Annotated in this window: 52 protein-coding genes and 1 pseudogene; 37 read left to right on the top strand and 16 right to left on the bottom strand. The window is 33.9% G+C overall.

The window, feature by feature from the left end:
• The 25 genes from rplP to V7Z48_RS08435 form a co-directional block, all read left to right on the top strand.
• On the top strand, positions 1 to 194 hold a 194-nt coding region (rplP, locus tag V7Z48_RS08555; RefSeq protein WP_334112993.1), incomplete at its 5' end, for a 50S ribosomal protein L16.
• A 13-nt stretch (positions 195 to 207) separates the two neighbouring features.
• Positions 208 to 399, top strand: coding sequence for a 50S ribosomal protein L29 (gene rpmC, locus V7Z48_RS08550; RefSeq protein WP_334112992.1), 192 nt, complete (start codon positions 208 to 210; stop codon positions 397 to 399).
• 17 nt (positions 400 to 416) lie between these two features.
• Complete coding sequence (gene rpsQ / locus V7Z48_RS08545; protein WP_334112991.1) at positions 417 to 674, top strand: 30S ribosomal protein S17; 258 nt, start codon at positions 417 to 419, stop codon at positions 672 to 674.
• Positions 675 to 676: 2 nt separating this feature from the next.
• Positions 677 to 1,045, top strand: a complete 369-nt coding sequence (gene rplN / locus V7Z48_RS08540) for a 50S ribosomal protein L14 (protein WP_334112990.1) — start codon at positions 677 to 679, stop codon at positions 1,043 to 1,045.
• A gap of 12 nt (positions 1,046 to 1,057) precedes the next feature.
• A complete protein-coding gene (rplX, locus tag V7Z48_RS08535) occupies positions 1,058 to 1,369 on the top strand; it encodes a 50S ribosomal protein L24 (RefSeq protein WP_334112989.1) in 312 nt (103 codons plus the stop codon).
• A gap of 2 nt (positions 1,370 to 1,371) precedes the next feature.
• Positions 1,372 to 1,923: a 50S ribosomal protein L5 gene (gene rplE, locus V7Z48_RS08530; protein WP_334112988.1), complete on the top strand. Its 552-nt coding sequence runs from the start codon at positions 1,372 to 1,374 to the stop codon at positions 1,921 to 1,923.
• A 3-nt stretch (positions 1,924 to 1,926) separates the two neighbouring features.
• Positions 1,927 to 2,196 (top strand): 30S ribosomal protein S14, encoded by a 270-nt coding sequence (rpsN, locus tag V7Z48_RS08525; protein ID WP_334112987.1) that lies wholly within the window; start codon positions 1,927 to 1,929, stop codon positions 2,194 to 2,196.
• 73 nt (positions 2,197 to 2,269) lie between these two features.
• Positions 2,270 to 2,668 carry a 30S ribosomal protein S8 gene (gene rpsH, locus V7Z48_RS08520; protein ID WP_334112986.1) on the top strand — a complete coding sequence of 133 codons (399 nt, stop codon included), beginning with the start codon at positions 2,270 to 2,272 and terminating at the stop codon, positions 2,666 to 2,668.
• A 15-nt stretch (positions 2,669 to 2,683) separates the two neighbouring features.
• Positions 2,684 to 3,226 (top strand): 50S ribosomal protein L6, encoded by a 543-nt coding sequence (gene rplF, locus V7Z48_RS08515; protein WP_334112985.1) that lies wholly within the window; start codon positions 2,684 to 2,686, stop codon positions 3,224 to 3,226.
• 10 nt (positions 3,227 to 3,236) lie between these two features.
• Positions 3,237 to 3,593: a 50S ribosomal protein L18 gene (rplR, locus tag V7Z48_RS08510; protein ID WP_334112984.1), complete on the top strand. Its 357-nt coding sequence runs from the start codon at positions 3,237 to 3,239 to the stop codon at positions 3,591 to 3,593.
• 5 nt (positions 3,594 to 3,598) lie between these two features.
• Positions 3,599 to 4,123, top strand: a complete 525-nt coding sequence (gene rpsE / locus V7Z48_RS08505) for a 30S ribosomal protein S5 (RefSeq protein ID WP_334112983.1) — start codon at positions 3,599 to 3,601, stop codon at positions 4,121 to 4,123.
• 13 nt (positions 4,124 to 4,136) lie between these two features.
• Positions 4,137 to 4,319: a 50S ribosomal protein L30 gene (gene rpmD / locus V7Z48_RS08500; RefSeq protein WP_334112982.1), complete on the top strand. Its 183-nt coding sequence runs from the start codon at positions 4,137 to 4,139 to the stop codon at positions 4,317 to 4,319.
• 13 nt (positions 4,320 to 4,332) lie between these two features.
• Positions 4,333 to 4,785 (top strand): 50S ribosomal protein L15, encoded by a 453-nt coding sequence (rplO, locus tag V7Z48_RS08495; protein WP_334112981.1) that lies wholly within the window; start codon positions 4,333 to 4,335, stop codon positions 4,783 to 4,785.
• Between the two features lie 11 nt (positions 4,786 to 4,796).
• Positions 4,797 to 6,149, top strand: coding sequence for a preprotein translocase subunit SecY (gene secY, locus V7Z48_RS08490; RefSeq protein WP_334112980.1), 1,353 nt, complete (start codon positions 4,797 to 4,799; stop codon positions 6,147 to 6,149).
• Positions 6,150 to 6,161: 12 nt separating this feature from the next.
• Complete coding sequence (infA, locus tag V7Z48_RS08485; RefSeq protein ID WP_334112979.1) at positions 6,162 to 6,377, top strand: translation initiation factor IF-1; 216 nt, start codon at positions 6,162 to 6,164, stop codon at positions 6,375 to 6,377.
• 59 nt (positions 6,378 to 6,436) lie between these two features.
• Entirely contained in the window at positions 6,437 to 6,553 is a 117-nt protein-coding gene (gene ykgO / locus V7Z48_RS08480; RefSeq protein ID WP_008269159.1) for a type B 50S ribosomal protein L36, read from the top strand.
• A 2-nt stretch (positions 6,554 to 6,555) separates the two neighbouring features.
• Positions 6,556 to 6,930, top strand: a complete 375-nt coding sequence (gene rpsM, locus V7Z48_RS08475) for a 30S ribosomal protein S13 (RefSeq protein WP_334112978.1) — start codon at positions 6,556 to 6,558, stop codon at positions 6,928 to 6,930.
• Positions 6,931 to 7,035: 105 nt separating this feature from the next.
• Positions 7,036 to 7,419, top strand: a complete 384-nt coding sequence (gene rpsK, locus V7Z48_RS08470; RefSeq protein ID WP_334112977.1) for a 30S ribosomal protein S11 — start codon at positions 7,036 to 7,038, stop codon at positions 7,417 to 7,419.
• A 116-nt stretch (positions 7,420 to 7,535) separates the two neighbouring features.
• Positions 7,536 to 8,141 (top strand): 30S ribosomal protein S4, encoded by a 606-nt coding sequence (rpsD, locus tag V7Z48_RS08465; RefSeq protein WP_334112976.1) that lies wholly within the window; start codon positions 7,536 to 7,538, stop codon positions 8,139 to 8,141.
• 20 nt (positions 8,142 to 8,161) lie between these two features.
• Positions 8,162 to 9,154: a DNA-directed RNA polymerase subunit alpha gene (locus V7Z48_RS08460; RefSeq protein ID WP_334112975.1), complete on the top strand. Its 993-nt coding sequence runs from the start codon at positions 8,162 to 8,164 to the stop codon at positions 9,152 to 9,154.
• Between the two features lie 64 nt (positions 9,155 to 9,218).
• Positions 9,219 to 9,707: a 50S ribosomal protein L17 gene (gene rplQ, locus V7Z48_RS08455; RefSeq protein WP_334112974.1), complete on the top strand. Its 489-nt coding sequence runs from the start codon at positions 9,219 to 9,221 to the stop codon at positions 9,705 to 9,707.
• Positions 9,708 to 9,795: 88 nt separating this feature from the next.
• Positions 9,796 to 10,902 (top strand): glutamine-hydrolyzing carbamoyl-phosphate synthase small subunit, encoded by a 1,107-nt coding sequence (gene carA / locus V7Z48_RS08450; RefSeq protein WP_334112973.1) that lies wholly within the window; start codon positions 9,796 to 9,798, stop codon positions 10,900 to 10,902.
• 144 nt (positions 10,903 to 11,046) lie between these two features.
• On the top strand, positions 11,047 to 12,333 hold the full coding sequence (gene eno, locus V7Z48_RS08445) for a phosphopyruvate hydratase (protein WP_334112972.1): 1,287 nt from the start codon (positions 11,047 to 11,049) through the stop codon (positions 12,331 to 12,333).
• Between the two features lie 241 nt (positions 12,334 to 12,574).
• On the top strand, positions 12,575 to 13,861 hold the full coding sequence (locus V7Z48_RS08440; RefSeq protein ID WP_334112971.1) for a citrate synthase: 1,287 nt from the start codon (positions 12,575 to 12,577) through the stop codon (positions 13,859 to 13,861).
• 63 nt (positions 13,862 to 13,924) lie between these two features.
• Positions 13,925 to 14,836, top strand: coding sequence for a dimethylarginine dimethylaminohydrolase family protein (locus tag V7Z48_RS08435; protein WP_334112970.1), 912 nt, complete (start codon positions 13,925 to 13,927; stop codon positions 14,834 to 14,836).
• A gap of 4 nt (positions 14,837 to 14,840) precedes the next feature.
• Here V7Z48_RS08435 and V7Z48_RS08430 read toward each other — a convergent pair whose 3' ends face one another.
• From V7Z48_RS08430 to rsfS, 6 genes are all read right to left on the bottom strand, one after another.
• Positions 14,841 to 15,107: an acyl-CoA-binding protein gene (locus tag V7Z48_RS08430; protein ID WP_334112969.1), complete on the bottom strand. Its 267-nt coding sequence runs from the start codon at positions 15,105 to 15,107 to the stop codon at positions 14,841 to 14,843.
• Positions 15,104 to 15,757: a phosphatidylserine decarboxylase family protein gene (locus V7Z48_RS08425; RefSeq protein WP_334112968.1), complete on the bottom strand. Its 654-nt coding sequence runs from the start codon at positions 15,755 to 15,757 to the stop codon at positions 15,104 to 15,106. Before V7Z48_RS08425 ends, V7Z48_RS08430 begins: the two co-directional genes overlap by 4 nt.
• A complete protein-coding gene (locus V7Z48_RS08420; RefSeq protein ID WP_334112967.1) occupies positions 15,747 to 16,568 on the bottom strand; it encodes a phosphatidate cytidylyltransferase in 822 nt (273 codons plus the stop codon). The genes V7Z48_RS08425 and V7Z48_RS08420 overlap by 11 nt, the downstream gene beginning before the upstream one ends.
• Entirely contained in the window at positions 16,569 to 17,177 is a 609-nt protein-coding gene (locus V7Z48_RS08415; RefSeq protein WP_334112966.1) for an LUD domain-containing protein, read from the bottom strand. It abuts the gene before it with no gap.
• A 122-nt stretch (positions 17,178 to 17,299) separates the two neighbouring features.
• Positions 17,300 to 19,348, bottom strand: a complete 2,049-nt coding sequence (gene ftsH, locus V7Z48_RS08410) for an ATP-dependent zinc metalloprotease FtsH (RefSeq protein WP_334112965.1) — start codon at positions 19,346 to 19,348, stop codon at positions 17,300 to 17,302.
• 10 nt (positions 19,349 to 19,358) lie between these two features.
• Complete coding sequence (rsfS, locus tag V7Z48_RS08405) at positions 19,359 to 19,730, bottom strand: ribosome silencing factor (RefSeq protein WP_334112964.1); 372 nt, start codon at positions 19,728 to 19,730, stop codon at positions 19,359 to 19,361.
• Between the two features lie 95 nt (positions 19,731 to 19,825).
• Here rsfS and V7Z48_RS08400 point away from each other — a divergent pair, with 95 nt between their 5' ends.
• Positions 19,826 to 20,560 (top strand): biotin--[acetyl-CoA-carboxylase] ligase, encoded by a 735-nt coding sequence (locus V7Z48_RS08400; protein ID WP_334112963.1) that lies wholly within the window; start codon positions 19,826 to 19,828, stop codon positions 20,558 to 20,560.
• Here V7Z48_RS08400 and V7Z48_RS08395 read toward each other — a convergent pair.
• Both V7Z48_RS08395 and pyrE read right to left on the bottom strand, forming a co-directional pair.
• Entirely contained in the window at positions 20,557 to 20,952 is a 396-nt protein-coding gene (locus V7Z48_RS08395; RefSeq protein ID WP_334112962.1) for an SRPBCC family protein, read from the bottom strand. The two genes, V7Z48_RS08400 and V7Z48_RS08395, sit on opposite strands and share 4 nt — an antisense overlap.
• A gap of 7 nt (positions 20,953 to 20,959) precedes the next feature.
• Positions 20,960 to 21,604 carry an orotate phosphoribosyltransferase gene (gene pyrE, locus V7Z48_RS08390; protein WP_334112961.1) on the bottom strand — a complete coding sequence of 215 codons (645 nt, stop codon included), beginning with the start codon at positions 21,602 to 21,604 and terminating at the stop codon, positions 20,960 to 20,962.
• 108 nt (positions 21,605 to 21,712) lie between these two features.
• Here pyrE and V7Z48_RS08385 point away from each other — a divergent pair, with 108 nt between their 5' ends.
• Entirely contained in the window at positions 21,713 to 22,297 is a 585-nt protein-coding gene (locus V7Z48_RS08385; protein WP_334112960.1) for an NUDIX hydrolase, read from the top strand.
• Here the strand turns inward: V7Z48_RS08385 and V7Z48_RS08380 are convergent.
• Positions 22,287 to 24,029 (bottom strand): M14 family metallopeptidase, encoded by a 1,743-nt coding sequence (locus V7Z48_RS08380; protein ID WP_334112959.1) that lies wholly within the window; start codon positions 24,027 to 24,029, stop codon positions 22,287 to 22,289. The genes V7Z48_RS08385 and V7Z48_RS08380 overlap by 11 nt on opposite strands.
• A 107-nt stretch (positions 24,030 to 24,136) precedes the next feature.
• On the opposite strand from V7Z48_RS08380, the gene ctlX reads away from it, so the two are divergent.
• Positions 24,137 to 25,072, top strand: coding sequence for a citrulline utilization hydrolase CtlX (gene ctlX / locus V7Z48_RS08375; protein ID WP_334112958.1), 936 nt, complete (start codon positions 24,137 to 24,139; stop codon positions 25,070 to 25,072).
• A gap of 30 nt (positions 25,073 to 25,102) precedes the next feature.
• Here ctlX and V7Z48_RS08370 read toward each other — a convergent pair whose 3' ends face one another.
• Positions 25,103 to 27,148, bottom strand: coding sequence for a tetratricopeptide repeat-containing sensor histidine kinase (locus tag V7Z48_RS08370; protein WP_334112957.1), 2,046 nt, complete (start codon positions 27,146 to 27,148; stop codon positions 25,103 to 25,105).
• 486 nt (positions 27,149 to 27,634) lie between these two features.
• Between V7Z48_RS08370 and argS the strand changes: the two genes are divergently transcribed.
• Positions 27,635 to 29,410: an arginine--tRNA ligase gene (argS, locus tag V7Z48_RS08365; RefSeq protein WP_334112956.1), complete on the top strand. Its 1,776-nt coding sequence runs from the start codon at positions 27,635 to 27,637 to the stop codon at positions 29,408 to 29,410.
• A 4-nt stretch (positions 29,411 to 29,414) separates the two neighbouring features.
• Here argS and V7Z48_RS08360 read toward each other — a convergent pair whose 3' ends face one another.
• Together V7Z48_RS08360 and V7Z48_RS08355 are read right to left on the bottom strand one after the other, a co-directional pair.
• Positions 29,415 to 29,582: a Lacal_2735 family protein gene (locus tag V7Z48_RS08360; protein WP_334112955.1), complete on the bottom strand. Its 168-nt coding sequence runs from the start codon at positions 29,580 to 29,582 to the stop codon at positions 29,415 to 29,417.
• A 95-nt stretch (positions 29,583 to 29,677) separates the two neighbouring features.
• A complete protein-coding gene (locus V7Z48_RS08355; protein WP_334112954.1) occupies positions 29,678 to 30,445 on the bottom strand; it encodes a bacteriorhodopsin-like in 768 nt (255 codons plus the stop codon).
• A 106-nt stretch (positions 30,446 to 30,551) separates the two neighbouring features.
• On the opposite strand from V7Z48_RS08355, the gene V7Z48_RS08350 reads away from it, so the two are divergent.
• On the top strand, positions 30,552 to 31,424 hold the full coding sequence (locus V7Z48_RS08350; RefSeq protein ID WP_334112953.1) for a Brp/Blh family beta-carotene 15,15'-dioxygenase: 873 nt from the start codon (positions 30,552 to 30,554) through the stop codon (positions 31,422 to 31,424).
• On the opposite strand, the gene V7Z48_RS08345 is transcribed toward V7Z48_RS08350, so the two are convergent.
• The 3 genes from V7Z48_RS08345 to V7Z48_RS08335 are packed head-to-tail and all read right to left on the bottom strand — an operon-like array spanning position 31,421 to position 35,198.
• Complete coding sequence (locus V7Z48_RS08345) at positions 31,421 to 33,730, bottom strand: TonB-dependent receptor plug domain-containing protein (protein ID WP_334112952.1); 2,310 nt, start codon at positions 33,728 to 33,730, stop codon at positions 31,421 to 31,423. The two genes, V7Z48_RS08350 and V7Z48_RS08345, sit on opposite strands and share 4 nt — an antisense overlap.
• Complete coding sequence (locus tag V7Z48_RS08340) at positions 33,723 to 34,619, bottom strand: FecR family protein (protein WP_334112951.1); 897 nt, start codon at positions 34,617 to 34,619, stop codon at positions 33,723 to 33,725. The genes V7Z48_RS08345 and V7Z48_RS08340 overlap by 8 nt, the downstream gene beginning before the upstream one ends.
• A gap of 60 nt (positions 34,620 to 34,679) precedes the next feature.
• Entirely contained in the window at positions 34,680 to 35,198 is a 519-nt protein-coding gene (locus V7Z48_RS08335) for an RNA polymerase sigma factor (RefSeq protein WP_334112950.1), read from the bottom strand.
• 444 nt (positions 35,199 to 35,642) lie between these two features.
• On the opposite strand from V7Z48_RS08335, the gene V7Z48_RS08330 reads away from it, so the two are divergent.
• The 7 genes and pseudogenes from V7Z48_RS08330 (at position 35,643) to V7Z48_RS08300 (ending at position 42,647) form a co-directional block, all read left to right on the top strand.
• On the top strand, positions 35,643 to 37,052 hold the full coding sequence (locus tag V7Z48_RS08330; RefSeq protein WP_334112949.1) for a hypothetical protein: 1,410 nt from the start codon (positions 35,643 to 35,645) through the stop codon (positions 37,050 to 37,052).
• Positions 37,053 to 37,231: 179 nt separating this feature from the next.
• Complete coding sequence (gene ffh / locus V7Z48_RS08325) at positions 37,232 to 38,560, top strand: signal recognition particle protein (RefSeq protein WP_334112948.1); 1,329 nt, start codon at positions 37,232 to 37,234, stop codon at positions 38,558 to 38,560.
• 180 nt (positions 38,561 to 38,740) lie between these two features.
• Positions 38,741 to 39,559: an orotidine-5'-phosphate decarboxylase gene (pyrF, locus tag V7Z48_RS08320; protein ID WP_334112947.1), complete on the top strand. Its 819-nt coding sequence runs from the start codon at positions 38,741 to 38,743 to the stop codon at positions 39,557 to 39,559.
• Positions 39,560 to 39,568: 9 nt separating this feature from the next.
• Complete coding sequence (locus tag V7Z48_RS08315; protein WP_334112946.1) at positions 39,569 to 40,327, top strand: ABC transporter substrate-binding protein; 759 nt, start codon at positions 39,569 to 39,571, stop codon at positions 40,325 to 40,327.
• A gap of 53 nt (positions 40,328 to 40,380) precedes the next feature.
• A complete protein-coding gene (locus V7Z48_RS08310; protein WP_334112945.1) occupies positions 40,381 to 41,616 on the top strand; it encodes a hypothetical protein in 1,236 nt (411 codons plus the stop codon).
• A 77-nt stretch (positions 41,617 to 41,693) separates the two neighbouring features.
• Positions 41,694 to 41,870 (top strand): annotated as a pseudogene (locus V7Z48_RS08305) (orotidine-5'-phosphate decarboxylase); the annotation flags it as partial.
• Between the two features lie 9 nt (positions 41,871 to 41,879).
• Positions 41,880 to 42,647 carry an ABC transporter substrate-binding protein gene (locus V7Z48_RS08300; RefSeq protein WP_334112944.1) on the top strand — a complete coding sequence of 256 codons (768 nt, stop codon included), beginning with the start codon at positions 41,880 to 41,882 and terminating at the stop codon, positions 42,645 to 42,647.
• Here V7Z48_RS08300 and V7Z48_RS08295 read toward each other — a convergent pair.
• Complete coding sequence (locus V7Z48_RS08295) at positions 42,644 to 42,823, bottom strand: Lacal_2735 family protein (RefSeq protein WP_334112943.1); 180 nt, start codon at positions 42,821 to 42,823, stop codon at positions 42,644 to 42,646. The genes V7Z48_RS08300 and V7Z48_RS08295 overlap by 4 nt on opposite strands.
• Between the last annotated feature and the right edge of the window lie 132 nt (positions 42,824 to 42,955).

Genomic DNA, 42,955 nt, shown 5'->3' with positions numbered 1-42,955 from the left:
AAAAACCATTAGAAGTACGTATGGGTAAAGGTAAAGGTGCTGTTGAATATTGGGTTGCAATTGTAAAACCAGGTCGTATGTTATTTGAAGTAGCAGGTGTACCAATGGAAGTAGCTAAAGAAGCACTTAGATTGGCAGCCCAAAAACTTCCAGTAAAAACTAAGTTCATCGTAGCTAGAGATTACGAAGCTTAATAGAATTAGAATTATGAAGCAATCAGAAGTTAAAAAGCTATCCGTAGCTGAGTTACAAGAAAAACTTGGTGAAACTAAAAAGAGTTATGCTGATCTAAAATTAGCCCATGCCATAACACCTTTAGAAAATCCAATTCAGTTGCGCAACGCCAGACGTGTTGTAGCCAGAATAGCAACAGAATTAACAAATAGAGAATTACAATAATCGTATTCTGCTGAAAGATGGAAAACAGAAATTTAAGAAAAGAACGTATAGGAGTTGTTACAAGTAACAAAATGCAGAAGTCCATTGTGGTTTCTGAAGTTAAAAAAGTAAAACACCCTATGTATGGAAAATTCGTTTTGAAAACGAAAAAATACGTTGCACACGACGAAACTAACGATTGTAACATTGGCGATAAAGTAAAGATCATGGAAACAAGACCTTTAAGTAAGTCAAAATGTTGGAGATTAGTAGAAATAATTGAAAGAGCTAAGTAATTATGGTACAACAAGAATCAAGACTAAAAGTAGCCGATAATACTGGTGCTAAAGAAGTTTTAACCATCAGAGTATTGGGTGGTACTAAAAGACGTTATGCATCAGTTGGAGATAAAATCGTTGTATCTATAAAGGATGCAACACCAAACGGCAACGTAAAAAAAGGATCAGTTTCAACTGCTGTAGTAGTTCGTACGGTAAAAGAAGTTAGACGTCCAGATGGCTCATACATCCGTTTCGATGATAATGCCTGTGTATTGTTAAATGCCCAAGGCGAAATGAGAGGAACACGCGTATTTGGTCCTGTTGCGAGAGAACTTCGTGATAAGCAATTCATGAAAATTGTATCATTGGCACCAGAAGTGCTTTAAGGAATATTAAAAATGACAAAACTGAAAATTAAATCAGGAGATACTGTTCAAGTTATTGCAGGAGACCATAAAGGGTCAGAAGGCAAAGTACTTAAGGTATTGTTAGATAAAAACAAAGCCATTGTTGAAGGCGTTAACACGGTGAAAAAACACACCAAGCCTAGCGCTCAAAATCCTCAAGGTGGTATTGTAGAGAAGGAAGCACCAATCCATATATCAAATTTATCTTTGTTAACAAAGAAAGGCGAAACTACTCGCGTAGGATATAGAATGGAAGGTGATAAAAAAGTGAGATTTTCTAAAAAATCAAATGAAGTAATTTAATTATGAGCTACATTCCAAGATTAAAACAAGAGTATAGAGACAAAGTAGTGTCAGCTCTTACAGACGAGTTCGGATATAAAAATGTAATGCAAGTTCCAAGACTTCAGAAGATAGTAATATCTAAAGGAGTTGGGGCGGCTGTAGCTGATAAAAAACTGGTAGATCACGCGGTTGAAGAGCTAACCAAAATAACGGGCCAAAGAGCTGTAGCAACCATTTCTAAAAAGGATGTTGCTTCATTTAAGTTACGTAAAGGTATGCCAATTGGTGCAAAAGTTACTTTAAGAGGCGAGCGTATGTACGAGTTTTTAGATAGACTTGTTACATCAGCACTTCCTCGAGTTAGAGATTTTAGCGGAATAAAAGCTGGTGGTTTCGACGGTAGAGGTAATTACAATTTAGGGATTACTGAACAAATCATTTTCCCTGAAATAGATATCGATAAAATTAACAAGATCTCGGGTATGGATATTACGTTTGTAACATCTGCTGAGACAGATAAGGAAGCAAAATCATTATTAACCGAATTAGGTTTACCTTTTCAAAAGAATTAAGATATGGCTAAAGAATCAATGAAAGCCCGTGAGGTGAAAAGAGAAAAAACTGTAGCTAAGTACGCCGAGAAGAGAAAGGCTTTGAAAGAAGCTGGAGATTACGAAGCACTACAGAAATTGCCTAAAAATGCATCTCCAGTTAGATTGCACAACAGATGTAAATTGACAGGTAGACCTAGAGGTTACGTTAGACAATTCGGTATTTCCCGTGTAATGTTGCGTGAAATGGCAAATAAGGGACTAATTCCAGGAGTTAAAAAGGCAAGTTGGTAAATGAATAACTTGGTTTAAGGTTCAATATAGATATTCTTCTGAAGTTGAAAACCAAAACCACAAATCAATAATTATGAATACAGATCCAGTAGCGGATTATTTAACCAGAATTAGAAACGCGGTAAATGCTAATCACAGAGTAGTTGAAATACCTGCATCTAATTTAAAAAAAGAAATAACTAAAATATTATTCGAGCAAGGATATATCTTAAGTTATAAATTTGATGACTCATCAGTTCAAGGCACTATAAAGATAGCTTTGAAGTATTCTAAAGATACAAAAGAGTCTGTTATTAAAAAGATTCAAAGAATTAGTAAACCAGGTTTACGTAAGTATGCTGGTGCAGATGAAATGCCAAGAATTTTAAATGGACTTGGTATTGCAATTATATCAACATCGCATGGAGTAATGACCACCAAGCAAGCGCAACGCGAGAATGTAGGTGGTGAATTATTATGTTACGTTTACTAATAAAACAGGAAAGAAATGTCAAGAATAGGAAATAACCCGATTGCAATTCCATCAGGAGTAACAATAGACTTTAAAGACAATTTACTTACTGTAAAAGGTAAATTAGGAGAGCTGTCGCAAAACATACAGGATGTAGAGTTGAAAATTGAAGACTCTAATATCGTTGTAAATAGACCATCTGATAGCAAAACAGCAAGAACGAACCATGGCTTATACCGTTCACTTATATTTAATATGATTGAAGGTGTTTCAAATGGTTGGACAAAGCAGTTAGAATTAGTAGGTGTAGGTTACAGAGCATCTAATCAAGGAAACAAATTAGACCTAGCTTTAGGTTTTTCACACAATATTGTTATTGATGTGGCACCAGAAGTAACAGTTGAAACTATTTCTGAAAAAGGAAAGAATCCGATAGTGAAATTAACATCTCACGACAAACAATTGGTAGGCCAAGTTGCAGCTAAAATACGCGGCTTTAGAAAACCAGAGCCTTACAAAGGAAAAGGTGTGAAATTTGTTGGTGAAGAATTAAGAAGAAAAGCAGGTAAATCAGCTTAATAGAAAAGTTATGGCATTAACAAAAAACGAAAGAAGAATAAGAATTAAAAGCAGAATACGCAAGGTAGTTTCTGGTACAGAGGCCAGACCACGTCTATCTGTTTTTAGAAGCAATAAAGAGATTTATGCTCAAATCGTAGATGATGTAACTGGTAAAACTATTGCAGCTGCATCTTCAAGAGATAAAGATATTGTTACTGCTAAAGGTAACAAATCCGAAGTAGCAACTTTAGTTGGTAAAGCGGTAGGCGAAAAAGCATTAAAAGCCGGCGTAGAAACTATCTCTTTTGATAGAGGTGGTTATTTGTATCACGGTAGAGTTAAATCATTAGCCGACGGTGCTAGAGAAGCTGGACTTAAATTTTAAAAATTATGTATCAAAAATATAAAAACGCTGAGCTTGTTAAGCCAGGTGGATTAGAATTAAAAGATAGATTGGTAGGTGTACAACGTGTTACTAAGGTGACAAAGGGTGGTAGAGCATTCGGTTTTTCTGCGATTGTAGTTGTAGGCGATGAAGCCGGTATAGTAGGTCACGGACTTGGAAAATCTAAAGATGTTGCAACAGCTATTGCTAAAGCCATTGAGGATGCTAAGAAGAATTTAGTGAGAATTCCAATCATTAAAGGAACGTTACCTCACGAACAAAAAGGTAAATACGGCGGCGCTAGAGTAAACATTATTCCTGCAGCTCCTGGTACAGGTGTAATTGCTGGTGGTGCTGTAAGAACTGTTCTTGAAGCAGTAGGTGTACATGATGTATTATCTAAATCTCAGGGATCCTCAAATCCACATAACGTAGTTAAAGCGACATTCGATGCTTTGTTACAATTAAGAGATGCAAGAACAATTGCGAAAGATAGAGGTATTTCACTTGAAAAGGTTTTTAACGGATAATCTATAGGATAAGATGGCAACAATTAAAGTAAAAAAAGTAAAAAGTGCAATAAAACGCACTAAACGTCAAAAAGACACTCTTATAGCGCTAGGTTTAAAAAAAATAGGTCAAGTAGTAGAGCACGAAGCCACTCCAAATATTATTGGTATGGTTAAAAAAGTTGAACACTTAGTTTCTGTTGAAGAGACAAAATAATACTTAATAAACAATGGATTTAAGTAATTTAAAACCTGCAGAAGGTTCAGTAAAAAATCAAGGTAAACGCATTGGTCGCGGTCAAGGGTCAGGTAAAGGTGGTACTGCTGCACGTGGACACAAAGGTGCCAAGTCTCGTTCGGGATATTCTAAGAAAATAGGTTTCGAAGGTGGTCAAATGCCAGTCCAAAGACGTGTGCCTAAATTTGGTTTTACAAATATTAACCGTGTTGAATATCAGGGTGTTAATTTGGATACCTTACAACAATTGGTTGATGATAAAAAAATAAAAGATACTGTTACTTTTGATACATTAGTACAATTAGGTCTTTGTACCAAGAATGAATTGGTGAAGATTTTAGGTAGAGGTGAATTAAAAGCGAAAATCAATGTAACAGCCCATAAATTTACTGCTACTGCAAAAGCTGCTATTGAAGCGGCTGGTGGCGAAGTAGTAACTTTATAAGACAACCAGCCATGAAGATAATAGAAACACTAAAAAACGTTTGGAAAATAACAGAATTAAAAGATCGTATCATCCTAACCCTAGGTCTTTTGCTAGTGTATCGTTTTGGTGCCCAGGTAGTTTTACCTGGCATTGATGCCAGTAAATTAGGTGGTTTGGCCGAAGGAACTGAAGGTGGAATTCTTGGTCTTTTAGTGGCATTTACAGGTGGTGCGTTTGCTAATGCATCTGTTTTTGCCTTAGGTATTATGCCATATATTTCTGCTTCAATTGTGGTGCAGTTAATGGGTATTGCCATTCCTTATCTTCAGAAACTACAAAAAGAAGGTGAAAGTGGTAGAAAGAAAATTAACCAAATCACACGTTGGTTAACTATTGCAATCTGTTTGGTACAAGCACCGGGTTATTTGGCTAGTTTAACAACATTAGGCGTGCCGCCAGATGCATTTTTATTAGGCCAAGGTGGTTTATTCTATTTTTCATCGGTAATCATTTTAGTTACTGGATGTATTTTTGCGATGTGGCTTGGGGAGAAAATTACTGATAAGGGTATTGGTAATGGTATTTCATTATTAATTATGGTTGGTATTATAGCAACTTTACCACAATCATTCATTCAAAATGCATTGTCACGTCTAAGCGGTGCAGGTAGTGGTGGATTTATGTTAATCCTTATAGAATTAGTAATTTGGTTTGCCATTATATTAGCATCGGTTATGTTGGTGATGGCAGTTAGAAAAATCGCTGTTCAATACGCTAGAAGAACTGCCACAGGTGGTTTTGAAAAGAATGTATTTGGATCAAGACAATTTTTACCATTAAAATTAAATGCCTCTGGCGTTATGCCAATTATCTTTGCACAGGCTATTATGTTTGTTCCGAGTTTAATAGGTGGGACAGATATGTTAAAAGATACAGGAGCTGGTTCATGGTTACAAACCGAATTTTCAGATATGTTTGGGTTGACCTATAATATTGTTTTCGGGCTACTGATAATTATATTTACTTACTTCTACACAGCTATCACGGTTCCAACCAATAAAATGGCTGATGATTTAAAACGTAGTGGTGGTTTTATACCAGGGATCAGACCTGGTACTGAAACAGCTGAGTATTTAGATAAAATCATGTCGCAAATTACCTTACCAGGATCTATATTTTTAGCGCTTATTGCCGTGTTCCCTGCAATAATTGTAAAAATTGTGGATGTACAAGCAGGATGGGCGCTATTTTTTGGTGGTACTTCCTTATTGATTATGGTTGGTGTAGCGATAGATACTATGCAACAAATCAATTCGTATTTGTTGAATAAACATTATGATGGCTTGATGAAAACCGGTAAAAACAGAAAAGCAATAGCTTAACTTATAATATGTATGGCTAAACAAGCAGCAATAGAACAAGACGGGACCATTATTGAAGCATTGTCAAATGCTATGTTTCGTGTGGAATTAGAAAATGGTCACATAGTAACAGCTCACATTTCTGGTAAAATGCGTATGCATTATATTAAATTATTACCAGGAGATAGAGTGAAATTAGAAATGAGTCCTTATGATTTATCTAAGGCACGCATTACTTACAGATATTAAAAAAAAGAGATAACATCGAAAGATAATATCCATTATTAAAGAAAAAATAAATTTAAGCGATGAAAGTAAGAGCATCAGTTAAAAAGAGAAGTGCCGATTGTAAATTGGTGCGACGTAAAGGCAGACTTTACGTTATTAACAAAAAGAATCCAAGGTTCAAACAAAGACAAGGGTAATTATGGCAAGAATTGCAGGTGTAGACATACCAAAACAAAAAAGAGGTGTAATCGCGCTAACCTATATCTACGGTATTGGTAAAAGCAGAGCACAAGAAATTTTAGCAGTAGCTAAAGTTGACGAAAGTACAAAAGTTCAAGACTGGACAGACGAAGAAGTAGGAAACATTCGTGAAGCTGTTGGTACTTTTACTATTGAAGGTGAATTGAGATCCGAAATTCAATTAAACATAAAACGTTTAATGGATATTGGTTGTTACAGAGGTATTCGCCATAGATCGGGACTTCCTTTAAGAGGTCAACGTACTAAAAATAACTCTAGAACGAGAAAAGGTAGAAGAAAAACAGTTGCTAACAAGAAAAAAGTAACTAAGTAAAAATAGACGTTAGTCATTAGTGTTTAGAAGTTAGATGAATCTGTTCGAAATAGAAATGTTTAGGATTCTAACAACTAAAAGCTAACACCTAGAAACTAAATTAATATGGCAAAGTCAAGTACTAAAAAACGTAAAGTTATTGTTGATGCTATTGGTGAGGCGCACATTGCAGCTTCTTTCAATAACATCATTATTTCCTTAACCAACAAGAAAGGCGATGTAATTGCATGGTCTTCGGCTGGTAAAATGGGATTTAGAGGTTCAAAGAAAAATACACCTTACGCTGCTCAACTTGCGGCTGAAGATGCAGCAGGAGTTGCAAGAGAAGCAGGTTTGAAAAAGGTAAAAGTGTACGTTAAAGGTCCGGGGAATGGCAGAGAGTCTGCTATTAGATCAATTCATAATGCAGGTATTGAAGTATCCGAAATTATCGATGTTACTCCATTACCACATAACGGATGCAGACCTCCAAAACGCAGAAGAGTATAATAGAGAGTAAGTCTCAAGAAGAATAATTAATAATAAGTATCATAGAGGAACTTAAATTTTTTGAAGGATAAGCTTAAGACCTTAATTCATAAAATAATTTCTCATAATTTTTAAAAATGGCAAGATATACTGGTCCTAAAACTAAAATAGCTCGAAAATTTGGTCAAGCTATATATGGAGATGATAAGGCTTTCGAAAAAAGAAACTATCCTCCTGGTCAACACGGTAATAACCGTCGTCGTGGCAAAAAATCTGAATACGCAGTCCAATTAATGGAAAAACAGAAAGCTAAATACACTTACGGTGTTTTAGAGCGTCAATTCAGAAATATGTTTAAAAAAGCAACTGCTTCTAAAGGTATTACAGGTGAAGTTTTACTTCAATTGTGTGAATCTAGATTAGACAACGTTGTTTTCAGAATGGGAATTGCACCATCAAGAAGTGCAGCCAGACAGTTAGTGTCTCACAGACACATTACTGTTAATGGAGAAAAAGTGAACATTCCATCATACAATTGTCATGCTGGTGATGTTATTGCTGTTAGAGAAAAATCTAAATCTTTAGATGCAATCCAAAACTCGCTTTCCAATTCAAGTCACGTTTACGAATGGATTACTTGGAATAATGATAAAATGGAAGGAACTTACGTTTCTGTTCCTGCAAGAATTCAAATTCCAGAACAAATCAACGAACAATTCATCGTTGAATTATATTCAAAATAATAATTGATACAAAACACGATATGGCAATATTAAATTTTCAGAAGCCCGACAAAGTAATCATGATTGATTCAACTGATTTTGAAGGTAAATTTGAATTTAGACCTTTAGAACCAGGATATGGATTAACAGTAGGAAATGCTTTAAGAAGAGTTTTGTTATCTTCTTTAGAAGGTTTTGCTATAACTTCGGTAAGAATTGAAGGCGTAGATCACGAATTCTCAACAATTTCAGGCGTTGTAGAAGATGTAACAGAAATAATTTTGAACTTGAAACAATTGCGTTTTAAGAGACAAATTGATGAAATAGACAACGAATCTGTTACTATTTCAATCTCTGGTCAGGAGCAAATTACAGCTGGAGATTTTCAGAAATTTATTTCTGGTTTCCAAGTACTAAATACCGATTTGGTAATTTGTAACCTAGATCCTAAAGTTTCCATTAATATGGAAATCACAATTGAAAAAGGTCGTGGATATGTTCCAGCCGAAGAAAACAAGAAAGCTTCTGCATTACTTGGAACTATCTTTACCGATTCTGTTTACACGCCAATTAAAAACGTGAAATACAGCATCGAAAATTTTCGTGTGGAGCAAAAAACTGATTACGAAAAATTAATTTTCGAAATCATTACCGATGGATCTATTCATCCAAAAGTTGCTTTAACCGAAGCGGCTAAAATTCTTATTCATCACTTTATGCTATTCTCTGATGAGCGTATCACTTTAGAGGCTGATGAAATAGCACAAACAGAAACTTATGATGAAGAATCTCTTCACATGAGACAGTTATTGAAAACTAAATTAGTAGATATGGACTTATCAGTACGCGCGCTCAATTGCCTAAAAGCTGCTGAGGTTGATACGCTAGGTGATTTGGTATCTTTCAATAAAAACGATTTAATGAAATTTAGAAATTTTGGTAAAAAATCATTAACCGAACTTGAAGAGTTGGTGCATGTTAAAGGCCTTAATTTTGGAATGGATTTAAGCAAATACAAATTAGATAAAGACTAACACGTCATATTTTGCTCTTTGCAGTTTGCAGATTGTAGCAAGATGATGGTTAATAATTAAAGTCATGAGACACGGAAAAAAAGTAAATCACTTAAGCAGAAAAACTGCTCATAGAAAATCAATGTTGGCGAATATGGCTTGCTCGCTAATAGAGCACAAGCGTATTAATACTACAGTTGCCAAAGCAAAAGCCTTAAAGCAATTTGTAGAACCAATGATTACTAAGTCTAAAGAAGATACAACACACAACAGACGTTTGGTGTTTTCTAAATTAAGACAAAAGGAAGCAGTTACTGAATTATTCAGAGATGTTGCTGCCAAGGTAGGTGATCGTCCAGGCGGTTACACCAGAATTATAAAACTTGGTAACAGGTTAGGTGATAATGCTGATATGGCTATGATTGAATTGGTAGATTACAATGAAATCTACAATGCTACTAAGCCAGAGAAGAAAACAACTCGTAGAAGCAGAAGAGGTGGAGCTAAATCAGCAGCAACAGCACCCGCAGCTGCAGCGGCGAAGACTAAAGCTTCAAATGAAGAGGAAGAATAAATGTTAATAAGCATTTGAAATATAAAGGATAATCTAATAAAGGTTATCCTTTTTTTTATGCAATTTTGTAAAACTATTTAATTCAAATATGAAATACTCCAAAAAACAAAAAGCAATTGTTATTTTAGAAGACGGTACCATATTTTATGGCAAAGCTATCGGTAAATCAGGAACAGCCTTTGGTGAGGTATGTTTTAATACTGGTACAACTGGTTATCAAGAAATTTTTACAGATCCATCTTATTTTGGACAAATTATGGTCACAACCAATGCGCATATTGGAAATTACGGCGCTTCGGATGAAGACGTAGAATCCGATTCAATTAAAATTGCTGGACTCATCTGTAAAAATTTTAGTTACAACTATTCTAGAGTGTCAGCAAATGAATCGCTAGAAGAATTTTTTGAAAAACATAAAACATTTGTAGTTTCTGATGTTGATACCAGAGCTTTAGTTAGCTATATAAGAGATCATGGCGCTATGAATGCCGTAATGTCTACTGAAGTGGATAAAATTGACGAACTAAAACTGGCCTTATCCAAAGTGCCTAGTATGGCTGGATTAGAATTGGCTTCAAAAGTTTCGACGAACGAACCTTATTTTTATGGTAATCCTGATGCTACTCATAAAATATCTGCTTTAGATTTGGGCATTAAGAAAAATATTCTTCGAAATTTTGCACAAAGAGATGCTTACGTTAAAGTGTTTCCTTATAATACTACTTTCGAAGAAATGAGTGCCTTTAATCCTGACGGCTATTTTATCTCAAATGGTCCTGGTGATCCAGAGCCACTAAAGGATGCTCAAAAATTGGCCAAAGATATTTTGCAAGAAAATCGCCCACTATTCGGTATTTGCCTAGGTCATCAAGTTATCGCTTTGGCTAATGGTATTTCAACCTATAAAATGCATAATGGTCATAGAGGGATTAATCACCCTATAAAAAATTTAATCACAGGCAAAGGGGAAATCACATCACAAAATCATGGTTTTGCTGTGAATAGAGAGGAAACCGAAAATCATTCCGATATAGAAATCACCCATATTCATTTGAATGATGATACTGTAGCTGGTATTAAGATGAAATCTAAACCTTGTTTCTCTGTTCAGTACCATCCAGAGGCAAGTCCTGGTCCGCATGATGCATCCTATTTGTTCGATGATTTTATGACACTTATTCAAAAGAATAACTAGTTAAATTTTAATGTTTAAGGTTGAAACATGAATATTTTTCAATTCGAAAACATTGTAGTTGAATAATACTATAATAATGCTTAATGTCAAGACGAAGAGCATCACAATTTTGTAACTTTGTAAATAACACAAAAAATATATATCATGAGTATAATTCTAAACGTACATGCCCGTCAAATTTTTGATTCAAGAGGAAATCCTACAATAGAAGTAGATGTTTTAACTGAAAATGGCGTCTTAGGAAGGGCGGCAGTGCCTTCTGGAGCCTCAACCGGTGAACACGAAGCAGTAGAGTTGCGCGATGGCGGAAAAAGCTACATGGGAAAGGGTGTGCAAAAAGCAATTGATAATGTCAATAATATTATAGCCGAAGAATTATTAGGGGTTTCTGTTTTCGAACAGAATATGATTGATAAACTCATGATAGAAATTGATGGTACACCTAATAAATCAAAGTTGGGCGCAAATGCCATACTTGGTGTATCACTAGCTGTGGCTAAAGCAGCGGCCAATGAATTAAACTTGCCTTTATATCGTTACGTTGGTGGTGTATCAGCTAATACATTGCCGGTTCCAATGATGAACATAATTAACGGTGGTTCACACAGTGATGCTCCAATTGCCTTTCAAGAATTTATGGTAATGCCGGTTAAAGCTGAAAGTTTTACGCATGCCATGCAAATGGGAACAGAGATTTTTCACAACCTAAAAAAGGTGTTACACGATAGAGGTTTAAGTACTGCTGTTGGTGACGAAGGTGGCTTTGCTCCAACCTTGGACGGAACAGAAGATGCGTTGGAAACCATTGCGATAGCAGTATCTAAAGCAGGTTATAAACTTGGCGATGACGTGATGATTGCCTTAGACTGCGCAGCCGCAGAATTCTATGTTGACGGTAAATACGACTACACTAAATTTGAAGGCAGTACAGGTAAAATAAGAACGTCTCATGAACAAGCGGATTATTTGGCTGAACTTGCTTCAAAATATCCAATAATTTCGATAGAGGATGGAATGGATGAAAATGATTGGGATGGCTGGAAATACCTTACCGAAAAAATAGGAGATAAGATCCAATTAGTTGGTGACGATTTATTTGTAACCAATGTTGAGAGATTATCTCGTGGAATTGAAAGCGGCATTGCCAATTCAATATTAATTAAGGTAAACCAAATTGGAACGCTAACTGAAACTATTGCAGCCGTAAATATGGCACATAATGCAGGTTATACTTGTGTAATGTCCCACCGTTCAGGAGAAACCGAAGACAATACCATTGCGGATTTAGCCGTGGCACTTAACACTGGCCAAATTAAAACTGGCTCAGCATCGCGTAGTGACCGTATGGCCAAATACAATCAGTTGTTACGTATTGAAGAAGAACTTGGCGATGTAGCTTATTTTCCGAAGGAAAAAGCTTTTAAACTATAAAAAAATCACTTCTATAGAAATAACCTTTACATTGAACTATGTGAAGGTTTTTTTATGAATTAAAGGGAATCAAAATATAAACCTCATATAGTATTAGTGCTTCAATCTAGTAAAGTACTTAAAACTTGAGACATCACTTATAAATAGCTAGAAACAGTCTAAAACTGTTGTTAACTTCGTAAAGAAATAATGAGATATTTCGTAAATTTGTAATTCACAGAAAATTATTTAAACTCATCATATGTCAGACAAAGCTATATTAGAAATTAACGGAGAAAAACATGAATTACCAATAATTCACGGAACAGAAAATGAAAGTGCAATAGATATTAAAAGCTTAAGAAGTGCCACCAATGGCGTGATCACTATTGATCCAGGTTATAAAAACACAGGAAGTTGCGTAAGTGCAATTACATTTTTAGAAGGAGATAAAGGAATTTTAAGATATAGAGGTTATTCAATTGAAGAATTAGCGGAAAAAGCAACCTTTTTAGAAGTTGCATTTTTACTTATTTTTGGTGAACTGCCAACACAAGTTCAATTAGATAAATTTCATAGCGATATTAAAGCACAGTCTGTTGTTGATGAAGATGTTAAAAAAATATTAGATGCTTTCCCAAAATCAGCGCATCCTATGGGTGTTCTAGCATCGTTAACTTCTGCCTTGACTGCATTTAACCCAACTTCGGTGAATGTAAATTCTGAAGCGGATATGTACAATGCCATTGTAAAAATATTGGCTAAATTTCCTGTTTTAGCGGCGTGGACTTTACGCAAAAAACAAGGCTTACCATTAGATTATGGAGATAGATCACTAGGTTATGTTGAAAACATACTTAAAATGATGTTTAAACAGCCAAATGAAGAGTATAAACTAAACCCTATTTTGGTTGACGCTTTAGATAAACTTCTAATTTTACACGCCGATCACGAGCAAAATTGTTCTACGTCTACGGTAAGAATAGTTGGTTCATCACATGCAGGTTTGTTTGTTTCGCTTGCTGCCGGTGTTTCCGCTTTATGGGGGCCATTGCATGGTGGTGCTAATCAAGCAGTTTTGGAAATGTTAGAAGGCATTAAAGCAGATGGTGGAGATACAAAAAAATACATGGCGAAAGCTAAAGATAAAGACGATCCTTTTAGATTGATGGGCTTTGGACACCGTGTTTATAAAAATTTCGATCCTCGTGCTAGAATTATCAAAAAAGCAGCCGATGAAGTGTTGGCAGATTTAGGTGTAGAAGACCCAATACTAGAAATAGCGAAAGGCCTTGAAAGAGAAGCGCTTGAAGATCCTTATTTTGTTGATAGAAAATTATATCCTAACGTTGATTTTTACTCTGGTATCATTTATCGTGCTATGGGTATCCCAGTAGAAATGTTTACGGTGATGTTTGCTCTAGGTAGACTTCCAGGTTGGATTGCGCAATGGAGAGAAATGCGCTTAAATAAAGAACCAATAGGAAGACCAAGACAAATTTATACTGGTGCTACTTTAAGGGAATTTAAAACAATAAATAAACGCTAATTAATTTAGCATTTCTGAAAAAGCTTCATATACTCTATGAAGCTTTTTTATAATATAGCTTTTATGAAATTAAACATTCAAAACGAAACTTCACGGCTTAGGGCTGTTGTTTTAGGGATAGCCGATAGTAATGGTCCAGTTCCTGCGGTTGAAGATTGTTACGACCCCAAAAGCCGACTTCATGTATTAGATGGCACCTATCCAAAGGAAGAAGATATGATTGCGGAATTAGATGCCGCGGCCAAAGTATTTGAAAAATATGATGTAAAAGTGTATCGTCCAAAGGTAATAGAAAACTACAATCAAATTTTTACACGTGATATTTCCTTTGTTATTGAAGATAAAATGTTTGTGGCAAATATTTTACCAGATAGAGAGCGCGAAATAGATGCCATAGAACACGTTTGGTCCCAGGTGGAAAAGGTAAATAGAATTCGATTACCCGATCATTGTCATATTGAAGGTGGTGATGTGATGTTATGGAATGAATACCTGTTTATAGGAACCTATTTGGGTGCTGATTATTCCAAATTTATTACAGCTCGAACTAATTTAGATGCTGTCAATGCTATTAAAGATTTATTTCCTCATAAAATAGTAAAAGCTTTTAATTTAAGAAAATCAAATACAGATCCCTACATTAATGCACTTCATTTAGATTGCTGCTTTCAACCGATTGGAACAGATAAAGCGATTATTCATAAAAATGGATTTCTAAATATTGAAGATTTCAACTGGCTGATTAATTTTTTCGGAAAGAACAATGTATTTGAAATCGATGAAAAGGAAATGTTTGCCATGCAAAGCAACGTATTTTCAATTTCTGAAAAAGTTATTGTTTCTGAAGTAAACTTCACAAGATTAAATACCTGGTTGAGAGGTAAGGGATTCACGGTTGAAACCGTCCCGTATACTGAAATTGCTAAACAGGAAGGGTTACTACGATGTACTACATTACCTTTAATAAGAGACTAATGGTCTATTTTCTATATAAAAAATAATTATTAACTAAATCAATATAAACTTGTTTAGCTTCATCGGGTGTAACATTTTGAACCTGAAATAATGCATTGGTTTTGAAAGCATTAATTATCGGCTTTCGACTACTTGGCCGACCGTAATTATTGGTGGCTTTTTTGTAATAAGCGTATAGTCTTAATAAAAAATCTGCAGGAAAAGGTTCTGTATGAGCATTAATGCGTTCTACAGCTTCATCAAAGGCAATATTTAGTTCTTCTGAGGTCATTCAATAGTTGCTAAAATGGTTTCGCCACCTTTAACTTTATCATTTAGTTTTACTTCAATTTTTGAATGTAAAGGTAAAAAAACATCTACACGCGAACCAAATTTAATAAACCCAGAATCCGCGCCTTGAATTACCTTATCTTTTTCTACGGCGTAATTCACAATTCGTCTAGCCATAGCGCCTGCAATTTGTCTATATAAGACTTTCCCAAAACGCTCGTTTTTTATTACGACTGTTGTGCGTTCGTTTTCCTCACTGGCTTTCGGATGCCATGCAACTAGGTATTTACCAGGATGGTATTTGCTGAAGATAATATCGCCGCTAACCGGATATCTTGTAACATGCACATTTAATGGTGACATAAAAACAGAAACCTGTATGCATTTTTCCTTTAAAAATTCCGTTTCAAAAACCTCTTCAATTACAACTACCTTTCCATCTACGGGGCATAGGACATGATTTTGGTGTGGTTTGGTGTTTCTATTTGGGTTTCTGAAAAACTGAAGTATTAATATAAAAAAGACTATTACAATTAGCATTAAACTGGTTCTTAACCAATTTAATAACACAAAATAGTCAATAAGAAAAATCAGTAATATAACGATTACGAGTGATACGAAAATTATTTTTTGTCCTTCTTTATGAAACATAATCAACTACAATCAAAAATAAATAGATAATTGGTGATGCAAAAATAATACTGTCTAGCCGGTCTAGCAAGCCACCATGACCTGGCATCATTGCACCACTGTCTTTAACTTGAGCCTGGCGTTTAAATTTAGATTCTATGAGATCTCCCAAAGTACCAAAGACACTTATGATAATCGCCAAAAACAACCAAGCATTAAAACTTAAAGAGCCGCTAAAATTAAAAATAAAATAACTAGCTACACAGGCAAAAAACAATCCACCAAGAAATCCTTCAACAGTTTTTTTTGGAGATACACTTGGAAATAGTTTTTGCTTGCCAAAATTTTTGCCAATTAAATATGCAAAGGTATCGTTAATCCAAATAAGTATAAAGCTTCCCAGAACATAAATAGGCGTAAATTCGTGATCGAAATTTCCAATCAGAACAAGAAAAATAAATCCGCTACTTAGGTAAAACGTTGTAAGAATAAAGCGTTTTGTATGAAATAAAGGAATAGTCTTCTCTGAAAACAGATCTTTAATAAGTAACAAAAGAACGAAAATCGTAATTACATGTAAAATTTGAATCGTTTCCACGAATCCATCTTTATTATCATAAAGAACGCTCCAAAATCCGAAAAAAGAATATAATACAGTAAATACAATATACGGAGCAACATGTTTTAGGCCGATTAATTTATTAAATTCAACCATGCAGATTATTCCAAAGGCATAAAATAAACCAATGAGTGCTAACTGCCATTTTAAGGCGATAATTAAAAGGGCTACGTATAAGATACCCGAAATGGCTCTAGTTCTTAATTCCTTCATTTATAAATCTTCAAGAAGCAGTAAATATAAGTCTTTAGAACTGCTGCCGTAAGACATAAAATCTTTATCTTCTATAGTTTTAAAATGCTTAATGGTAGTAATATTAGTAGGTATTCTCTCTTGACTTTTTCGCTTTATACCCTTTAATCCTTCACCGATACTTTCAACCAACTGACTGGTAGTGGCGTAAACTATAAAGTGATCAGGAAGTTCTTTGAGTTTTTTTTCTGCAATTTGATTGGAAGAAATTAAGAGCGATCCGTCGTCCGAAATTAAATATTCGCAGGTAGTTAGAAAGTATTCGCTTTCAACTGATTTTACAGTTGATTTTAATTGAGATGAAGCGAAAAGTTTAGTTAATCTTTGATCATAAACCAAGGCTTTTTTATCTAACCAATTATTCTCTTGTAAAATGCTTTGAAGACTTTGGTTTACTTCGTTCATATCTTCGCAATACAAAAATTTTCCACCGTTAGATTTAAAATTTATTGTAAATTTTTCATCAACAGGTAGCTTAATTTCAGGCATATATTTACCTCTATCGTCATTTTTGATACGCTCTTCTGAACTGCTTGATTTTAGTCCGAAGATTTTACGAAATAAACTCATGTATTAGTTGCTATTAATCGGTTTCTCCTTGAGATTCCATCAAATATAAAAAAACTTAAATTAACATCACGTCAATTTAAGTTTTTTGTAACTCTAAGCTAGATAAATTGCTAAAAACCTAATTAATGTTCTTCATTTTTATCTGCAATATTTTCGACAACTTCTTCCTCTTTATCAGCTTTTAATTTCTCAGCGGCTCTTTTCTCTTCTTCTTTTTTTGCCGTTTCTTTTTTGAGATCTTCTTCATCTTGAATATCTTTTGCAAAACCACGCTTGCCAAATATTTTTTCTAAGTTGTCTTTAAAGATCACTTCTTTCTCAAGCAGTACCTCAGCCAAAGTGGTGAGTTTATCTTTATTCTCTTTTAGTAAATTTATGGCACGTTGGTATTGTGTTTCGATTATTTCAGATATTTCTCGGTCAATGAGTTCGGCAGTTTGCTCACTGTAAGGTTTTGTAAATCCATATTCCGACTGGCCACTTGAATCATAATAAGTCAGGTTGCCAACTTTATCACTTAAACCATAAATTGTTACCATGGCACGCGCTTGTTTAGTGACTTTTTCTAAATCACTTAAAGCTCCAGTTGAGATTCTATCGAATATTACCTTTTCTGCAGCTCTACCTCCGAGTGCCGCACACATTTCGTCTAGCATTTGCTCTGGGTGAACAATTAGCCTTTCTTCTGGCAAATACCAAGCAGCTCCTAAAGAGCGCCCTCTGGGAACGATGGTAACTTTTACCAAAGGAGCTGCGTGTTCTAACATCCAACTCACTGTGGCGTGACCAGCCTCATGAAAGGCCACGGCTCTTTTTTCGGCTGGGGTAATTATTTTATTTTTCTTTTCTAATCCTCCAACAATTCTATCTACCGCATCTAAAAAATCTTGTTTACCAACAGCTTTTTTTCCTTGTCTAGCAGCGATTAATGCAGCTTCATTACAAACATTTGCAATGTCTGCCCCAGAGAAGCCTGGGGTCTGTTTTGATAAAAAGTCAATATCTAAATCTTCTGCTTTTTTGATAGGTCTTAAATGAACCTCAAAAATTTCTTTACGTTCATTAACATCGGGTAAGTCTACATAAATTTGACGGTCAAATCTTCCTGCACGCATCAAAGCTTTATCTAAAACATCTGCTCTGTTTGTCGCAGCCAACACGATCACGTTTGTATTAGTCCCAAAACCATCCATTTCAGTAAGTAGTTGGTTTAAGGTGTTTTCACGTTCGTCATTACTGCCTGACATAGCGTTTTTTCCTCTAGCACGGCCTATGGCGTCAATTTCATCAATAAATATGATGGCTGGTGATTTTTCTTTTGCTTGTTTAAATAAATCTCTAACGCGGGATGCACCAACTCCCACAAACATTTCAACAAAATCAGAGCCTGATAGCGAAAAGAATGGCACTTTTGCTTCTCCAGCTACAGCTTTTGCTAGTAGGGTTTTACCCGTTCCTGGAGGTCCAACTAATAAAGCACCCTTCGGAATTTTTCCACCTAAGGATGTATATTTTTCTGGATTTCTTAGAAAATCTACTATTTCTTGAATTTCTTCTTTAGCACCTTCTAAACCTGCAACATCTTTGAAAGACGTTTTTGTATCTGTTTTTTCATCGAAGAGTTTTGCTTTTGATTTCCCGATATTAAATATCTGTCCTCCTGCACCGCCACCAGCTCCTGATGACATTCTTCTCATTATAAAAATCCACACACCTATAATTAAAATGAAAGGTAAGAGCGATAAAAATAAATCACCCCAAACGTTTTGCTCGGTGTCAAATACCAGTTGGGTGTCTAAATTGTTTTCTTTAATGGTATCGGTAATTTGAGTTTCGAAGTTATCTAAAGATCCAAATTCAAATGAATAGTTAGCGCCTTGCGTAACAGTTGGAAACATAGATTTGGGTATAGAACCCTTGTGTATCTCCTTTTTTTGAGCTTCTGAAGTGAGATAAATTTTGGCTTCCCGTTTGTTTACAATTTGAATTTTTTCAACATCGCCTTGTTTTAAGTAATCAATAAACTGAGCAACGGTTGTGCGCTTGGCTGTTGTAGAACCCATGCCGCCAGAAAACAACTGTAATCCTATAAAAATGGCTATGATAGTGCCGTAAATCCAATACGGATTTAATTTTGGCTTATTGTTTAAATTTTTATCTTCCTTTTTCATCAATAATTTTTTAGTAACTCGTTTCTATCAGCGTTGACTTTGCATCTCCCCATAAACTTTCAATGTCGTAATAATCTCTAATATGTTTTTGAAACACATGTACTACAACATTTACATAATCAATTAAAACCCATTCGGCATTATCTTCTCCTTCTACATGCCAAGGTTTATCTTTAACTTCTTTGCTAACTTTTTTCTGAATGGAATTTACAATGGCTTTAACTTGCGTATTCGACGTTCCTTCACAAACAATGAAGTAATCACAAACTGTATTGTCAATAGTTCTTAAATCTAAAATATTAATTTCCTTTCCTTTAACATCTTCAATACCTCCAAGAATCGCTGTTATGAGTTGGTCTGCAGTTATTTTCGTTTTCGTCATTAATTATATTTAATTTTATGCAAAGTTATTATTTTTTTATTTCTTTTGAACTTTTAAATTTCATAAGAAATATATAAAAAGTCTAACCTATTTCTATGCAGATAATCAAACTTAATGCCACCGATTCTACCAATACTTATTTACGGGAACTTTCAGTAAATAAAGAGCTTGAGGATTATACGGTCGTGATGGCTACCCATCAAACTAATGGTCGTGGTCAAATGGGTACCAACTGGCAAACGCAGGCAGGTAAAAACCTAACGGTTAGTGTATTTAAAGATGTTTCTTGGTTAGGTGTAACCAATCATTTTTTTATTAGTATGGTCGTGTCTTTGAGTTTGGCTAAAACTTTAAATGAAATAATGGTGATGAACGTTAAAATTAAATGGCCTAACGACATTTTGTCAGACAACTATAAATTAGGAGGAATTCTTATTGAAAACATCATTAAAAACAATAGCTTAAAAGCTTCTGTCATAGGTGTCGGGCTTAATGTAAATCAAACGGTCTTTGATAATTTGCCTCAAGCATCTTCTATTCAAAATATTACAGGACGTCATTTTTCATTGGAAGAAATTTTAAATATGCTTGTTGAAAATTTAATATTTTACTTCAACGAGCTACAGTTTAAGCATGCCTTTATTGAATTGAAACAAGAATATGATGACTTATTGTTTCGAATTCATAAGCCTTCAACTTTTAAAGATAAAAAAGGAAAGCTAGTTGCTGGTTATATTCATGGTACTGATGCCAACGGCAATTTACTACTGCTTATGGAGAATCAGGTTATAAAATCTTATGGTTTTAAAGAATTAGAGCTGCTATATTAGATTGCAGTCTTCATATTTTGTGCTAAAGTTTCTAAAAATTTCGTAATTGGGCCTTTAATCATCATTGCCATCATTGGATTGAAATCTCCATCAAAGGTCAATTTAACAGCACTTGAATCTAATCCTGTTTCGGCAATGTTTGCTGTCAGATTAAAATCTAATTTTCCACCAGCAGCACCCAAAACGATTTTATTCGGCGCGACTGTTTCTTTCTTTTTTAAAATAATCTCTGGCATTCCTTTAAGTGCAAACAAAAATTTTTCTGAGTCTAAAACTTCAAATTTGCTTATGGTATCTGGCATTAATTTTTCAAAGTTTTCGACTTTACTTAAAAATTCAAATACGGTGTTCGGACTTTGATTTACGGGAACTGTAGGAGATTCAATATTCATAACTATATTAATTGTTTTGCCATTCCGAAGGGTTAGCGTTCCATTGGCCTAAAAGTTGCGCTTCCTTTTCGGTAATGTAATTTGTTTGTTTTGCTTTTTCAAGTAATGCCTCATAATTGCTAAGGGTGTACAACGCGATATTATTCGATTTGAAATTTTGTTTGGCAACATCAAATCCGTATGTGAAAATAGCAACCATACCCAATATATTTAAGTTGGCTTCTTTTAGTGCGCTAACGGCATTTAAACTGCTTTTTCCAGTACTAATTAAATCTTCAACAACTACAACCTTTTGATTTTTTGAAACTTGACCTTCGATTTGATTTTGTCTGCCATGACTTTTTGCCTCCGGTCTTACGTATATAAATGGAAGGTTTAAGACATTGGCAACTAGCATACCAATTCCTATGGCACCTGTTGCAACACCTGCAATCACATCCGGTTTACCGTACAAAGTTGTTATATGATTTGCCATTTCATTACAAACATAATTTCTAATTTCAGGAAACGACAAAATAATTCTGTTGTCGCAATATATTGGTGATTTCCAGCCAGAGGCCCAACTAAATGGATTATTTGGTTGAAGTTTAATGGCTTCAATTTTTAATAAAAGTTCAGCTGTTTTTTCAGCAGTGTCAGTGTTAAAATACATCTGGTAAAATTAAACTATTTATCCTAATTAGTAATCAAGTAATTTATTTTAGATTATTGGATGTTGTATTATAATTTTAATATTTTTACCGTTCTATAAGGAACTATAATGATCAAAGTTTTTGTAGGTGATAAGCCTATTATTCTTACTACAGAAGTTTTAAAAGAACATAAATTTAAAAACTATTTACTAAATAGTTTCTCTATTGGTCACGCGATTATGGAATTGAACAAGTCTAAAATGGAAAAGATTCATCTTATTCATGATAATCCGGACGAAATGTTGCCTAAATTTTTAAAACTCTTACCAGTTGTTAAAGCGGCTGGAGGCAAAGTGGTACATGAAAATGGGAAGGTATTATTTATTTACCGAAATGATAAATGGGATTTACCAAAAGGCAGAATTGAAAAAAAGGAATCGATAGAAACAGCAGCAATCAGAGAAGTGGAGGAGGAAACAGGCGTAAATGGTCTAAAAATAACTAAGCCACTTGACACAACCTATCACATCTTTAAACGCAATGGGCAGCATGCCATAAAAATAACCTATTGGTTTGAAATGATAACCAATTATGAAGGCTTGTTAATACCACAGCTAACTGAAGGTATAACCAAAGTTTCGTGGTTAGACGATCAAAGTACGAGTTTGGTATTAGATAATTCTTATGCGAATATTAAATCTCTTATTGTTTAAGTAGCCTATAAACAGTATATTGCAAATGAGCGGTTTCATAAAATTTACTTTGCTTATGAATCCAGTCTAATTGTGCGTACCAGTTATTAGCAAATTCTGGCTCTAAAGATTTTTTCATATTGAATGCGATTTGTAGTCTTGGATTTTGAGCAAATAGTTCTAAAATTTTGTCTTCCCAAACGTAGGGCGAAAATCCTTCTTTTTGCTGAAGTATAGTGTCGAAAAAATTCCAATTAAAAAACGAATCTACTGCTTGAGGTTCTAAGGTTTCAAGTAAATAGCGCATAGCGGTTTGCTCGGTTGTAATAAAATAATCACCCTTTCTAAAATTAACTGATTTGGTATTTTTTTCTATTGTGGTGTTATAATGAAGGTAATGACCTTCAAAGGGATTATTTCGAGTTTTGTAATCATTAATTTTATAAGATTCTACCGTTATTGATGTATCTTTTTCAAACTGATAATATTCAACTTGATTTATTTTCAGCAATTCTAAAACATTATGCCATCCTTGCGGGATAATATAAGCTTGGGATATTACAACGCTGTCTTTAGGCTTAAAGAAATTTTGATAGGTAACTTCTTTGTCAAATGGCTTATTACTGTCGTACTTTAATCTCGGTTTGCCAGTAACAAAACTAGTTAAGGTATCTGCTTCGAAACCTTTAAAATTCAATGTCGAGCTTTTTGTAGTGTCTAATTCCCAATTGAGCGGATAAAAATCACCGGGCTTATACATTGCATATTGTTTGTTTCTTAAAGTTTTGATGGCTTCAGCATCTGCATCAACAATTTCCATTATGCTTTTCATAAGTTCATAAGTACCTTCAACTCGTTGTTTATAGGGTTTCAGCATGTGCGTTTCTACCATCATACCTAAAGTATTGAATAAGGTAGTGTAGCCCGTAGAATAGCGTGGCGAGTCAAAAAATTGTGAAAACCCTTCTTCTGGAGTGCTGTTAAAAACATTTACATAAGGTGTTATTGGCCATGATTTAGCTTCAAGCGATTGCTCTAATTTCGGGATTAATTCTTCATTGAGGTATGTACCAAGTACGCCACCCAATTTGTTGTGTTGTGTAAATAAATGCGTAAGAACATATTGATAATCGGCGCCATTGCTTACATGGTTATCTATAAAAATATCGGGTTTTACCGTGTGAAAAATTTCACTAAATGTTTTAGCATTATCAGTATCACATTTAATAAAGTCGCGATTTAAATCGTAATTTCTAGCATTTCCTCTAAAACCGTACTCTAGTGGGCCATTTTGATTGGTTCGTGTAGTACTATTGCGGTTTAAACTGCCGCCAATATTATAAACAGGAATGGTAGCGAGTACCACATTTTCTGGCATTGAAATAGTCCCGTCTGCTAAATCTCTAAACAACATCATAGTTGCATCTATTCCATCGGATTCGCCAGGATGAATACCGTTATTAAAGAGTATAATTCGTTTATTGTTGGTAATTTTTGTGAAGTCAAAATTATTATCAGGATTTATTATCACTAAATGAAGTGGATATCCGGAATCGGTCTTGCCAAAACTATCTACTTGAACACTCGGATACAATTCGGAAAGTGTTTTATAAAACGCAATAACTTCGTGATAAGTAGCAGTTTCTAATCCATTTGAAGTTTCAAATTGGGTTATGAGCTTTTCAGGTTTTGAGGTGGTATTGTTTTGGCAGGCCAAGATGGCAAATACTAAAACAAATAATAGTTTTTTCATAGTTGATAAAGTTGATTTCAAACATAAACATTTGTAAAGAAATAGATGGAGTTTCGGTTTATTATTTCATTTTAAAAAGAGTAATTTTGTGCCTTAATTTGTCATTTATGTCTCAAACTACAAATACAATTTTAATGATTCGTCCTGTAAATTTTAGGATGAACGAACAAACTGCGATTAATAATTACTTCCAAACCGAAGCTAAATTAAAAAATGAAGAAATAAATAAAAAAGCCCAGACAGAATTTGATGCTTTTGTTGAAGTTTTAAGAAATGAAGGAGTGAATGTAATTGTTGAAAGTGACGATATTTTAATGGATACACCCGATTCAATATTTCCAAACAATTGGGTAAGTTTTCACGATAATGGTGATGTTGCAATTTATCCGATGTTTGCCGAAAATAGACGTCAAGAGCGTCGCGATGAAGTATTTATTCGATTGGAGCGCGAAGGTTTTAAAATTGAAAATATTATTGATTATACCTCTGCTGAAGATGAAGGATTGTATTTGGAAGGTACTGGTAGTTTGGTGTTAGACAGGGAACATAAAATTGCTTATTGTGCCTTATCGCCGCGTGCAGACGAAGATCTGTTTATTGAGTTTTGTGAAGATTTCGATTATTTTCCAGTGCTTTTTAAAGCCAATCAAACAGTTAACGGCGAGCGATTACCAATTTATCACACCAATGTTATGATGTGCATTGGGACCAAACTGGCTGTTATATGTTTAGATTGTATTGATGATAAAAAGGAACGCAAGCAGGTTTTACAGCAGTTAAAAAATTCTAATAAAACAATCGTTAATATATCCGAAACTCAAATGAATCAATTTGCAGGAAATATGTTACAATTAAGCGGTGCTAATAATTCTGATTTATTGGTGATGAGTAAAGCTGCTCATTTGAGTCTTATAAAAGCGCAAATTGAAATTATTGAGCAACACTGCAAGATTATTTCAAGTTCATTAGAAACTATTGAAACCTGCGGTGGTGGTAGTGCCAGATGTATGATGGCTGAGGTGTTTTTACCAAAAGTGGATTAAATATCTTAGTCGGGAAAATATTTGGTCGTATTATGCTACTGCCTTAGGTAACTCAACAAAGAATTTACTACCCACATTCTGGGTGCTTTCAACCCAAATTTTACCATTATTCAACTCGACTAATTCTTTACAAATAGTTAGGCCAAGTCCGGTGCCTTTTTCATTTTTAGTACCAATGGTTGTAAAGGCATCGTTTTTAAAAAGTCTATCCAAGTTTTCTTTAGAAATACCAACGCCAGTATCTTCAACACACAAGCGTATTTTTTCACCTAAATCCCGACTAGAAACAGTTATTACATCACCAACTCTACTAAACTTTACGGCATTGGTAAGTAGATTTTGAACAACAATCTCCACCATACTTCGGTCTGCATAAACATAATCACTTTGCGATTCATCTATTACAACAATACGTTTTTGCTCAACTTTTTGTTCAATTAAATTTAATTTATTTTCAAAAACTTCTTTTACATTGAACAATACTGGTTTCGGTTCTAAGTTTTGCATTTGCGATTTAGACCAATTCAATAAATTGTAAAGTAGCATAGACGCATTGTTAGCATTTTCGCTAAGTTCAGGAATAAGCTCATTAAATTCTTCTTTCGAAATGCTATCTTCTTTTAATAAATCTAAAAACCCTTTGATTGATGAAATAGAATCCTTTAAATCGTGTGATACAATTGAAAACAATCGGTCTTTAACTTTGTTTATTTCTTCAAGATGCTTCGTTTGTTCTAAAACCACAGCATTTTGCTCGGCAAGTTGTTTATTTTTTGCAGCAAGACCAACATGTAAATTTTTAGATTTACTGAACTGAGTTCCGATGATAAATAAACTAATTAATGAAATCAATAATGCTGCTCCTAAAAGGTAAGCTGCAATTTCAAACTTTTTGTTGATGCCTAAATTCTCGGAGTTTTCGGTTGCGGTTGTATTGTTAATTGAGTCTGCAAGGCCTATTTGGCTGGTTGCTGATTCAATATCATCAAGGATTTTGGGCTGGTTGCTGAGGTTTATTTCTTCTTTTAAATTGAAATATTTTCGTTGCCAATTAAAGGCATTTTGATAAAAACCACGTGTTGAATCTAGTTCAATTTGTAAATAATAGTTTTTAAGTAATTCGTTTTTATTATTTGTTTTTAAGGCAATATCAAGGGCTTCAGCAAGTTGAATTTCTGCTAATTTTAATTGTTTTTGTTTTAAATTAAGGTTCCCAATAGCATTAAGAGACAGTAAAATTCCTTCAGAATTATTTTCGTTACGGTTGTATTGCAGTCCTTCTAATAAAAAGTCCGTAGCTTTTTCATATTCTCTAAACTGAAGATATTCATTTCCAATGCGCGGTAAAATGTCGCCACGCATTACCTGATCGGTTTTTGGGTTAAGTAAGCTCAATGCCTTTTCATAATATTCAATGGCCTTGCGGTGTTCTTTGCGCATTGAATACAAGAGCGCAATGTTTTTGGTTGAGTTTTTAATTCCAGAACTATCGGAAAGTTGCTTCCTAACTGTTAATGCTTTTTGATTAAACTCCAAAGATTTTTCTATTTGATTGGTATTGAAATAGGCCTCTGCAAGGTTGTTGTAGGCTTTACTCAACTCATCGCTTAAGTTTCGTTTTTCAAAAACTTCTATTGCCGAAAGTGAATTTTTGAGCCCAGTGGCGTAATTACCACGTCTTATTTCTATCAATCCAATGCTGTTGCTAACTTTTGCAATTCCTAAGGTATCTTTAAGTTGCGTAAATAATAGTCGTGATTTGGAATAGTTATCTATCGCATTAAAATAATCGTCTCTGTCGGTATAAATTAAAGCGCGATAATAATTAGCTTCAGCACTTCCTTTGGTGTATTTAATTTTATTAGACAACTGAAGTGTTTGATCAATATAAAGTAAAGCCTTTTTGTAATCTTGGGCTTTGTAAAGTACATCAATAAGTTTTATAGAGGTGTCTACTTTTGCTGAATCTTGATTCTGAAATGCAATTTCAAGGATCAGGCCATCCACCTGCTCGTTTTGAGAACGGACAAATAGCACAAACATAAGTGCAGTTATTATGAATAACTGCTGCTTCATGATTGGTTAGTGTTTGTTTTTCTGTAAATGTGATGCCAACTTGCCTTGAGGGAACGGTTAAGTAAGTTCACAATAAACAATAACAAAACTGTTAATGTTTGTTTTTTAAGTGTCATCAACGTTTGGGACCTTGATTAATAGCATTCCAAAAATCACTAAACAATACTGAAAAAACTAATTTAAGGGATTTAATGCTTAAAAATTAGATAAACTGACAGTTGAATTACAAGAAAAATTCGACCTATCGATAAACGGCATAAATCATAGAAAATCGACCTGTTTATCGACGAACGACACGCCTCTTTTATTTACAGACTTAAACAAATTAAAATCAGTTATATATATTATAATTTTTGATTAAGATAAGTCTCGGAGTGTGTCGAAAAATTAAACATTTTCAAAGAATATTTTATCACATTTCAGCATGGCTTTTCATCGATTCATTTTTAATAAAAATACTATCTTTGACCCTTATAAAATTTGAATATGACATTCCAAACTGTACTTGAGAATCACATTAAAAAAGCTGTTTTAGAATTGTTTTCGGCCGAATTACCAGTGGTGGAATTCCAGGCAACACGCAAAGAATTTTCTGGCGATATTACGGTTGTAATTTTTGGGATGCTTAGGTATGTAAAAGGTAATCCGCAAATAATTGGAGAGAAAATCGGGACCTATTTGCAAACTGAAATGAATGATGTTAAAGCGTTTAATGTGATTAAAGGATTTTTGAATTTAGAAATTGAAGATTCTTACTATATATCATTTTTAAATAGTATAAAGAATAATTCGAGATTTGGATTTATCGATTCAGATATCCACAATGCCGTTATGGTAGAGTACTCTTCGCCAAACACCAATAAACCTTTGCATTTAGGACATATACGTAATAATTTATTGGGCTACAGTGTTGCTGAAATTTTAAGAGCTTCAGGTAAAAAAGTTTATAAAACCCAAATTATTAACGATCGCGGGATTCATATTTGTAAAAGTATGTTGGCTTGGCAGCGTTTTGGAAATGGTGAAACACCCGAATCTACGGGATTAAAAGGTGACAAGCTGGTTGGAAATTATTATGTTAAGTTTGATCAAGTATATAAACAGGAAATTGAAAATTTAATCGCTCAAGGAAAAACAGAAGAAGAAGCCAAAAAAGAGGCACCAATATTGCTGGAAGCTCAGCAAATGCTTCAAAAATGGGAAGCCGGCGATGCCGAAACCGTAGCACTTTGGGAAACCATGAACCAATGGGTTTACAACGGATTTGAAGTCACGTATAAAAAATTAGGTGTTGATTTTGATAGCTATTACTACGAGAGCCAAACCTATTTATTAGGTAAGGAATTTGTTGCCGAAGGATTAGAATCTGGTATTTTTTATGAAAAAGAAGACGGTTCGGTTTGGTGTGATTTAACTCCCGACGGGTTAGATGAAAAAATCGTATTGCGATCAGATGGTACAGCGGTTTATATGACACAAGATATTGGTACTGCAATCCAACGTATAAAAGACCATCCCGATGTTGGAGGTATGGTTTACACTGTAGGTAACGAACAGGATTATCACTTTAAAGTTTTGTTTCTAATATTGAAGAAACTCGGATTTGAATGGGCAAAAAATCTGTTTCATTTAAGTTATGGGATGGTAGATTTACCAAGCGGTAAAATGAAGAGTAGAGAAGGAACTGTAGTTGATGCTGATGATTTAATTGAAGAAATGGCAATTACTGCTGGCGAAATTTCTGAAGAATTAGGCAAGTTAGAAGGTTATTCTCAAGATGAAAAACGGCAGCTCTACAAAACTATTGGGCTAGGTGCTTTAAAATATTATATTTTAAAAGTAGACCCTAAGAAGCGCATTTTGTTCGATCCGAAAGAATCTATCGATTTTCAAGGTAACACAGGTCCGTTTATTCAATATACTTACGCGCGTATACAGTCTATATTAAGAAAGGCTGATATCAACCAAAACTTTAACGAAAATGATATTACACTTCACGAGAAGGAAAAAGAACTATTAAAGCAATTGGAACTTTTTCCAGAAGTTATTCAAAATGCAGCACTACAATACAGCCCGGCATTGGTTGCGAATTATATTTACGACTTGGTAAAAGCCTTTAATACCTTCTATCAAAATGTTTCCATTCTAGGTGCTGATTCAGAAAATGAAAAAGCGTTTAGAGTCCAGTTATCGCATACTGTAGGAAACACCATCAAGAATGCTTGCAAACTTTTAGGGATCGAGGTTCCTGAGCGTATGTAATTAATTACTTTTTTAACGCTTCAATTTCTTCCAAAACAGCCTGTGCTTCTGCTTGCTTTTTGTCGCTCGCAGAACGGTTTGTTTTTGAAAGTTCAAAAGATTCTTTTAATAAATCTTTATATTTTTTTTGAAGTACTTCTTCTGGATTTTTCTTTTTAAATAGTCCGAACATAATAAATATGAATATGAGATTTTTATGAAATAATAAAGGCTACCCTTTGAGATAAAGAAGTAGCCTTTACATTTATTAACTAATAAATAAAACTATTAGGCTTCAGTAGTTTTTGTAGTAGAAGCAACTGCTAAACTATAAATTACCAAACCAAAACCAATTTTGTTAACGGCGTCTCCAATGTTGTAAACTACGTTCATTGACATTTGAGCGGCTTCAATATTAGATACTAATTGTAAACCAAATAAACCACCTTCAGTTCCTAAAATGTAACCTAGTGGGTAGATGGCCCATCCAACCAATACAAACCAACATAATACTTTGTGAGCTTTTAATACAGCTCCACCAGCTGTTTCGGCTAATTTCTTACCTTCTCCAAACCAAACAATGTAAACAATGATAAAGTATGCAATACCTGAGATTAGACCCCAAACCCATTGCATAGTTGGATTACCAATTGCAACGGCTTCACCAAAGTAACCAGTTACTAGCATTACAACAGACCAGAAAATTAATTTCCACATAAGGCCAACTTTTGCGCCAGCTACACGTAGAATTAAGAAAAATTCAACACACATTAATGGTACTGTTAATACCCAATCCACATATCTAAAGAATGTTGGAGACTCACCAACTTGGTCCCAATAATCTCTCATGTAGAAATAGTGCACTGCTGCAATAAAGGTAATTAAACCTGATACAAGAACCGAAGTTCTCCATTTTTTATCAAATTGGTTTAATGATAAAAAGAAAAAGGCTGAGGCAGCCATCATGGCCATACTTCCTACGAAAAAAGTAAAACCTACATAATCATCGGTCGCAATTTGCTTTAACTGACCGAGAACGTAAAATAAATTATTCATAATATTGTTAATTAGTTATTTTGTGTACGTAAATTTACTAATTGTTAAACACAAAATGTTTAAAATTTTGTGAAAAAAATTAAACACTATTAAAATAATGACGACGATGTATCAAAAAGTTCAATCAATACGGGTAGTGGCGACGTTTTTTGGTTTATGGATTTCGGCCTATATTTTAGGTAATTTTCAAGATTATGTAGCCTTTTTTCTAATATTTTCGTTGGGAATTCTGCATGGTTCTAATGATATTACGCTAATAAAACGCGCTTACAATACCAAAAATCTTACTTTTTTAAAGGTTTTGATGTCCTATTTATTGATAATTGGTGTTGGTACTACCTTGTTTTTTTCAATTCCGCCTGTCGCCTTAATATTATTTATTGTGTTTAGTGCCTATCATTTTGGCGAACAACATTTCCATTTTTTAAAAATTGATAATGGTATTATCTCATATCTATTTTATTTAGGGTACGGTTTGTTAGTGATTACCTTAATATTGTATCTCAATGCAAGTGATGCGTTAAGTATAATTAATGAAATGATTGGTGTAATTATAAGTCTTGATGTGTTGAGATGGATTTTGTTAATTTCCGCAATACTTACCATAATAACAGGCGCCCTGGTTTATTTAAAGCAAAAGCTTAATGTTTTTATTGAGTTGTTTTATTTATTTCTATTTTCAATTGTTTTTTTTGCTTCAAATCTAATTTGGTCGTTTGCCTTGTATTTTATTCTTTGGCATTCGTTACCATCCTTAGCAGATCAGGTTCAATACTTATATAAAGAAGTTACTAAAGAAACCATTATTCAATACATAAAGTCCTCTTTTATATATTGGTTAATTTCGGTGGTTGGCTTTTTTGTTTTAGTGCAGTTCTTAGAAAATAGTCCCACTGTTATGTTGTCTTTTTTCTTTTCTTTTCTTGCAGCTATAACCTTTCCACATGTATTGGTAATGCATAAAATACTTAAAGATTAAAGAGTAATTCGAGCAAAAAAGTTAGGCGTAATTCCTAAAGACGAATTTTCAACTTTCACAGGCAGGTTTTCTTGATTCAAAAAGAAGTATGTATTAATAATGTTTTTTGTGTTAAAAACATTCCAAACAGATGCGCCTATTTCAAATTTAGTTTTTTTTGAAATGGTCATGCTATAAGTTGCCGATGTGTCAACTCTTAAATAATCGCTTGTTGTACTGTTATTAGGCGTTTCAAAGTTAATTTGGTTATTTACAACCTCGTTGCCTGCAACAGGCAGTGTAATTGGTAACCCTGAATGCCAGTTAACACCAGATGAAATTTTAAAATGATTAATACTATAGTTCAAACCAAAATTCACAAAATGTTCTATGCCGAAGTTATTTCGAAACGGCACACCATTATTAATATTGTCAAACTTGTAGTGGTTGTCGTTATAAGTATAGCTCATCCATGAACTGAATTTTTCATTCTGATAATTAATTAAAAATTCAGCTCCTTTAACAGTATAGCCACCAACATCGGTGATAAATTGAAATTGATTTTGAAAGGCCTGACTTCTTGCTGTAATCCCAGCAACTTCCTTATAGAAACCTTCGAAATTAATAAAAAGCTTATTCTTCTTAAAAGAAACGCCTGCAGAGGCTTGTTGACTTTTAACAATGGGAATACTCCCGTTGTTTGATAGAATCCAGCGCCGTTTTTCAACACCTAAAAAATCGTTCTGTAGATCGATGATTTGGGTGGTGGTCTGACTTTTAAATTCTCCTAAAATTTCAAACTTAAAATAGTTTGCAAACCGCTGGCTAAAACCTAACCTTGGTTCTAACAAGTAAGTGCCAAATTTTTGAAAGGCATTCAATCTGCCGCCGGCTCTCAAAATAGTACTACCATTATTGAATTTAATGGTACCTTCTGCGTAGGCCGAGTGACTTCTTATGACTTCTTTTATGAAACTTCTGAAAACCGGATTATTAATATCTTCTAGATTTGTGATACCAACTTCGTTAAATTGATATCCAAAATTGATATCTACTGCATCAGCAGGTTTGTAATTTAGGTTAAATTTTGAAGCGAGATCCAAAACCTCATTTTTTTGAATGAGACGCTGGTTGTTTACAATGTCAAAATTTGTGGCATCTAGATCGTAATTGGTAAGATACAGTTGCGCTTCTGAATTAATTTTTTCACTCCATTTTCTGTTGTAAGTTAAACTACCTGCTATAGTACTTTGTGTAAGTGAGCTTGTTAATGCTTGATCACCAGAACTAAAGGTTGCTGATTCTTCGTAATCAACATTATTGAAAAAATTTATGAAACTGATGTTTATTTTGTCTTTTTCACTTAAATCCATTAATAATTTGGCATTCACATCATAGAAGTAAAAATTTTCGTTTTGTGTAAGTATTTCGGTTGACGAAGCATTTCTGGTTATGTCTGAATCCTGAAATGCCCTTTCAAAATAATTATTAAAGGTTGGTGTGGAAATTAAATCGGTGATAGATCTTCTGGCGGCAAATTGAAATTCAACATTTTTGTTAATGGGTAATTCGGCAAAAATATCACCATATATCATATTGATGCCTGCGCCAATCGTTTTGTCCTCGCTCACTTCGGATGAGGTTTGCATGTTTAATATACTGCTAATACCGTCGCCATAATAAGCGCTTGAACCATTTTTAATAACCGATACATTTTTTGTGATATACGGATTAAAGGCCGAAATCAACCCAAAGAAATGACCCGATTGGTACATTTTCATACCGTCGAAAATAATTAAATTTTGGTCGTTTGTTCCGCCTCGAATATTAAGATTAGAGACTGATTCGTCGGTACTGGTTATGCCTGGTAACGATTGTAAAATCAGTAAAACGTCAGGTTCTACTAAACCCGGTAAAATCCCAAACTTCTCCGGATTGATATTAAAACTTCCTAAAGATTTTTTGGAGATACCACTAGTTATATAATTGGTTATAAGTACTTCGTCGAGAGTTTGATCTAAAAAAGATTCTGACCATCTGAAAGCCTTAACAGTAATAAAGCGATCGTTTAGTTTTAAAATTTCAACATTTACTTGAGATTTGATAAATATTAAAGCTTCATCCAAGCTTAAATTTTCATTCGGTACAAGCAATGCAAAATTTTCTAATGCATTTGGGTTAAAAGAAAATCGAACATCATAACGATATTCCAACAATTTTAAAACTTGCTCAAGTGTTGTTCGTTCGCCAGTTTGGGCTTGTAACTTTAAGCTGCCATCACCGCAAAATATCAATATGAAAATAAACTTAATAAAAGCTTTAGTCACGCAGAATGGTTATTTGTTCATTGTCTATTGTGTAGGTTAAATTTAGTGGAATTGTTATAGATTTTAAGGCTAACTCCAAATTGGTATGTGTAAATGTGCCATTAAATAGAAGTGTTTTTTCAATTTGATCACTATTTATTGTAATGCTATATTGACGTTCAATTTCTTCAAAAACGAGATAAACTGGCACATCATCAAACGAACTTTCTTTTGAAAGCCAAGTAGGTAACTGTGCTGATTCATTAGTGATTTTTTTAATAGTTCCGTCTATAATCCGAAAGCTTTCTCCTGGTTTTAAAACTTGTGTTTCACCAATGGTTTCAACACCTACCAATCCTTCAAAACAATAAACCTCAAAGTAGTTGTCCCTTTGTTTCACGTTGAATTCGGTTCCTAAAACGCTAACGATTCCTGCAGAAGTTACTACCTTAAACTTTGAACCTTTTGCCACTTTAAAAAAAGCTTCACCTTCTAAATTTACCAATCGGTTTTTACTCCAATTTCTTTTATTAAATGATAAGGTTGAGGCGGAATTTAAAATAATTTCGGATTCGTCTGGTAATAGGGTTTCAATTTGTTGTGCAATTTCTGTCTGATAATTGGTGTCTAAACCAGAAATATAATAATACAATCCAAAAGCAATAACCAAAACAGCAGCAATGCGCATAAGTGGTTTTAACCAGCTGGATTCTTTTGTTTTTAAGGTCCTAATGTGGTGAAGCGTTTTTTCCAACTCTTGCTGTGCATTGTATTCTGGGGCTTTAAAACGCTGAATACTGCGGTCTAACTTTACCAAATCTTCGTAGTCTTCAAGTTGTTGAAAAGCCTTGAATTCTTCAGGATTCAGATTGTTGTCTAACCATTTACTTATGAGTAATTCTCGTGTCATAATTCACATATTTCAATTATAAAACAATTGAGCTTTAAAAATTCCTACCTAATTTGGGTTTTATTTTAAGCCTTCAACTTGTTCTTTTAATATTTTTAAGGCACCGTAAATTCTTTTTTCAACTGCTTTGGTTGAAATGTTTAATATTTCGGCAATTTCTTTATGCTTTTTTCCCTCAATTCTATTCATTAAAAAGGCGGTGCGTTGCGCATCGGTTAAATTTTCGATGGCTTTTTGTAAGGTATCCATGTATTCATTGCCTTGCATAATAAACTCTGGATTTTCATTGGTGTAATGTTTAGGCTTGGTTGCTTGATATTTCAAGACTACTTTTTGATGTGCGTGTTCATTCAACATTAAATTATTGGCAACAGTAAAGAGAAACGATTTGGCCTTATCGGGTGTTACTTTACTACAATTTTCCCAAAGCTTGATGAATGCTTCTTGAACTTTATCTTTTGGATTGAAGTTTTCGCCAAATTTGTAATAAAGAAAATTATGTAAGTCAGTTGAATACTTTTTAAAGATAGCCGAATAAATAGATTCGGAACAAACATTGTCATTTATAGATTTTGACATTTTTGAAAATTTCAGGTAGGAAAATTAGCTTTTAAATTGTTTAATTACAAATAAAAATCGTTGTACAAAAGTAAATAAAATACTTCATCTCTTATGGAAAATCATTGCCCTGAAAATCCCAAAACAACAACTTTACGTGATCATGATACTCAGTTAAAATATCAAAATTCGTTTTTAGATTTTGGACTAACTATGTTATCATGTTACAACCAGCAAAAACTTCATCATAGTATTTTGATGTTAGATGAACTAAAGCAAAAATTGATTAAAAATCCCGAGAACAGAATCCTCAAATTAAAATATCAACTTAAATTGAACCAATTAAAATCAATTATTTCAACAAAAAAACGGATAGATTTACTAAACTTGGAAATAAAAAATTTAAAATCTAGGTAGGAATTTTTAATGTTCACCTGTTCTATAAAAAATAACAAAACCATAACCATGAAAACAATAGGATATTTTTCAAAATTAATCACTTTTTTTGCCCTAGTATTTTTTGTTTCCTGCCAAGATGAGGTCACCGAAATTACACAACCTACCGAACAAGAAACTTTAGTGCCTGATTCGCCACTAGCACGAAACATATTCAACATGTCAACCTTAAGTAGCAATGCATCGTCAATAGTTACAAGTACCAGTTGTTTGGCAATTGATTTGCCATTTACCATTATTGTTAATGGAAATGAAATAATTATAGAAACTGAAGAAGACTACGATATAGTTGCGACTATATTTGATGAGTTTGATGATGATGATGATGAACTCCAAATTGTATATCCAATAACACTTATTTTATTCGACTATTCGGAAGTGGTTGTTAATAACAATGATGAGTTAGAATTTTATATTGAAGAATGCCTTAACAGTTATAATGTGGATGATGATATTGAATGTATCAATTTTGAATATCCCATAACATTATCGCTGTTTAATACTGCGTTTCAATTTTTAGAAACGGTTGTAGTGAACAATGATCAGGAATTATTCAATTTTCTAGATGACGATTTTGATGATGACGATGTGATTGCCGCCATAAACTATCCCATTAATGTTATTTTATTTGATGGAACTGTGATTTCAGTAAATAATAATTCTGAATTGAACAATATTATTGAAGCTAATTCCGATGATTGCGATGATGATAGTAACACCAACCTATCAATAGATGAATTGGAGGCACTATTATTAGAATGTTTTTGGAAAGTAGATGATCTAGAAATTGACGACCAAGAACTTGATGATTTATATGAAGATTTTCTGATAGATTTCCGTGAAGGTGGAATGGTTGTTGTTACGGGGCCTCAAAGTATTGTATATAATGGTACTTGGAGTCTAACAGAAACAACCACTAGTATTAAGTTAAACTTGCAAATTGATGGCTTACCTGATTTAAATAATGCGGGTTGGGTGTTCAGAAAGTTTGAGGACGATGATGATGATGATGAAATTGAAGTTAAATTCAGAAACATTGAGGATGAGCTTGAATTAGAACAAGTATGTATTTCTACCAATAATGAAGAAGTTCAAAATTTAAGAAATATTATTACAGACGGAAGCTGGTTTGTATCGCTTTACTTTGACGACGAGGATGATACCTTAGATTTTCAAAATTTAACATTTGTATTTAATTCAAACGGAAGTGTTGACGTTTCCAATCAACAATCAAATGTTGTAACCGGAAGTTGGTCCTCATTTTCAAATAGTCAAAATCAACTAAAATTGTTACTTATTTTCCCAGAAGATAGTAACCCGTTGGACGATTTAGATGATGATTGGGATGTATTGACTATAACTGAAAATAGAATTGAGTTAACCGACGATGATGACCGACTTACCTTTGATAAAATTTAAATTAATAGGCCATTTCTAAAACATAAGTTATGATCAATTTGTTTTATTAGTTAATAAATCCATTCATATTTAAAAGAGTTGCAGAAAAGTGCAGCTCTTTTTTTATTTAAGTCCGAATTTAGCACTTTACTAATCAACCTTAAATTTGTAACTTTGCAACTTTCCAAAACAAAAGACACATGTTTAATAATTTAAGCGAAAAGTTAGATAAAGCCTTACACGTACTTAAAGGTCACGGTAGTATTACCGAGGTAAATGTTGCCGAAACCTTAAAAGAAGTTAGAAGAGCGCTTTTAGATGCCGATGTTAACTTTAAAATTGCCAAAGATTTTACTGTTAGAGTAAAAGAAAAAGCACTTGGTCAAAATGTTTTAACCAACTTGCAACCAGGGCAGTTAATGGTTAAAATTGTTAAGGATGAGCTAACCGAACTTATGGGTGGCGATGCCGAAGGATTAAATTTATCTGGTGCGCCAAGTATCATTTTAATGTCGGGTTTGCAAGGTTCTGGTAAAACAACTTTCTCGGGTAAACTAGCAAACTATCTTAAAAAGAAAAAAACCAAAAAGCCTTTATTAGTAGCCTGCGACGTCTATCGACCAGCTGCTATTGATCAGCTTCATATTGTTGGTGAACAAATAGGTGTAGAAGTTTTTAGTGATAAAGGAAATAACGATCCGGTTGCTATTGCCAAGGCAGGTATTGCTCATGCCAAGGCCAACGGATTTAATGTTGTAATTATTGATACCGCTGGTCGTTTAGCAGTTGATGAGGTCATGATGACCGAAATATCAAATATTCACAAAGCTATTCAACCACAAGAAACCTTGTTTGTGGTAGATGCTATGACAGGTCAAGATGCGGTAAATACTGCAAAATCCTTTAATGATGTTTTAAATTTTGATGGCGTAATCCTTACAAAATTAGATGGTGATACGCGCGGTGGTGCAGCCATCTCTATTAAATCAGTAGTTAATAAACCTATCAAGTTTATTGGTACTGGTGAAAAAATGGAGGCGATAGACGTGTTTTATCCTTCAAGAATGGCCGACCGAATTCTCGGTATGGGTGATGTGGTATCTCTTGTAGAAAGAGCGCAGGAACAATATGATGAAGAAGAAGCCAGAAAGCTTTCTAAAAAAATAGCTAAGAACCAGTTTGGTTTTGATGATTTTCTAAAACAAATTCAGCAAATCAAAAAAATGGGTAATATGAAAGATTTACTCGGAATGATTCCTGGAGCTGGTAAAATGATGAAAGATGTTGATATCGATGATGATGCCTTTAAACATGTTGAAGCCATTATTCAATCCATGACACCCGCTGAACGCTCAAATCCATCACTACTTAATGCTGCACGTAAAAAACGAATAGGTAATGGTTCAGGGACTTCTGTGCAGCAAGTGAACCAGCTTATGAAACAGTTTGAGCAAATGAGCAAAATGATGAAAATGATGCAAGGCGGTAAAGGCAAGCAAATGATGCAAATGATGAATAACATGCGATAAGATTGAAATTTAGGGCTAATGGTATTTGTCTATACAATATACTTTTTATCTTTTGTAGTTTCTTAAATCCATGTTTTAAAGGGAGACTAGAATAAAAAAATAGAAAATTTCAATGTAGGTTGTATTTTCAGATGCCATCGAATTTCATGAACGAAATTTAAATTCTAAATTTTTGAATAAATGACCAAGGATTTTTTAGTAGCGCAAATTCACAAAAAGCATTCATTTCTTTGTATCGGTTTAGATGTTGATTTGAATAAAATCCCTAAGCATTTGTTGACTTCGGAGGATCCCATTTATGAATTTAACAAAGCCATTATCGATGCTACACATCATTTGTGTGTGGCTTACAAGCCCAATTTAGCTTTTTACGAAGCCCACGGCATTAAAGGTTGGGCAGCCTTAGAAAAAACGATTACCTATCTCAATTCAAATCACTCTGACATTTTCACCATTGCTGATGCTAAGCGCGGTGATATTGGCAATACCAGCAGTATGTATGCCAAAGCGTTTTTTGAAGATCTAGGTTTTGATAGTGTGACCGTGGCACCTTATATGGGAAAAGATTCGGTGGAGCCATTTTTGGAGTTTAAAGATAAACACGCCATTTTACTGGCTTTAACTTCTAATGAAGGGGCTTTTGATTTCCAAACGAAATCCGTTGATGGTTTGGAATTGTATAAACAGGTTTTAATCACTTCTAAAACCTGGAAAAATTCCAATAATTTAATGTATGTCGTAGGTGCTACCCAGGCAGAATATTTAGCTGAAATCAGACAAATTATCCCGAATAGTTTTTTGTTAGTTCCTGGTGTTGGTGCTCAAGGCGGAAGTCTTGAGGAAGTCTGTAAATATGGCATGACCAACGATGTTGGATTGTTAATCAATTCTTCACGAGGCATAATTTACGCCTCGAATGAGGTAGATTTTGCAAACGCCGCAAAACTAAAAGCTCAAGACCTTCAGGAACAAATGGCCCTGTTACTTCAATCATTATAATTTTGCACAATGACTAAAATACAAACTTTTAGTCGCATCATATCGTTAGTTCCTAGCCAAACCGAATTACTAGTTGACCTAGGTTTAAAATCGAAGCTGGTTGGTGTGACCAAGTTTTGTGTACATCCAAAAAATTTGAGAAAAGAAGTAACAGTAGTTGGAGGCACTAAACAGGTTCACTTCGAAAAAATAAAAGCACTTCAACCGGATATTATTCTTTGTAATAAAGAAGAAAATACCTTGGAGATGGTTCTGGAACTTGAAAAAATTGCTAAGGTAGAAGTGAGCGATGTCAACACTTTTGATGATGCTTTAAAACTTATAAAGTATTATGGTGAATTGTTTGATACAACTTCATCTGCCAATAAACTCATTGCACAAATTCATGCCAATCGAACTAAATTCCAAGTAAAACGTACTCAAATTCCAAGGAAAAAAGCGGCTTATTTTATCTGGCAAAAACCTTATATGGTGGCAGCTAAGAGCACCTTTATCAATGCCATGCTGGAAGAAGCTGGATTTGAAAATGTATTCAATTCGAAATTTCGATATCCCGAAATAAATTTTAACACACCAGAACTTCAAAAAGCCGAATTGATATTGTTATCGACAGAGCCGTTTCCATTTAACGCTGAACATGTTCAACTGTTCAAGTCTGAATTTCCCGATAAAAAAGTGCTAATTGTAGATGGCGAAATGTTCTCTTGGTATGGGTCGAGATTAATTAAATGCTTCGACTATTTTGAACAAAAAAAATTAATAATTTAATATACAACCAATACGATATAATTATTATCTTGCGAGACCAAACACCAAACATCGTGTATTTAAAACTTACATTTTTACTACTATTCTCATCGGCCACCATATTTGGTCAAATTAATTTTGAACCAGGTTATATTATTAATAATGCCAACAACCGCAAAGAGGGTTTTATAAAAAATATGGATTGGGTAAATAGCCCGTCCGAAATTTTATTTAAATTAAGGTTAGACGATAAGGAAATCGTGACTTATAAAATTGAGAACCTAAAGGAATTTGGCATTGGCGATTTTGTTAAATATAAAAAATTCAATGTCCAGCTTGATATGTCTGCCAATAGTTTAGCTAAAATGTCTTATCAGAAAGAACCTGAGTTTGAAATTAAAACCTTGCTTTTAAAACAATTAGTTGGTGGTGCAGCCAACCTTTTTATCTACGAAGGATTAGGGCTTACCAGATTTTTTTACAATCTTGAAAATTCAATGGAAATCGTTCCTTTAATTTTTAAAAAGTATATGATTAATAACAATCAAGTTGCTGAGAATTCTGAATTTCGAAGTCATTTATTTTATAACTTTAAGTGTGAAGGCATAGACGCGGATGACTCTAGAAAATTGAAATATGACAAAAAAAACTTAACTGAATTTTTCCAAAAATATAATAACTGCATGGGTTATAATGTTGTGATTTATAATAAAAATGCAGCAAAGGATGTTTTTAAATTAAAGGCAAAAGTTGGGATAGCAAGTTTTAATGCGGAAACAGATTTTAAAGGAAGTTTTTTCAGCCCCGACATATATTCGGCTACATTAAGTACAGAATATAACTTGAGAATAGGTGTTGAATTAGAGTATATATTACCATTTAATAAAAACAAATGGAGTGTTTATATCGACCCTGCCTATCAATCTTATAAGGGTAGTGGCTCGAATAATAGGATTTTTGGTCAGGTTATCGAGAGAGAATTCGTTAATGAAATTGAGGCCAACTACAGATTTATTGATGTTCCAATTGGAGTAAGGCATTATATGTTTTTAAATGAAAATTCTAAGCTTTTTGTAGGTGTAGCCTATGCATTTGGTTTTAATTTTGGAGGCGAGGTTACGTTTTCCGAATCAAATGACTTAGAGATAAACTCTACGGCTAACGCCAATTTTGGATTGGGATATGAATTTAAAAACAAGTATTCTTTCGAATTTAGATATGCTACAAACAGGAACATAACCAATTTTGGGTCTGATATTTCTACTAATTATTCTGGTGTATGCGTTATTTTTGGTTACTTAATACTGTAAAATTAAGTACGCGACAAAAAATTTAGTAAGTTAATTTCCTCAAGCGTTTTGATAGTATTATACTCTTGAATATCGTTCAAGGTGGTAGTTTGGAAGAAGTATGTAAGTATGGCATGAATCAAGACGTGGGATTGTTAATCAATTCTTCGCGAGGCGTAATTTACGCTTCAAATGAGGCAGATTTTGCAAACGCTGCCAAACTAAAGGCTCAAGAACTTCAGCAGCAAATGGCCTCGTTACTTCAATCATTATAATTTTTCACAATGACTAAAAAGCAAACCTTTAGTCGTATAATTTCTTTAGTTCCCAGTCAAACTGAATTACTGGTAGATTTAGGGCTGCAATCTAGTATGGTAGGAGTAACTAAATTTTGTGTTCATCCCGAAAACCTGCGAATGGAAATACCTGTAGTTGGTGGTACCAAACAAGTCAATTTCAAAAAAATAAAAGCATTAAATCCAGATATCATCCTTTGTAATAAAGAGGAAAATACCTTGGACATGGTTCAGCAACTCCAGGACATAGCTAAAGTAGAAATTAGAGATGTCAATACATTTGACGATGCCTTAACTCTGATAAAGTTTTATGGAGATCTATTTAATGTTAAATATTTGTCACAAGCTATTATTGACAAGATAGAAGCCGACCGGTATACTTTTAGAAAGCGATTCATCAACGTGTCGAGGGTTAAAGTTGCTTATTTTATTTGGCAACAGCCTTATATGGTGGCAGCAAATAATACGTTTATCAATGCCAGGATTGAAGAAGTAGGTTTTTCAAATGTCTTCAAATCTAAAAACAGGTATCCCGAAATAGACTTGGTTGACCAAGACTTACACAAAACCGAAATTATTTTGTTGTCTTCAGAACCATTTCCATTTAAAACAGAGCATGTTAAACAATTTAAAGCGCTGTTTCCAGACAAGCAAGTTATTATTGCAGATGGTGAAATGTTTTCTTGGTATGGTTCGAGATTGCAAGGGGCTTTTAAGTATTTTGAAAGCCTTCATGAAACATTAAATTCAGTTTAAGACCGCGATAAAAAGTTGAGTAAGTTAATTTCCTCAAGCGTTTTAATGGCATTATACTCTTGAATATCGCTCAGGGCAGAGTCGGTTTCACGCCAATTATAGGAGTCTTCCACTAGTATTTTATAGTGGTAAAGCAGTTTTTTGCGTTTTTCTTGTATGTTTTTGAGCGGTGTCATTTTGAAATAAACTTAAATATATAAATTATTTCAATACCATTTCAAAAAACTTTTAAATAAAAAAGTCGGCTGAAACAACCGACTTTTTAAAACCAACTTTTGCTAATCCAAATTAAAGATAAATGTATGATC

The organism is Paucihalobacter sp. (assembly GCF_036825875.1).
In the GTDB taxonomy this organism is placed as follows: domain Bacteria; phylum Bacteroidota; class Bacteroidia; order Flavobacteriales; family Flavobacteriaceae; genus Paucihalobacter.
This window is presented reverse-complemented; position numbering and strand designations above follow the sequence as displayed.

Excerpts from the sequence above, each read along its gene's own strand:
- rpmC (WP_334112992.1), top strand. The coding sequence starts at position 208 with ATGAAGCAATCAGAAGTTAAAAAGCTATCCGTAGCTGAGTTACAAGAA.
- rpsQ (WP_334112991.1), top strand. The coding sequence starts at position 417 with ATGGAAAACAGAAATTTAAGAAAAGAACGTATAGGAGTTGTTACAAGT.
- rplN (WP_334112990.1), top strand. The coding sequence starts at position 677 with ATGGTACAACAAGAATCAAGACTAAAAGTAGCCGATAATACTGGTGCT.
- rplX (WP_334112989.1), top strand. The coding sequence starts at position 1,058 with ATGACAAAACTGAAAATTAAATCAGGAGATACTGTTCAAGTTATTGCA.
- rplE (WP_334112988.1), top strand. The coding sequence starts at position 1,372 with ATGAGCTACATTCCAAGATTAAAACAAGAGTATAGAGACAAAGTAGTG.
- rpsN (WP_334112987.1), top strand. The coding sequence starts at position 1,927 with ATGGCTAAAGAATCAATGAAAGCCCGTGAGGTGAAAAGAGAAAAAACT.
- rpsH (WP_334112986.1), top strand. The coding sequence starts at position 2,270 with ATGAATACAGATCCAGTAGCGGATTATTTAACCAGAATTAGAAACGCG.
- rplF (WP_334112985.1), top strand. The coding sequence starts at position 2,684 with ATGTCAAGAATAGGAAATAACCCGATTGCAATTCCATCAGGAGTAACA.
- rplR (WP_334112984.1), top strand. The coding sequence starts at position 3,237 with ATGGCATTAACAAAAAACGAAAGAAGAATAAGAATTAAAAGCAGAATA.
- rpsE (WP_334112983.1), top strand. The coding sequence starts at position 3,599 with ATGTATCAAAAATATAAAAACGCTGAGCTTGTTAAGCCAGGTGGATTA.
- rpmD (WP_334112982.1), top strand. The coding sequence starts at position 4,137 with ATGGCAACAATTAAAGTAAAAAAAGTAAAAAGTGCAATAAAACGCACT.
- rplO (WP_334112981.1), top strand. The coding sequence starts at position 4,333 with ATGGATTTAAGTAATTTAAAACCTGCAGAAGGTTCAGTAAAAAATCAA.
- secY (WP_334112980.1), top strand. The coding sequence starts at position 4,797 with ATGAAGATAATAGAAACACTAAAAAACGTTTGGAAAATAACAGAATTA.
- infA (WP_334112979.1), top strand. The coding sequence starts at position 6,162 with ATGGCTAAACAAGCAGCAATAGAACAAGACGGGACCATTATTGAAGCA.
- ykgO (WP_008269159.1), top strand. The coding sequence starts at position 6,437 with ATGAAAGTAAGAGCATCAGTTAAAAAGAGAAGTGCCGATTGTAAATTG.
- rpsM (WP_334112978.1), top strand. The coding sequence starts at position 6,556 with ATGGCAAGAATTGCAGGTGTAGACATACCAAAACAAAAAAGAGGTGTA.
- rpsK (WP_334112977.1), top strand. The coding sequence starts at position 7,036 with ATGGCAAAGTCAAGTACTAAAAAACGTAAAGTTATTGTTGATGCTATT.
- rpsD (WP_334112976.1), top strand. The coding sequence starts at position 7,536 with ATGGCAAGATATACTGGTCCTAAAACTAAAATAGCTCGAAAATTTGGT.
- V7Z48_RS08460 (WP_334112975.1), top strand. The coding sequence starts at position 8,162 with ATGGCAATATTAAATTTTCAGAAGCCCGACAAAGTAATCATGATTGAT.
- rplQ (WP_334112974.1), top strand. The coding sequence starts at position 9,219 with ATGAGACACGGAAAAAAAGTAAATCACTTAAGCAGAAAAACTGCTCAT.
- carA (WP_334112973.1), top strand. The coding sequence starts at position 9,796 with ATGAAATACTCCAAAAAACAAAAAGCAATTGTTATTTTAGAAGACGGT.
- eno (WP_334112972.1), top strand. The coding sequence starts at position 11,047 with ATGAGTATAATTCTAAACGTACATGCCCGTCAAATTTTTGATTCAAGA.
- V7Z48_RS08440 (WP_334112971.1), top strand. The coding sequence starts at position 12,575 with ATGTCAGACAAAGCTATATTAGAAATTAACGGAGAAAAACATGAATTA.
- V7Z48_RS08435 (WP_334112970.1), top strand. The coding sequence starts at position 13,925 with ATGAAATTAAACATTCAAAACGAAACTTCACGGCTTAGGGCTGTTGTT.
- V7Z48_RS08430 (WP_334112969.1), bottom strand. The coding sequence starts at position 15,107 with ATGACCTCAGAAGAACTAAATATTGCCTTTGATGAAGCTGTAGAACGC.
- V7Z48_RS08425 (WP_334112968.1), bottom strand. The coding sequence starts at position 15,757 with ATGTTTCATAAAGAAGGACAAAAAATAATTTTCGTATCACTCGTAATC.
- V7Z48_RS08420 (WP_334112967.1), bottom strand. The coding sequence starts at position 16,568 with ATGAAGGAATTAAGAACTAGAGCCATTTCGGGTATCTTATACGTAGCC.
- V7Z48_RS08415 (WP_334112966.1), bottom strand. The coding sequence starts at position 17,177 with ATGAGTTTATTTCGTAAAATCTTCGGACTAAAATCAAGCAGTTCAGAA.
- ftsH (WP_334112965.1), bottom strand. The coding sequence starts at position 19,348 with ATGAAAAAGGAAGATAAAAATTTAAACAATAAGCCAAAATTAAATCCG.
- rsfS (WP_334112964.1), bottom strand. The coding sequence starts at position 19,730 with ATGACGAAAACGAAAATAACTGCAGACCAACTCATAACAGCGATTCTT.
- V7Z48_RS08400 (WP_334112963.1), top strand. The coding sequence starts at position 19,826 with ATGCAGATAATCAAACTTAATGCCACCGATTCTACCAATACTTATTTA.
- V7Z48_RS08395 (WP_334112962.1), bottom strand. The coding sequence starts at position 20,952 with ATGAATATTGAATCTCCTACAGTTCCCGTAAATCAAAGTCCGAACACC.
- pyrE (WP_334112961.1), bottom strand. The coding sequence starts at position 21,604 with ATGTATTTTAACACTGACACTGCTGAAAAAACAGCTGAACTTTTATTA.
- V7Z48_RS08385 (WP_334112960.1), top strand. The coding sequence starts at position 21,713 with ATGATCAAAGTTTTTGTAGGTGATAAGCCTATTATTCTTACTACAGAA.
- V7Z48_RS08380 (WP_334112959.1), bottom strand. The coding sequence starts at position 24,029 with ATGAAAAAACTATTATTTGTTTTAGTATTTGCCATCTTGGCCTGCCAA.
- ctlX (WP_334112958.1), top strand. The coding sequence starts at position 24,137 with ATGTCTCAAACTACAAATACAATTTTAATGATTCGTCCTGTAAATTTT.
- V7Z48_RS08370 (WP_334112957.1), bottom strand. The coding sequence starts at position 27,148 with ATGAAGCAGCAGTTATTCATAATAACTGCACTTATGTTTGTGCTATTT.
- argS (WP_334112956.1), top strand. The coding sequence starts at position 27,635 with ATGACATTCCAAACTGTACTTGAGAATCACATTAAAAAAGCTGTTTTA.
- V7Z48_RS08360 (WP_334112955.1), bottom strand. The coding sequence starts at position 29,582 with ATGTTCGGACTATTTAAAAAGAAAAATCCAGAAGAAGTACTTCAAAAA.
- V7Z48_RS08355 (WP_334112954.1), bottom strand. The coding sequence starts at position 30,445 with ATGAATAATTTATTTTACGTTCTCGGTCAGTTAAAGCAAATTGCGACC.
- V7Z48_RS08350 (WP_334112953.1), top strand. The coding sequence starts at position 30,552 with ATGTATCAAAAAGTTCAATCAATACGGGTAGTGGCGACGTTTTTTGGT.
- V7Z48_RS08340 (WP_334112951.1), bottom strand. The coding sequence starts at position 34,619 with ATGACACGAGAATTACTCATAAGTAAATGGTTAGACAACAATCTGAAT.
- V7Z48_RS08335 (WP_334112950.1), bottom strand. The coding sequence starts at position 35,198 with ATGTCAAAATCTATAAATGACAATGTTTGTTCCGAATCTATTTATTCG.
- V7Z48_RS08330 (WP_334112949.1), top strand. The coding sequence starts at position 35,643 with ATGAAAACAATAGGATATTTTTCAAAATTAATCACTTTTTTTGCCCTA.
- ffh (WP_334112948.1), top strand. The coding sequence starts at position 37,232 with ATGTTTAATAATTTAAGCGAAAAGTTAGATAAAGCCTTACACGTACTT.
- pyrF (WP_334112947.1), top strand. The coding sequence starts at position 38,741 with ATGACCAAGGATTTTTTAGTAGCGCAAATTCACAAAAAGCATTCATTT.
- V7Z48_RS08315 (WP_334112946.1), top strand. The coding sequence starts at position 39,569 with ATGACTAAAATACAAACTTTTAGTCGCATCATATCGTTAGTTCCTAGC.
- V7Z48_RS08300 (WP_334112944.1), top strand. The coding sequence starts at position 41,880 with ATGACTAAAAAGCAAACCTTTAGTCGTATAATTTCTTTAGTTCCCAGT.
- V7Z48_RS08295 (WP_334112943.1), bottom strand. The coding sequence starts at position 42,823 with ATGACACCGCTCAAAAACATACAAGAAAAACGCAAAAAACTGCTTTAC.